The following is a 56,871-nucleotide window of genomic DNA, read 5'->3' as shown; positions in this document are numbered from 1 at the left end:
GACTGCCGTGCATTCAAATTTTGCCGCCGCCGCAGAGGAAGAGCAGCTGACCTGCGCCCCGGCAGGCACGCTGACCACCGCCGCCGGCCGCATCAACACTGCCGTCAGCAGCTTTGCCGCCCTGCGCCTGCTGGCCGGATTCCTGCGCGCCGACCGCGGACCGTTCATTGCCGATGCGGTCTGCGACTATCTCGGCCTGGCCTTTGGCCCGGCATCGGAGCAATCCAGAATATCGCTGCAACTGCGCCAGACCGCCGGCGGCGACGCGCTGATCGTCAAAATCCTCGACCTGATGCAGCAGAACCTCGAAGAGCCGCTTTTGATCCGCGACATTGCCCAGCAGGCCGGCGTTTCTCCGCGCAAGCTGGAACGCCGTTTTCAGCAAAAAACCAGAACCAGCCCGCTGGCCGCCTATCGCAAGCTGCGGATTGAGAAGGCCCGCCAGCTGTTGCTGCACACCACCCTGCCGCTGGCCGAGATCGTCGCCGCCACCGGATTTGGCTCGCGCAGCAACCTCACCGAATGGTTCAAGCGCGAATACAAGACCAGTCCGCTGGCTTTCCGCAAAGAATACTACGCGGACAGCCACCCGGCAGGATCCGCCGCCTGAAAACAAGCTGGAACATTTATGAAAAAAGGCGGCCCTAAGGCCGCCTTTTGTCTGTTTGGGACCCGGTTCAGTTCCCTGATCCGCTGTCCTCGCCATCGTTGGAGAGGGCGCCGGGATCAAAGACATTGCCGAATCCGGAGCCGTTGCCCTGCGGTTCCTGCTCTGCCTCCTCGCCTTCCTCTTCGTCGCCCGACAGGGTGCCTGGGGCAAAGACGCCGCCGAAGCCGGAGTTGTTGCCGGTGCCGGTGGAGGGCGCGGATTGGGCCGGGGCAGCCTCGCCCTGCTGTTCCAGCTGCTGCTGGCGACGCAGCTCGCGCTGGCGGCGCAGCTCCTGGATGCGCTCTTCGGTCTCCAGGCGCTTTTGCTCCTGAACGTCGGCAATGCATTGCTGCGGGCTGTAGACCGTGGCAGTGCCGACCACCGCGACCGTGGCACAGGCCACAACCACCAGCGCCACCGCCGCAACATTGGAGCTGAGGAAACCGGGCAGCCGCAGCTTGCCGCTTTCCAGCTCCTCCACTGTCGCCTTCTTGCGGGCGGCGGCGACCAGTTCGCGGCGGCGCAAGCCGGCCTCATTGGCCAGCGCCGCAAACACCGTCAGCACCACGATGATGAAGGCCAGCGCCGAGATCGCGGGCGTGATGCCGTAGCGCACCTTCTGCGCCAGTTCGATGGTCAGCGTCGGGTATTCTCCGAAGGTGAAGGTGGTGGTGTTGTAGTTCTCGAACGATGCCAGGAATGCCAGCACCGCCGCCGAAGCGATGGCCGGCCGCATGAACGGCAGCAGCACCTTGCGGAAAGCCTGGGCATGGGTGGCCCCCAGATCCAGTGCCGCCTCGGTCAGCGCAATGTCATAACGCTGCAGGCGGGCCACCAGCACCAGCATGCAGTAGCTGGCAATAAAGGTGGACTGGCCGATGATGGTCAGGAACAGACCGTTCGACAGCCAGCTGTCCGCACCCAGCCCCAGCATCCGGTTGATCCGGTCCCAGAACACCAGGGTCGAGATACCAATGACCACGCCGGGGATCAGGATCGGCGCGATGATGATGGTGTAATAGGTCGCGCGCAGCTTGGGCCAGATCTGGGTGAGCATCAGCGCCCCCGCCAGCCCCATCGCCACCGACAAGACAACCGTGCCTGCCCCCACCAGGATCGAGTTCCAGATCCCGTTCAGGATCCGCTCGTCCTGGAACAAGGCCGAGAACCATTCAAACGTCAGGCATTCCCAGGGAGTCATCCGCGGGAAGGACGGTGAGTTGAAGGCAGTCGCCGACATGATCACCAGCGGTCCCAGAAGATAGGCAAAGAAGATCGCCAGATAGACCCAAAGGCTTATGCGCATAAAGGAGAAGGTCTTCATTTGCCGATATCCCCCATGTTCACCTTGAACAGGCGCATGATGGCCAGAACAAGCAGGATACAGGTGACCAGCAGAACCACTGCATACGCCGCGCCCTGCGGCCAGTCGGAGTTGTCATTGAACTGCTGATAGATCAGCTGCGTGAACCACAGGGACGATGGACCGCCCAGGATCTGCGGCGCCGCCAGCGCTCCGGCGGACAGCATGAACACCATGGTGCAGCCCGAGGAAATGCCCGGCTTGGCATAAGGGATCACAACCCGCTGGTGGATCTTTGTCCAGCTTGCCCCCATGTCCCGCGCTGCCTCGATCTGGTTGCGGTCGAGGCTTTCGATCACGTTGTAGATCGGGAAGATCATCAGGAGGATATAGGCGTACCCAAGACCCGCATACAGCGCGATGTCATTGCGGATAAAGTCAAACGGGGTGTCGAAAATCCCCAGCCCCACCAGCATGTTATTAAAAACGCCTGTTTCGCCGAAGATGATGCGCAGCGCAAAGGCCCGCAGAATTTCGTTGATCCAGTAGGGGATAATCAGCATCAGCGCAAAGATGCGGATGTGATTGCCCTTGGTCTGGGCTAGGTAATAGGCGATCGGGTAGCACAGGATCAGGTTGAAGATGGTGACGCAGACCGCCGCCACCAGGGTGCGGAAGAACACATTGAGGTCGACGGCGTTGTAGCTCTGGCTGCCGCCTTCCGGTCCGAACACCAGGTATTTGTAGTTCTCGACCGTATAGACGTCCTTGGGGCCGCCGATCTCTGGTGGCGGAAGGTTGGGACGGAAGGAAAAGTCGAGCATCGACAGCTGCGGCAGGATGATAAGGCCGATGGTCCAGAACAAGACCAGGCCCAGCATCAGACTGCCCATGCCGAAACCGTTGCGTTTGAAGAACTCCCTCAGGAAGCTTGGCATGACATGGGCCTCCTCATTCCGCGGCCAGCTCACCGGCAGGAACACAGACGGCGTTTTTCGTCTCGTATTCCAGGGTGATATTCTGGCCGGTGTGGTCATCAAAGGACTGGCCCAGGTTGGGGATCGAAACCTTCAGCTCCTTACCGCCGTCGCCTTCCATAAAGATGTTGAAGGCATTGCCCTCGAACTCCTCGTGGTTGACTTTTGCAGTCACGAAATGGTCGCCTGCGGCGCCCTGCGGCGCCAGTGCAAAGGCCTCGGGGCGGATGAACATCATCGCCTCGTCGCCTTCTTTCATACGGCCCTGGTTGGCAGTGGAAATCCGCGCCACCAGATCGCCTGACCGGTTGGTGGCGATCAGGGCCTCGTCGCCCATCACCCGCTTCACCTTGCCGCGAAAGACATTGTTTTCGCCCACAAAAGACGCCGCAAAGGCAGTAGCCGGGTCGTTGTAGATGGTCTTTCCATCACCGATCTGGTCGATCACCCCGGCCTTCATCACCGCGATGTTGTCGGACATGGTCAGCGCCTCGCCCTGATCGTGGGTGATGTAGATAAAAGTGATGCCGACCCGCTGCTGAATCTCGCGCAGCTCGGTGCGCATGTGCTGGCGCAGCTTGAGATCGAGCGCCGACAGCGGTTCATCAAGCAGCAGCACATCCGGTTCGGCACACAAGGCGCGCGCGATCGCCACCCGCTGACGCTGGCCGCCAGACAATTCGGAGGGCAGCTTGTCGCCCTGCCCCGGCAGCGCGATCATGTCCAACAGCTCATCCGCGCGCTTGCGCCGCTCCCTGGCCGAGGCGCCCTTGATCTCCATTGAGAAAGTGATGTTTTCCCAGACTTTCATCAGCGGAAACAGCGCCAGGTTCTGGAAGATCAGCGCGGTCGGGCGCTTGTTCGGCCCGATCCCCTTCATGTTGTTGCCGCCAATCAGCACCCGGCCGTCGCTTGGCTCAAGAAAGCCTGAGACCGCCCGCAGGATGGTGGTTTTACCGCAGCCCGAGGGCCCCAGGAAGGAGAAGAAATCCCCTCCATTGATGTTCACATTGGCATCGCGCACGGCAACAAAGTCACCGAAGCGGATCCAAAGATTTTCGAGATCAACGCCGACCCCAGCACTCATTTGGCTTCTCCCCAGGGTGCAGATCCCCATTCCGGTGGCGCTCCACCGGCCCCGCAAGACCTGCTTCCCTTGTATTGTTGTTGAAGGCGCCGCTCCGGCTGGCTGCCAGCGGCACGAAACCGGCCCCCGGGATAGATCTCCCGGAGGCCAGCATGATCAGGCGGTTCGCTTAGGCGCTCTTGAACTTGTTGACGAACTCGGTCCGCACGTCCGCATACCACGGCGCCTCGGCCGGCCACGGGTTCAGATTGGCCAGCGAGTTGCCCGGATAGGCTTCGGCAAAGTTCTTCTTGTAGACATCGCCCGAGAAGCCATCAGCGCCCAGAACCGGCGAGTTATAGCCATGGCTGTCGATTGCCTTGCCTGCCGGCTCCTGCTCATAGGCATAGGAGATGAAGGCATAAACCTCCTCTTCGTTCTTGGCGCCAACCGGCATCGAGATGCCGTCGACCCAAGCCATCGAGCCTTCGACCGGTGCCTGATAGTGCACAGGTTCGCCAGCAGACTTAAGCGCCAGCGGCGGACCGTCCCAAGTCTGGCCGACCACAACACCCTCGTTCAACAGGCCGTTTTTCTGGGTGTCCGCATCGTTCCAGATCAGCTTGATCCGGCTCTTGCGCGCCACGCACCAGTCTGTGACCTGGCCCCAGACCTTGCGCATGGTTTCCTCGTCGTCGTAAGCCGCCCAGATCGAGCCCGGCTCCATCTCGCCCGAGGCTTCCATGTAAAGGCCTGCACCCAGCATCATTGAATGCGCCCGGCCCATGGTTTTGCCGGCGTTTTCCTCGGACCAGACATCGCCATAAGACGGAGCGTCGCCCGCAGGCAGCCACTTGTCGGTGCGGTAGGCAATGCCTTCGGTGCCCCAGATATGCGGCAGCCAATGCACGCCCGAACCGCCAAAGTTCCAGGCGTCGGTGCCAATCTTGGCCATCGCCGGGTTCACCGCGTCGATGTTGACTTTGTTCATGTCGAACGGCTTCAACAGCTCCAGCGGCCCCCACTGCAGCGAGCGGTTGTTGGTCGGCGAAACGATGTCAAAGCCTTGGCCTTTGGTGGCCTTCATCTTGTTGATGATTTCTTCGTTGGAACCGATACCGGTGTAGTTCACCTTGATCCCGGTCTTGGCTTCAAACCCGGAAATGAATTCGGGCGGCAGATAGTCCGACCACATCAGGATGTTCACTTCGCCCGAAGACGCCAGTGCGCTTTTTGAGTAAAGCGGCGCCGCCAGTGCCGCAGCACCTGCGCTTTTCAGCACCGTACGGCGGCTGATTGAAGTCTTTGCTGTCATATCCAGTTATCTCCCTTTGGACTGTTGTTTGTTGTTCTTATTGTTTCAACCGTGAAACCTTGCGGAGTCAGACGCCCCGCCTACAGTGACAGTTTCCAAAACTGATAAGGCCAGAGCTTTCGCAATCCGGTTTTGCATAACGCCAGTTTCGGTGCAGTTAAATATCCTCCACGACAATGCATCGGCTAAAAAACCATCGCTGTGGCTGCAGTGTGCGCCCGTCGGCGCGAGGCGTCAATGTTCATAAACCCTTTACAAGGCAGCGGCATTTGCCGCGCGGGCGCACACAGCAGCTGCGCAGAGAGCAGATTGCATGTGCAGCAGCCCAAGCGCAATCGGCCAGGCCTTGGTCTTCAGCATTTTGCCACCAATTGGGGGAAATCTAATAAACGCCTCATGACGCAGCCGCAGATTTGTGGGAGAGGTATCCGATGCCTAGCCACTCCGCCCGCAAAGATCTGAGCCTGAAAGGGCTTGAACTGTTTCAGATCACTGCCCGCAAAGGGTCTTTGCAGGACGTGTCCGACGAGACCGGCCTGTCGGTCAGCACCATCTCGCACCATCTGCGCAATCTCGAGGATCATTTGGGGGTGGAGCTGTTCAACCACAGCCGCCGCCCCATGGTTCTGACACCCAAAGGCCAGGTTTTCCTGCGCAGCATCGGCGATGCGCTGCACACGATCCGCAAGGCCAAGGCCGAGGCTTCGGCCGGGAACATTTCCGAGGCCAGCTATCTTCGGCTTGGCACGATCGAGGATTTTGACAGCGACATCATCCCTGAACTGGCCGTTTTCCTGTCCGCCAGCATGCCGCGCTGCGATTTCATGTATCAGATCGATTCCAGCCATGCGGTACTGGCCATGCTGCGCGACCGGCAGCTGGACCTGGGCATCACCACCACCCCGTCAGAGCGTTTGCGCGATCTGCAGGACAGGCCGTTGCTGCGCGATCCCTTTGTTGCGGTGCTGCCCAAATCAGACGAACCCATGCTGCAGGAGGTTATCGAAGGCCGCAGCACGCTGCCCTTCCTGCGCTTTGCCAGCAACCAGATCATTTCCCGCCAGATCGAAACCCAGTTGCGGCGGATGGGGCTGTCGCTGCCGCACCGGTTCGAATGCGCCAGCAATCAAACACTGATGGCCATGGTCGCAGCGGGTGCGGGCTGGACGATCACCACGCCGCTGCTGTTTTCCCGCGCCAAACTGTTCCAGCCCAAGCTGAAAATGGTCGCCTTTCCGGGCAAAAGCTTCTCGCGCACCCTGGCCATCGTTTCGACGCCGGATTGTTCGCGCTCGATCCTTGATCTGGTCGACAGCCGGATGCGCACACTGATTGCTGATCACGCGATAAAACCGTTCCAGCAAAGCGCGCCCTGGCTTGCGAATAGCTTCACCCTGATCTCTTGACCGCCCGGCCTCTCAATAGATCTTGAAGCGCGCCCGGATATCCCGGTCCTGCTCTGCCGTAAGATACGCGGGCTGATGGGTCCGCAGGATTTCCTGTGCCCGCACCCGCGCCTGTGCCCAGGCGTCCAGTCCGCCCTTTTCTGCCCAGGTGCGCGGCTCGTCCCGGTCCGCTATAGCCGGGTAGAAGTAGTCCCGCTCCATCGCCGCGAGCGTATGCTGGCCGCCCAGAAAATGCCCCTCGCCCAGCACCGCCGCGCAGATCGCCTCGAACCCGAGGTTTTCCTCGCTCACTTCAATCCCGCGCAAGGCGCGGTAGGTGTGGGAATGCATCTCGTCATCCAGCACGAACCCTTCAAAACTCACACCCAAAAGGGACGCCGTCATGCCCGAGCTTTCATAGATCAGATTGCCCCCCGCCAGCGCTGCCGCCAGCGACGTCAGTCCTTTTTCAGCCCCGTATTGCGCGTCAATCGCCTTGGCGTCGGTCATTGAGCATGCCACCCCTGAGGGCAGCCCCAACCAGTTCGACAGCTGCGCCGAGGCTGCATTCAGAACCGCCGTCTCGCCGCTGCCGCCGGAAAACGCCCCGGTGCGCAAATCAATTACCAAGGGCCAGTTGGAGAACACCATCGGGAAACCCGGCTGGATCGCGTGCACCATCACCAGGCTGGCCAGGGTCTCGGCCAGTGATTGCGCGAGAAATCCCGCCAATGTGGCGGGCGCCGTTGCCCCCGCCTGGGCCGCAGTTATGCAGGACATTGGAATGTTGTGCCTGATGCATTCATAGACAACGTCCACTGCATCCTCACCATAACGCATTGGAGAGATGACCGGGCTGATATGCGCCTTGACGAAGGGGCGTTTGGAGAACTCCCCCGGACCGCCTGCAGCGATATCCAGCATCTCCACAATCGGTGCCACATGCTCTGCCAGCGTAAACGACGTCGCCACTGGTTTGGTGGTGTTCTTCAGCAGCGCATAGACCGTGTTCACGTCCAGATCGTAGTTGTCCGGCACATCTGTCGCCACGCAGCAGCGGGTGAACCAGCTGACATTGGCCAGAGTGTCCTGCAGCCGGGTAAAGTCATGCAGGTCAGTCAGCGTCGAAGGCCGGTACACCCCGCTTTCCATATCCAGCGTCTGCACAGCCGCGCCGCCGGTGCCGAAATGCACCGCATTGCCGCCCACCGTGATTGAGCGGCTGTCATCGCGTCCGTGCAGAACAAACGTCTTGGCAGCCTGGTCAATCGCCTGTTCCACCAGTTGCGGCGGAAACACTACCCGCCCGGCACCGTTGTCCTGCGCCCCTGCCGCCAGCAGATCGGCGTGCAGCTGGGGCGGAACTTCCCCCATGCCAAGCTTGGCCAGCAATTCCAGTGATGTGGAGTAAACCCGCTCCAGTTCCTCAGGGGTCAGCGGCTTATAGTCTCCGCCGATCTGGCCCGGCGGACAGGGATCCACGGCAGGCTTTGCCGCCCTCTGCGCCAAACGCTCCCGGCGCCCGCCCCGTTTGGCTCGCTGCTCTGCCATTATTGTGACCTCCTGAGGTAAATCTTGCCCCAATGTTCCCGCCGCAGCCGCCGGCTGGCAATCACAGGAGCAGAACTACCAGCTTATTCAACAAAGTTTTCGAATTTTTGATAATTACACTCCCCTGTATTGCAGCCTGCGCTGACCGGGCGCTTAGTCATGCAAAATCCATCGGGAGGTCCCTTTCATGAAATCGCGCACCAAGGTTGTGGTGATCGGAGGCGGCATCGCCGGCTGCTCCACCCTCTACCACCTCACTCAGGAAGGCTGGAGCGACGTCGTTCTTGTCGAACGCAACGAACTGACCAGCGGCACCACCTGGCATTCAGCGGCGCAGGTCACGAATTTCGGCATGAACCAGACCATGGTCGGCCTCAAGACCCACTCGATCAACTTGTACAAGGAACTGGCTGAAGACCCGGATTACCCGATCAACTACCACCACGGCGACGGCGGTATCCGCCTGGCCAATACCGAAGCACAAATGCAGGGCTACCGCCACTTTACCTCCATGGCGCGCGGCATGGAGGTGGAGTTCGAAGTGATCGACGCCGAGGAATGCGCCCGTCGCCACCCGCTGATCTCCACCGATAACCTGATCGGCGGCTTGTGGGATCCGCTGGACGGCGACATAGACCCGGCCCAGCTGTGCCAGGCGCTGGCGCGGCGTGCCCGCAAGGCCGGTGCCGAGGTCTACCGCAACACGCCGGTGACCGCCTTGACACAGCATAAGGACGACACCTGGACCGTGCATACCGAACACGGCGACATAGACTGCGATATCGTGGTGAACGCCTGCGGCTACCGGGTGAACGAGGTTGGCGCCATGATGGGTGTGCACCACCCCGTCGCCTCGATGGAGCACCAGTATTTCCTGACCGAAGAGATCCCCGCGATCAAAGACGCGGGACACCGGATGCCGCTGTTGCGGTGCCCGATCAGCGACTATTACTGCCGCCAGGAAAAGAACGGGCTGCTGGTGGGCTTCTACGAACAAGACTGCAAAACCTGGGGCATGGACGGGATCGACCCGAATTTCGTGAACGCCCTGTGCCCCGATGATCTGGACCGGGTAACAGATGTTCTGGAGGGCGCCTTTGCCCGGATGCCAACGCTGATGGACACCGGCATTCACACAGTGGTCAACGGTCCGATCACCTATACCATCGACGGGGCACCCTTGGTCGGCCCGATCCCAGGCAAGCGCAACGCGTTCTGCATTATCGGCCTGCGGGCGGGCCTGGGCGAAGGCGGCGGCCACGGCTGGCTATTGGCGCAGCAGATCGTGCATGGCGAGGCGCAGTACGACACCTGGTGCCTTGATCCGCGCCGTTTCACCGGCCACACCAATGTCGAGCTGACCGCGCTGAAGGCGATCGAGGACTATCAGAACGAATTCCGCTTCCACTTCCCGCATGAGCACCGCCCGGCGGGCCGCCCGGCCAAGACCACGCCGCTGACGCCGGTGCTGGCCGCCGAAGGCGCCGAGTTCACGGTGGTGAACGGTTGGGAGCGGGTCGACTACATCAAGCCCGCACCGGACTTCCATCCCTCGCTGTCCTTCAACTTTGACGAGGCCTTCGGCGTCATCGCGGCCGAGGTGAAGAATGTGCAGGAGAATGCCGGCCTGGCCGAGGTCAATGGCTTCAACCGGTTCGAGATCACTGGCGCGGACCGGCACAGCTTTCTCGACCGGATGTTCTGCGGCACCGTCACCAAACGCGCGGGCCGGGTCGGTCTCGGCTACCTGTTGAACCATCACGGCATGGTCAAAGGCGAGGCCACAGTGGCCAATCTCCCCGCCTCGGACCGCGGGCCGGAGCGGGTCTGGTACGGCTCCGCCGCCGCCAGCGAATTCCACGACATGGACTGGCTGCAAAGCCACATCCAAAAAGACGAGGACGTGCATGTCCGCTCTCTCGCTAACGACCAGACCATCCTGGTCCTGGCCGGTCCCCGGGCAAGGGACGTGCTCTCAGCCTGCGCCCGGGGCGACTGGTCAGCCGCGGCCTTCCCGTGGCTGTCGGTGCGTGAATGTTTCGTCGGTTTTGCGCCCGCCACAGTGATGGGCGTCAGCTTCTCCGGCGAACTAGCCTATGAAATCCACGTCCCCAACGCTGCGCTTTACGCAGCCTACCTGGCCCTGCGCAAGGCGGGCGAGGCACACGGCCTCAAACTCTTTGGCGCGCGGGCGGTGGAGTCTATGCGGATGGAAAAAGGTTTCCTGCATTGGAAGGCAGACCTGATCACCGAATTCGACCCGTTTGAGACCGGGCTGGACCGGTTCGTGAAGCTGGAAAAGAGTGATTTCATCGGCAAGGAGGCCCTGCAGAAACGCCAAACCGAAGGCGCACGCAAGAAGCTGGTCACGCTACAGATCGGCACCACCCACGCCCCGGCCCATGGCGGCGCCTCGCTGATGCAAGACGGCAAGGTCGTGGGCACCGTGACGTCCGGCGATTGGGGTCACCGGGTAAGTATGAACCTGGCCTATGCTTTTGTGGAACCGGCACTGGCAACCGAAGGCAGCACTATGCAGCTCGACCTCTGCGGCGATCTGGTGGCGGCCACGGTTATTGCCCCCTCCCCCTATGATCCGGGCTTCGACCGTATCCGGGGCTAGGCCTCTCTTCAAACAGCAAAACGCCCGGAGAATTCTCCGGGCGTTTTCCATTGCGATGCAGATACTTGCGTCAGCTGCGACCCTTCCATGGCACCAGCCAATTCTCCGCCTGACGCATCAGTATGTCGATGCCGTAACCGATGATGCCAATCAGCACGATCCCCATAATCACGATATCCGTCAGCTGAAATTTCGAGGCCGCAATGATCATCATGCCTGCCCCCTTTTGTGCCGCAACCAGTTCCGCGGCCACAACGGTGCCCCAGCAAACGCCCATTGCAACCCGCGCACCGGTAAAGATCTCCGGCAGCGAATTCGGCACGATCACGTGGCGCATGATCTGCCACTTGGAGGCCCCCAGCGAATAGGCCGCGTGGATTTTCGAGATGTTCACCCCGGAAACCCCGGCCCGCGCCGCAATCGTCATGATCCAGAGGGCTGCCAGGAACAGCAGCACGATCTTGCCGGTTTCCCAGATGCCGAACCAAATGATCACCAGCGGGATCAGCGCCAAGGGCGGCACCGGGCGCATGAACTCGACAATCGGGTCGAACCAGCCGCGGAACCAGCCCGACAGACCCATGGCATAACCCAGCGGAATGCCGACAATCGCCCCGGTCACAAAACCCACGATCACCCGTGTCAGCGACCAGCCCAAATGCTGCCACAACGAAAAGTTCTGATAACCTTCCGAGGCAATCTCAAAGAACCGCGCCACCACCGTTTCCGGTGCCGGCAGCCAGATCGGGTTCATCTGCAACCCGCCGTGCGGGGCAAAACTGATCGCCCCCTTCCCGGTCAGCGTCACCGTGCCGTCGCCGGCGTCCACTTGCGTACCGGGACCGATGGGTTCGCCGTTGATGGCGACGATCTTTGCGCCTTCCTTGCGCTTGACCTCGTCATTGCGGTCAAAAATCAGAGTGGTGGAGCGCCCGGCCTGTGCCGCCAGGGCATCGTTCTTGGCAAAGCCGTCGCCCGGCTCCACCTCAAACTTTGGGCTTTCCTCACCAAACCCGGCCACCCTGACTGTGATGTCTGCGTCATCGGTGGCCCCGTCGGCATTCTCCAAAGTATAGGTGAATGTGGTTTCGCCGGTGAAGGGTCCTGGCACGTGAATGGGAAGCAGCTTGGAGCCGGTAAAGGCCGCCCAGATCACAAAGATCACAAGGACTGAGATGATCGAGGCCGCCCGGTCCGGCGTCACGGCGCTTTCATCGCCAAACGTTACGGTTTTCAAGCTGGTAAAATCCTGCTGCGACTGCATCCCCTTGCGGATCAGCTGAACCAGAAAGAAAGCACCGGCAAACAGCGCGATATAGAACAGAAGAACCGTCATGCAACTTGCTCCGTCCGGCCCATGATCTCCTCTTCCATTTCCCAGATCATCGAGAGGATCTCATCGCGGGTCTCGGCAAATCCTTCGGATTTCTTCACATCCCGCAGATCTGCATTCACCCCGCGTTCCGCAAAGGGCAAGTTGTATTCGCGGTGAATGCGGCCGGGACGCGGCGCCATCACGATCAGCCGCTCGCCCAGCAGCAGTGCCTCCTCCACCGAGTGGGTGATCAGGATAATAGTCTTGCCGGTCTCTTTCCACAGCTTCAGCACCAGGCCTTGCATCTTCTCCCGCGTCAGCGCGTCCAGCGCCCCCAGCGGTTCGTCCATCAGGATCACATCAGGTTCATTCGCCAGGCAGCGGGCCAAGGCAACACGCTGCTGCATCCCGCCCGACAACTCATACACCGCCTTTTCCTTGAAATCCTGCAAGCCGACGATATCCAGCAGCCGGTCAGAGATCTTCTCTCGTTCCGCCCGCGCCATGCCTTTCATGCGCGGCCCGAATTCCACGTTGTCGCGCACGTTCATCCATTCAAACAGCGCGCCTTTCTGGAACACCATGCCGCGTTCGGCATCCGGCCCGGTGACAACATGGCCGTTCAATTCAATCGCCCCTTCCGTCGGGGCCAGAAACCCGGCCAGAATGTTCAAGAGCGTGGTCTTGCCGCAGCCCGAAGGCCCCAAAACCGACATCAACTCTCCCGCTTTTAAACTCAATGAGACGTCTTTCAGTGCCTGTACCGAACTGCCATTGGGCAAATCAAAACGCATAGAGACACCCTTGATGTCCAATCCTGACATCTCTCCCCCTTCCTGCTTCAGCCGCGGATGCAAACGGCCCGGTTACCGGGCCGTTCATCTCAGTTATTCAATAGCGGTTCAGTTCAGCGCGGCGTCCAGCGGTGCACTGTCAACAGCACCATCATAGGAGTCCAACGCCGCTTCGATGCTGCCCGCCTTCACAAACACATCCGCCACGCCCTTCATGAAGCCTTGAGCGCCGCCGCCCAGCCACTTCTCGGACAGCTGATCCTCGGCCGAGGGGAAGTTGAAGGTGGCTATTGTGGCCTCAGCATCGCCCAGGTCCATACCGGCATCCTTGGCAATCACCGGCAGCATCTCGTCCTTGTGATCGCCCGAGTTCCACATTGCGTTGGCATCTGCAGTCACTTTCAGGAATTTGCTCAGCAGCTCGCTATCCTCAGCGATAAACCCTGCCGGTGCGCTGGTTACATCGAACACCAGAATACCCAGTTCTTCCTTCTCGGCACCGGTCAGCAGCACGTTGCCATGCTCCAGCATCCGCCGCAGCGCGCCGCCCCAGCCGCAGACCATGTCCAGGTTGCCCTGTGCAAAAGCTGCCGCGCCGTCCGCGGGCGCCATATCCACGACCTCCATCGAACCGATATCAACACCGAAATGCGACATCTGCGACAGGAAGTTATAATGCGCAGCGGTGCCGATCGGCACACCCACTTTCTTGCCCGCCAGCTCGCCTGCGCTGGTTTTGTCAATCTCCAGCGCCTCGGCGACAACACAGTTGTCATTGTCGGAATAGCTGACAGCCACATCCACAATCTGGATGTCCTGTCCGGCGGACGTTGCCACCACAAACGGCGGCACGCCCTGGCTCACGGCAATCTGCACATCACCCGACGCCATCGCCGCCGACATTGCGGTGCCAGTGTCGAACGACACCCAGTTGATCTTGACGCCCAGTTCCTCCTCATAGGTGCCGTTGGCCTTGGCAAACTGGAACGGCATTGGCCATTCCAGGAAATAGGCCACAGTGATCTCATCCAAATGAGCGGCATTCACAGCAGAGATGGAAGCGGCGGCGGCGCAGATAGTTGAAAGCAGATACTTTTTGATCATATTGGAGGTCTCCCAGTTAATTCTCCGGGCCCGTTCGTTGCGAGCCTCATAGCTTTGATTTTTGCACGGCAAACCATATCCGGGAAGCCACTTCACTATAGCACAAAATTACTCTTGCGGCAAAAGTAAAACTTATATTTGATTTTTACGGATACATTGGCGCAAACCTGCGGATAGCATATGCAAAGCGCAAAGGAGGACTGCATATGCAAAAGACGCTGAGTCTGCGCTGGCTGGAAGTGTTCCAGCTGATCTCCAAGTCGGGATCGATACAGAAGGTCGCCGCAGAAACCGGCCTGTCGATCAGCACCGTGTCCAATCACCTGCGCAGCCTGGAAAGTGCGCTTGGTGTTGATCTGGTGGACCACACCCGGCGCCCGATGGGGCTGACACCGGCCGGCGTGGTCTATGCCCGCTATGTATTTGACGGGTTGATGACGCTTAAACGCGGCGAGGCCGAGATCCGTTCCGGCAGCTGGCAGCATGCCACCGATCTGCGGATGGCCTTGCTTGATGATTTCGACAACGAGGTCGGCCCGGAATTGTTTCAGTTCCTCTCTACCGCGCTGCCCCGCTGCAGCTTCCGCCACTACACCCGGCCCAGCCACGAGATCATTGAAAAGCTGCAGGAGCAGAAGCTGGACGCTGGCGTCGCCACCCGCCCGGCCGGGCTGCTGCCGGATCTGATCGAATACCCGCTGATGCGCGATCCCTTCATTCTGGTGGTGCCCACCGGGTATTCCGGCAGCGTCGAGGATCTGACTAAAGCTGATACGCCTCTGCCTCTCCTGCGCTATTCCCGCGACCACACCATCGGTAAGCAAATTGAGACCCAGCTGACCCGGCTCAAGATCTCTCTTCCCAACCGGTTTGAACTGGAATGCAACCAGTCGATCATCGGGCTGGTCTCCGAGGGCAGCGGCTGGACCGTCACGACCGCCGCCAGCTACCACCGCGCCCAGCGCTTTCACGACAAGGTCAAGGTTGTGCGCTTCCCCGGTAAGAGTTTTGCCAGAACGGTGTCGCTGTTCACCACCAGCGTCTATCCTGCGGCCACTTCGCAACTGATCCACCAGGCATTGCAGAAATCCCTGGGCCACCATTTCACTGATCCGATAAGCGCACGCTTTCCCTGGCTGGCCGAGGAGTTCCGCACCCTCCCCGCTAAGGGGAATTAGGCTCTCCGGCAATTCGAAACAAACATCCGTGTTTTTCGGAACCTGCAAGCCGCAGCTTGACCGTGCGGCCTGCAGGACGCTGTTTTAGGCGCAACCCGCGCCGTGCCCTTTCCCACGCACCCGGCGGCCCTCTAATGGAAATGAGCTGATCCCAATGGCAATCACCTACCTCAAACAGGCCCAGCCCCGCCCCGCTGCCGAAAACAGCGATATCCGCGATACAGTCGCCGTCATGCTCGCCAACATCGAACGTGATGGCGAAGACGCGGTGCGCCGCTACGCGGAAAAGCTGGACGGCTGGACAGGCCCCATTGTGGTAACCGACGCCCAGCGCCGCGCGGCCTGCAACCGGGTTTCGCAGCAAATGAAAGAGGACATCCAGTTCGCCCATGCCAACGTCCGCCGCTTTGCCGAGGCGCAGAAGGCTACAATGAGCGAATGCGAGGTAGAGGTAATCCCCGGTCTGATCGCAGGCCAGAAGCAAATCCCGGTTTCCAGTGCCGGCTGTTATGTGCCGGGCGGCCGCTACAGCCATATCGCCAGCGCGCTGATGACCATCACCACCGCCAAAGTGGCCGGCGTTCCCCACATCACCGCAGTCTCGCCAACCCGCCCCGGAACCGGCATTCCCGATGCGATCGTCTACGCCATGGACCTCTGCGGAGCGGACATTATCCTGAACCTGGGCGGGGTCCAGGGCATCGCCGCCATGGCCCAGGGCCTGTTCGGCGCCCAGCCTGCCGATATTCTGGTCGGCCCCGGCAATTCCTACGTGGCAGAGGCCAAGCGGATGCTGTTCGGCGAGGTCGGAATCGACATGTTTGCCGGCCCCACCGATTCATTGGTCATCGCCGATCACACCGCCGATGTTGAAACCGTTGCTTGGGATCTGGTCAGCCAGGCAGAACATGGCGCCGACAGCCCGGTCTGGCTGGTCACCACCGATGAGGCGCTGGCCAAGGGTGTCATGGCCCGCGCGCAGGCGCTGATCGGCAAACTGCCTGAACCCAATCTCTCTGCCGCCCACCGCGCCTGGCACGAACGCGCCGAAGTGGTTCTGTGCGGTAGCCGCGAGGAAGCCGCGCAGGTGGCCGACCGTTATGCGCCCGAGCACCTGCAGGTTCAGGCCGAGGATCTCGACTGGTGGCTTGACCGCCTCACGGCCTACGGCTCACTGTTTCTGGGTAAGGAAACCACGGTGTCCTTCGGCGACAAGACCTCCGGCCCCAACCATGTGCTGCCCACCAGCGGTGCTGCGCGCTATACCGGCGGGCTGTCTGTGCATAAGTTCACCAAGACCGTGACCTGGCAGCGCTGCAATTCCGCCGCCTCCCATGAGCTGGCCCAGCGCACCGCCCGCATCAGCCGGATGGAGGGTATGGAAGGCCACGCCATCGCTGCCGAGATGCGGCTGCAGCCGGAACCTGTTTAGGGCTATCCGGCGCTGCTGCGACACTACGCTCAGGATGGCGTTTCCAGTTGCTGGTCAAGATCGACCGGCCCCAGGACCGCGTCATCTGGGATATCTTCAAACCCCGACACTTCGCCGCCGTAACGGGCAGCAAAACGGGCGGCGTCCTCAGTCGAGGCAAAGGGCACAACTTCCGGCGCGCCCATGCCGCCTGCCACATTCGCCCCCACCACGAAATGCGTTCCCTTGGCATCAATCCAGTTGTTGGTGCCGGGATGCGCCCAGCTGGCGGCTGCGCCCATGTCGCTGACATAGATTGCGGTGATCTCCGCATCCCGCTCCGGGCTCTTCACATAGGCTGCCAGATCCCGCACCTGGGCAAAAAACAGCGGCACAGGGAAGCCCTCCAAATGGATCTGCCCCTTGGGTCCGCCGTGTTCGGACACATTCATCTGGCAGAAATAGCTCAGCGCCGCTTCCGTCAGTTCCACCGGCGCCGGCGGCGCTTTGGCCTCCTCCTCCAGACAAGCGGAAAGAAACAGAGCCGCGGCAAGGATCAGGCGCTTCATGGCTCCACCCTCCGGAACGCGGCACAGGCCAGCAGGAAGCCCAGCGCGGGCCACAACAGCAGCGACAGCGGTGCCGCCCAGCCGGGCAAGGCACTGGCCGCCCCCGCCATGCCGCTGGACAGGGCGACACTTTCCGAGGCCGCCACATTCCACAGCCGGAACGCATCCGCCGGGTTGGCGACCATCACCCAGGGGAAGACCTTCTGGGTGAACACCCCGCCGCTGTCCATCACTACGGCGCCCAGCAGTCCCAGGTCATAGAGCACCACAAACACCAGCCACACACCCGCCGACAGGCCGGCGGCAGCGGCGGCACCGCTGCTGAGCGCCGACAAGGCATAACCCAGCACCAGGAACACTGCGCCCAGCAGGATCGAGGTCGCCACCAGCCGCACCAGCGCAATCAGGCTCTCGGGGCCTGCACCGCCAAACCAGGCCGCAACCGCTCCGGCGGCACCAAAGCCGATGACCATCGCCACCGCCAGGGCCGCCAGCTGCGCCATCAGCTTGCCCAGCAGGATCTCAGCGCGTCCCGCGGGGTAGGCAAGCAGCAGCGCCAGGCTGCCGCGGTCACGGTCCCCAGCCACCGCATCAAACCCCATCATCAACGCCAAGAGCGGCGCAAGGTATACCGACAGAGTGGTCATAGAAGCGACCGAGACCGTCAGCATGTCCACCCCCAGCGTCCCCGTCGGGGCCGAGCCGGCAAAGGACAACGCCAGCGAGAACGAAAGCATGATCAGCGTTGCCATGAACAGCCAGAGGTTGCGGCGCAGGATCAGCATCTCGGCGCGGGCTATGGCAAAGGCACGTTTCATTTGCGGTCCTCCCCGGAGTAATGGCGATAAAGGTCTTCCAGCCGCGGCGGCACCATGTCGATATCAACCACTGCATCGCCCATGGCCGCAATCTTGCGCAGCTCGGCCATCTTGTCTTGCGGCCGGCAAAGAATCTCGACCGAGGCGCCATTGATCCGCCGCCCGCCGGTCTCCAGCGCGATCCGATCCGCCTCAGCACCCTGTGCCTGCACCCGCAGCTTGACCGGAAGCCCGGCCTGTGCCGACAGGCCCGCCAGCGTGTCGTCCGCCACCTTCACGCCTTTGCGCAGGATGGCGATACGGTCGGTGCGCGCCTCCACCTCGGTCAAGGCATGGCTGGCGATCAGCACCGCAGCGCCCTGCCCGGCCAACTCATTGATGATGGCATAAAGATCCTGGCGCGAGATCGGATCCAGACCGCTGGTGGGTTCGTCCAGCAGCGCCAGTTTGGGACGCCCCAGCAGCACCTGCGCCAAGCCCAGCCGCTGACGCATCCCCTTGGAATAAGCCCCGATACGGCGATGCATAGCCTCGCCCAGACCAACCCGTTCCAGCAATCTGATAATATCTGCGCGCTCCCCGGCAAGACGGGCAAACAGCCCCAGCTGCTCATGCCCGGTCAGCGCCGGGTGAAAACTGGCCGCCTCAGGCAAAAAAGCCGTCGCGGCGCGGGCGGCGCCCGTGCCCGGCTTAGCGCCGCAGATGCGGATGCTACCGCCCTCATGCCGGATCAGGCCCAGCACCGCCTTGATCAGCGTCGACTTGCCCGCACCGTTGTGGCCCAGCAGCGCCAGCCGCTCGCCCGGCGCGATATCCAGATCAATGCCATGCAGCACCTGTGTCCTTCCGCGGAACTTGTCCAGCGCGCGGATCTGCAGTGGGCTGTTTGCGTTATCCATCCTGTTCAACCTTTCTGGCGGCCGCCGGCCGCTCGGGCCGCATCAGCGGGTGGCTGTCGATCACCCCGCCCGGCAGCAGCGCCGGGAACGCCGATTGCGACCAACGCACCAGCTGTACCGCGGGTGAGCCCATCAGCAGCTTCGCCGCCGGCTGGGTCCACAACACATGGTCCATGCTGTCGTTGGGACGGTAGGGTGCATCGGCGATGCCATCTCCATCGACATCAAAACCCGCAAAATCGGACCAGTAGTTGCCGCGGCCTGCCTCAGACCATTCCACCCATTTGGTGGAGACAAATTTCACCTGATGCCGGTTGCCGACAAAGGCATTCCCAACCATCCGGTTGCCGGCACTGCCAGCGGTAAAGTGGATGCCGATGCCGCAGCCCTCAAACCAGTTGCCGGAGAAATCATTCTTGTGTGCGTTGTAGAGGAAGGTGCATTTGTCCCGTGCCCCCTTCACATAGTTGCCCCGTACCTCGCCCTGGTTGGCGTAGTTCAGCATCACCCCGTGGTCGCGGTCATTCAGCGAGACATTCCCGGTCACCTTGACCCGTTTGGAGAACATCACCGCATAGCCGAGGTGATTGCCGATCGAGACATTGCCCGAGACCTCGGAATTGTCGGCATACATGTAGTGCACGGCAAAGCGCAGGTCGCGGAAGGTATTGTTGGTAAACCTGTTCTTCTTGGAACTGTTCACAAAGATCCCGTCGCGGCCAAAGCGGATGTCGTTGCCGTCCACCACCGCACCTGGCGCGTTCCAGACATAGACCCCGTTGCCGCGGGCGTTCATGTGGCGGTCCAGGCGGCCTTCGATGCGGTTGCCCTGCACCAGGCTGTCCCTGGCGCCGTGAATGTCCACACCGTAGAGGTTGCCCAAGAGCACATTGTTCAGGATCCGCGGCGCATGGGCCGTCTTGGTCAGCTTGATGCCGCTGTCAATCTCCTGATGCGAGGAGCCGGAGCCAACCACCGTCAGCCCCTGCACGGTGACGCCTGGGCCATTGACGGTAATCACCGACCCCGCGCCCTGCCCATCGAGCGAGGCATGGCCCTGCCCGTCCAGGGTGACAGGCCGGTCCAGCACCAGCGTTTCGGCATATCTGCCCGGGGCGAGGCGGAGGGTGTCGCCATCCGCCGCCTGCGCCAGTGTCTTCGAAATGGCCCCTGCCTGGTTCGGCACATCCCAATCCGCCGCCCGGGCGGGCGCCAGGCAGGTCAGGGCCGCAACCAGCGATAGGGGCAGGAGCCATTTCATGTTTATGCGCTCCGTGGCTCAACCAGCATCCGGCCGCGCATCTCCATGTGCAGCGCGTGGCAGAACCACTGGCAATAGTACCAATGCACACCCGGGCGCTCGGCAATGAAGGTGACAGAAGCGGTGGCCATCGGCCCAACTTCCATCGCAAGGCCGAAGTTCGACAGGCAGAAGCCGTGGGTCAGATCGTCAATGTCATCCAGGTTGGTGACATAGACGGTGACTTCATCGCCCTGCTTGACGGTGAACTTCTCAAGGCTGAAGTTCGGCGCCTGGCTGGACATATAGACCCGCACCTTGTCGCCGTCGCGGATGATGGTGTCCTGATAGTCGTCCAGATCTACCCCGTCCGCTTCTGCCTGGGCGCGTGCCTCGGCCCACATCGGGTCGTTGCGGTCCCAGATGTTGGCCGGGTTCACCTTGGAGCGGTGCACGATGATCGAGTCATGCGGCTCGGCAAAGGTCGGGCCGTCGTGCACCACCTTCATCTTGTCGCCGGAGATGTCGATCAGCTGCTCGTTCTCGGGCTTCAGCGGGCCCACGTTCAGGAACCGGTCCTTGGAGAACTTGTTCATCGAGATCAGCCACTTGCCATCTGCATCGGCGGTCTCGCCCATCGAGGTGGAGTTGTGGCCCGGCTGGTACTGCACATCGACCTTGTCGAGGATCGGATCGACATCGGCGCCGGCATAGGCTTCGATCGCCTTGGCGATGTCCCATTTCACCACCTGGCTGTCCAGGAACAGGGTGGTGTAGGCATAGCCGCGGTTGTCGAAGGCGGTGTGGAGCGGGCCAAGACCCAGCTGCGGTTCCGCCACAATGGCCGAGCGCGGATCGGCATCGGCGTCGAACAGCGCGTCCAGTTTCTCGACGTCGATCACCGAAACGGTCGGCGACAGCTTGCCGTTGACGCAAACGTGCTTCTTGTCCGGCGCGGTGTTGATGCCGTGCGGCGAGTTCGGGATCGGGATATAGCGGGTCAGCTTGCCCGGTGCGCCCTTGCGCCCGTCAACCACCTTGGCGCCGTTCAGTTCCTGATAGTCGCCCGCTGCAATTGCCGCTTCAATCGCTGCGATATTGAAGACAACCACATGATCCAGCTCGTTCTCGGTCATCTCGGCCAGGGTCATGCCCATTTCCGAGTTGTAGGAGGTCGAATAGGCGTATTTGCCCTGATAGTCGCAGTCGGTGTTATCCAGGTTGCCCGAGACGATCACCTGCCAGGCGACTTCCATGGTATCGCCGTCAATGGCGGAGAAGATGTTCACATACTGCGACGGATCATCCAGGATCTGGCCGTCGTTGATCAGCGGCGCCTCGTGCTCGCCATTGGCAAAGACATAGCCGGTGCGCGGGAACTTCTGCGGGCGCAGGCCGTGGATGTCCTTGGCGTTGGGGATCTCGATGATCTTGTCGCATTTCATCACGTCGCAGCGCACCCGGGCAACGCGGGTGTTGGCCTTGTCGTTCATGAAGATGAAGCGGCCGTCATAGGTGCCGTCGGTAAACGACATATGCGGGTGGTGCAGGTCGCCGTTGTCATAGGTGACCTTGCCGTTGGCGGCCAGGAATTCCTTGGTTTCCGGCAGCAGGCCCTCGGTCAGGATCTTCAGCGACTCGTTGGTCTGGCCCCAGCCGGTGGCCGAGCAGCGGTTGAACACCGGGATCCGCATGAACTCGCGCATCGACGGCACGCCCAGGATGCGCAGCTCGCCGGTCTGGCCAGAGGACCAGAAGCCATAATATTCATCCAGCTCGCCCGGCGCCAGGTTGACACCCTCCGCCGCTTGCGCAGGTTTGGCGCCCAGCAGCGCGGAGCCGGCGCCAGTGGCCGCCAGCACGGCGCCAGAGGCTGTGGCCCCCAAGAGGCCGCGGCGGGTGACGGGCAGTGTGTTTTTCAGATCTTCAGACATGATGTCCTCCTTCAGGAAACTTTTGTCCTGTTCGCGTTGGGGTGATTGGCGGGCGGCCGGCCCAGAGTGACGTCTGGTGCCGGGCTGCCGGTCTTGGCCCGGCGTTTCAGCTGTTTGATCACAACCGGGCATTTGGTTTCGGATTGATACAGAACCTGGCAATGCAGGCAGTCGACGCATTCGTTCGGGTTGATCTCACCGGTCGGGTGGATCGCCTGAACGGGGCATTCATTGGCGCAGGTCTGGCAGGGGCTGCCGCATTCCTTGTAGCGGCGCAGCCAGTCGAACATCCGCACCCGTGCCGGGATCGCCAGTGCGGCCCCCAGCGGGCACAGGTAGCGGCAATAGAACCGCTCAACGAACAAACCCAGCCCCAGCAGCACCAGCGCAAAGACAACAAACGGCCAGTCGCGCACAAACTTCAGGATGATCGCGGTCTTGAACGGCTCCACTTCGGCATAGGTTTCCGCCAGCGGGATCGACACCATCGAAATGCCGAACAGTCCGAGGAAAATCATGTATTTCGCAGGCCACAACCGTTCATGCAGGCCCCACGGCAGTGTGATCTGCGGCACGCGGCACGAGCGGGCAATCTTGTTGGTCAGTTCCTGCAGCGCGCCGAACGGGCACAGCCAGCCGCAATAGGCGCCCCGCCCCCAGAACAGCAGCGCGGCGGCGACGGCAAACCACTGGATGAACACCAGCGGATCCAGCAGGAAGGCATCCCAGGAAAACCCGCCCCGCAAGCTGCCGGCAAGCGCCATCAGGTTCACCACGCTCAGCTGCGCGTTGGCGTACCAGCCCAGGAACACCAAGGTGACGGTCAGATACCCGATGCGGAACCAGTAGAAGACACGTGCATTCGCGGTTGCCTGGAACTGGAAGAAGAACACCCCCGTCAGCACCAGCAGCATCACGCCCAGAACGCTGATTTCCAGTGTGCGGTCCTTCCAGATCCGCTGCCACAGCGCCGCCTTGGCCGCGGCCTCGCCGGTATCATCATCCACCAGCTTGGGTGCAGGCGCGGCGGGCAGCAGATACTGCTCCGGCAGTTTGTAATCCAAATCAAAGGTCAGAAACGCCCGCTCCAGCGCGCCCACCGAGCGCTGCACCAAAAGCTGCAGGCGGAACGGCTCTGCCGGATCGAACTCCGCATCTGCCGGGATCCTGAACAGGTCCAGTTCACCAAAGCTGGGGCTGTCCGCCGTCGCCAGCTCCCCCAGCCGCTTGTGCTGCTTATCAAAGAACCGCACCGAGGCATCGCCCTGGATCAGCTGGATCCGGTCGAAGATGCCACCGCGCACATAGCCCGAACCCTTGAAGCTGTAGCTTCCGCGGCCCAGCACCAGAATGGCATGTTCGCCTTCCTTCAGCCAGGACCGCAGGTTCTGATACTCGGCCTCGCCCAGCAGCGATTTGCCGACCGACGGGACGGAGACCAGCGCCATCTGCATATCGATGAACGTATCGTCCGGAGCGCCGCGCTCACGCCGCCTGATTGCACGCTGGTCGCCCGTAGCCTCAAACGCCGCGTTTATCTGGCCCACATCCAGCGTCACCCGCCGCACCGAGCCGTCGCCTGCCAGCGTGGTCCAGTCCGCAACCGCCTCGCGGGCCATGTCGACCTCACGCTTCGGCCCGTCTGCCTGCACTGGCGACAGCCCGCCCAGCCCCAGCGCCCGCGCGACCTTGATGCCGGCCCGCACCAGACTGTCGTCGATCACCATGATGGTCACCGTCGCACCCGAGATAATGTCCAGATCATGGGCATCGCCGCCTGCCGCTGCCTCGGCCTTCAGGTCCAGCCCGGCATAGCTTTCGGTCAGCCTGACCATCTTGGCGTTCGGAATGCCGATCAGCACAATCGGTTCGGAATGCTTGACCAGCTTCACGCCGGTCAGCACTGCATCCGTATCAATCGCAGCCACCACATGGATCGGCTTGCCGCTATAGCCGGTGGTGCCGACAAAATCCGAGGTCAGAAAGGCATAGGCGATAACTTCGCCCGCTTTCAGCATCGGCGCCACCGGCACATCGCTGCGTACCGGACCGAACGCCTCGGCGCCGGGCACCAGGTCGGCAGGTGTCAGATCTGTCAGGAAAGAGTCGAGGCTGTCTGCCTCAGCACCCGCCGCGTTGAATACGGCGGCGAATGTTATCACAAGGGCTGTCATCCAGCCCCGAAAGGCGCGTGTCAGGACCATGGCGCCTCTCCTTTCATTAGAGTGGCTGCCACGGACGCGCGGGATGCGCGTTCGGATACTATCTTGGTTGTTAGCGGAGGCCCGCGGCCGTCGTGCCAGTATTGCGCCGGGTTCGGCTGCACGGCGGTTCCCGCAGGCAGCAGCACGGAGCAGTCTGCCGCCCGGCTGATATCAGAGCGAAAAGCACTAACCGGCCCGGCGCTGTTTTCAGCAGCGCACAGCGGACAGGTGCTGCATTTGGGGCAATCCTGCGCCTCGCCGCTGCCTTCCTCGGCGACTTGGATCTCCACCACGCCGAACTCACCGCAGATCTCGATCCATTCTCCGCCCGCCGCGGCCTGCGCCGCACCGGGGAAGGCAACCTGCACTACCAGCATGAAAATGGCGCACAGCCCCGCCAGCCGCCGGAACAACCCGGCGCGGCAAACGGAAGATATGAAAGAAGTGCGCGGCATCTGTTACAAGAATCTCTTGCTGCATTTGCCGCTGACACTAGAGGGAACTTCAGTGCCGTTATTTGATGTATGTCAGATAAATCAGAGATTCCGGACCGGTTGGCCACGGCCCGGAAGAGGGGCTAACCGCCCAGCAGATCAGCCATTCTCGAACCGCCGGAAAGCCAGGGTTATCACTCCCGCAATTGCCATATAGACCACCGCAAGCAGCAGCAGCGGCTCGTAAACGATAAAGGTATCAGACCGCACGCGCGAGGATACCGAGTAGATCTCCACCACCGTGATCGTCGCCACCAGTGGTGTCGCCTTCAGCTGCAGGATGGTTTCGCCGCCCAAGGTCGGCAGTACATTGCGGATCGCCTGCGGCAGCCAGATCCGGCGAAACATGGTGAAACGCGGCATGCCAAAGGATTTTGCGGCCTCCAGCTGCCCTTTGGCCACACCCGAGAATGCACCCCGCATCACTTCGCCCTCATAGCCTGCATAAGACAGCGACAGCGCAAGCACCGCATAGGGCCAGGCCTGACGCAGGTACGGCCACAGCTCGGACGAGCGGATCCAGGGAAACTGAGGGAACAGAGATCCCAACCCGTAATACAGCAACCATATCTGCAACAGCAAAGGTGTGCCGCGGATAATGGTGCAGAATGTGCGGGCCGGAATGGACAGATACCACGGCCCCACGGCCTGGGCTAACCCCAGCGGCACTGCCAGCAGGAACCCGATGACAAGGGATGCCGCCAGGATCCAGATCGTCGTCCACAGCCCTTCCAGCGCCAGCGGCGCGTACTTGGGCAGCCAGTCCCAGCGCAGCGAGACCGCGCACCAGATCACCAGCCCCGCAAAGATCAGCATCATGACAATACGGTGCGGCTGCATCAGCTCCTTGAGGCCGGTCATGACGTGCCCCCCTTCAGCGAAGGCTGGCCGCGCCGCGCCCATTTCTCAACCCGGGCGAAAACCGCGCCGGAGCACAGCGTCACCATCAGATAGAGGAACCCGGCGGCCAGGAAGAAGGTGAAATAGGCCCGCGTGCTGCTCGCCGCCTGGCGGGTCTCCAGCGTCAGCTCGTTAAAGCCGACAACCGCCAGCAGCGCCGTATCTTTGGTGGCAATCAGCCACAGGTTTGCCAGCCCCGGCACCGCAAAGCTCATCATTGCCGGGATCGTCACCCGGCGCATGATCATGAAGGCCGGCATGCCATAGGATTTCGCCGCCTCGATCTGCCCGACCGGCACCGCTTTGATCGCCCCGCGCAGCACTTCGGTGGCATAGGCGCCCTGCACCACCCCCAGCACCCAGATACCGGCTGCAACGCCGTTGATCTCAACCCGGCCGCCGCCCAAGCCTTCGGAGATTTTGTTGATGATATCGCTGCCCACGTAATAAAGGATCAGGATCAGCACCAGTTCCGGCACCGCCCGGATTACCGTGGTATAGATGGCGAGAAGATCGCGCGTGACCTTCCCGCCGTAGAGTTTGCCGTAGGCCCCGAACAGCCCGATCACCAGCCCCAGCCCATAAGCGCCAAAGGCGATCTGCAGGGAGTTGGCAAGCCCGCGCAGCAGGTTGCCCCCCCAGCCCGACAGCGACAGCAGCTCAGCGCTGGCGCCGAGGCCCAGTAGTTCAAACAGTCCGGTCATGGCAGCACCTTAGTAGATGCTGGTAGTGAAGTATTTGGCAGTGATCTTCTCATGGGTGCCGTCGGCCAGGACTGCGGCGATACCCTTGTTCAGTGCCTCACGCAGTGCATCGTCGCCCTTGCGCACGCCGGCACCGACACCGCGGCCCAGGATTGCGGGATCATCAGCAACCGCGCCTTTGATTTCGCAACAGCTGCCAGTATCGGAGCCCACAAAATCCGCCATTGCAATGCTGTCCGCCTGGGTCGCATCAATGCGGCCTGCAAACAGATCCTGGTTAGCCTCATCCTGGGTCTGATAAACCTTCAGCTCGGCATCCTTGAAGTATTCCTGCGCATAAGCCTGGTGGATGGTCGAGGCCTGAATGCCCACAATCTTGCCCGCCAGCGAGTCCGGCGTCGCCTCGATATCCATCGACTTGTCCGCCACGATCACCGCCGGGGTATTGTAATAGGGATCGCTGAAATCAATCGTCTTCAGCCGCTCCTCGGTGATCGACATCGAGGCCATGATGGCATCGACCTGCTGGCCGGTCAGCGACGGGATGATCCCATCCCAGGCCACAGGTGTAATCACGCAGTCCAGTTCTGCCGCCGCGCAAACCGCGCCGATCACCTCGACCTCCCAGCCGACCCAGTTGCCCGAGCTGTCGAGCGAGGCAAACGGCGGATAAGGCTCCGCGGCGATGCCGATCTTCACCTGTTCCGCAGCAGCGGCGCCAGCAGTCAGGGCGGCGGCTGCGGTGGCAGCGGCAAGCAATGCTTTCAGTTTCATAAGTCTCTCCCAGTTGATTATTATTGTGATGGTAGTGGATCAGGCGACCGAGCTCAGAAATTGCTTCAGCCGCTCTGATTGCGGATTGCCAAAGACCTCGGCAGGCGGTCCCTGCTCTTCGATGCGGCCCTGGTACAGATAGACGACATTGTTTGCGACTTCGCGCGCGAATTTCATTTCGTGGGTGACCAGCAGCATGGTGCGCCCCTCGGCAGCCAGATCGCGGATCACCGTCAGCACCTCCCCCACCAGTTCCGGATCCAGCGCCGACGTCGGCTCGTCAAACAGCATTGCAGACGGGTCCACAGCCAAGGCGCGTGCAATCGCCGCCCGCTGCTGCTGGCCGCCGGACAGATAGGCCGGAAAGGTGTCCTCCTTGCCGCCCAGCCCTACCCGCTCCAACAGTTCGCGGGCCCGTTCTATGGCTTCAGCCTTGGGCACCTTCAACACATGCACCGGCACCTCGATCACATTCTCTAGCAGCGTCCGGTGGGTCCACAGGTTGAACTGCTGGAACACCATCGCCAGCTTGGTGCGGATACGCTCGATCTGCTTTTGATTTGAAGGGCTGCCATCCTTGCGCATCGCAACATCTTCGCCACCGATCACAATCTTGCCCGAACTCGGTGTCTCCAGGAAATTGATGCAGCGCAACATGGTCGACTTGCCCGACCCGGAACCGCCGATAATCGCCACCACATCGCCCTGATGGGCGGTCAGGTTCACACCCTTCAGCACTTCCAGATTACCAAAGGACTTATGCAAATCCTCCACCCGGATCGCCTCGCGGTGCGTGGCGGGCTCCAATACTGATGCGGCCGCAGCGGCTGTGTCCATTTTTACATCACCCTGAATTTTCTGATTGCAGTAAGCCGCGATTCCAGTAATTATTCAAGTGTATAATTTCTCTGAATGGCAAAAAACAGGAGCTGAGGTGAGCGACGAGCGCCGTAAATTCAAACGCGAATCCGCCGAATCCCGGAAGGAAGCGCTGATTCTGGCCACGCTGGAGCTGGTGGCGGAAAACGGCGTACGCGGGGCTACTGTGCGGGGCATTGCCGAGCGCGCCGACGTCACTCAGGGGCTGATCCGGCATTACTTCAGCTCCAAGGAAGAGCTGATCACTGCCGCCTACGAACACCACATGACCTTCATGACCGACCAGACCTTTGCCCCGGCATCGGCTGTTCAGGGAACTGCACTGGAACGGCTCACTGCGTTTGTGACTGCCTCGCTGACCCCGCCGGTGGTGGATCCGCGCGCCATCGCGCTTTGGGCCAGTTTCCTGAACAAAGTGCAGCAGGACCCTCACATGAAGGCGACGCACGAACGCACATATGCCTATTTCCGCGACCAGCTGGAGGCGCTGATCACTGCCGCGCTGAACGAAGCGGGCCGCCCGGCCCCGCCTGCGCGGCTGCGCCAGCTGGCGATCGCCTGCAACGCGCTGATTGACGGGCTGTGGCTGGAAGGCGGCGCCCTGCCCGATGCCTTTGCACCGGGGGAGCTGGCAGAGATCGGGCGGCAATCGGTTGCCGCCATGACAGGACTGAACTTGAAACAAGGGGCTGAAACGTCATGAGGCTGACAGCAATCACCGAACGGCTGGCCGGTTTGGGCGGCGGCAAATGGGAAGTGCACCTGAAGGCACGGCAACTGGCCGAAGCCGGGGCTGATCTGGTTGAGATGACCATCGGCGAACCCGATGTGCCCACCCCCCCGGACCTGATCCAGACCGCCGCGCAGGCGATGCAGGCCGGCCGCACCGGCTATTCCGACGGCCGCGGCGAGGCGCGCCTGCGTGCCGCCCTGGCCGAGGCCTACAGTGCCAACCGCGGACGCGCGTTCGGGCTGGAGAACATCCTGTGTTTCCCCGGCACCCAGACTGCGCTGTATGCGGTGCTGCAGGGCGTCGCGGAACCGGGCTCCGAGGTGCTGGCAGGCGATCCGATGTATGCCACATACGAGGGCGTGATCCGCGCCTCCGGTGCCGATATGGTGCCGGTGCCGCTGCGGCCTGAGGCCGGGTTCAGGATGCAGGCCAGCGACATCGCGGCGCGCATCTCCCCGCGCAGCCGGGCCATCCTGCTCACCACCCCGCACAACCCGACCGGCGCCATCCTGACCGCCGATGGCCTGCGCGAAATCGGCGAGCTGGCGATCAAGCATGACCTCTGGATCATCTCTGACGAGGTCTACGAGCATCTGATTTTCGATGGTGCAGAATTCGTCTCCCCCCTCTCCGATCCTGCCCTGGCGGACCGGGTGATCGCGGTGTCTTCGATTTCCAAATCCCACGCCGCACCGGGCTTCCGCAGCGGCTGGTGTGCCGGACCTGCGGATTTCTGCACCGCGCTGCTGCCGGTGTCGGAAACCATGCTGTTTGGCAACCAGCCCTTCATCGCCGACATGACCGAAAAGGCCGTGCGCGATGGATCCCCCGTGGCGGCTGGCATGGCCGCCCGCTTTGCCGCCCGCGCGGACTTGCTGGTCCAGCGGCTGCACGGCGAGACTGAATTGCGCGTCCACCGCCCCGAAGCCGGCATGTTTGCCTTGATCGACGTCTCTGCCACCGGAATGGACGGCGATGCCTATGCCTGGGACCTATTGGAAAGCGGTGTCGCCGTGATGCCCGGCTCCGCCTTTGGCGACAGCCTCAAGACTTGGGTGCGCGTCGCTCTCACCATCGACGACACCAGTTTTGCCACCGCGCTGGACCGGATCACCGCTCATGCAAACCGTAAGGCAAGGAGCGTCGCATGACCGCAAAAACAGTTGGCGAGGCCCTGGTCTCGGGGCTGCAGAAACGCGGGGTTTCTTGCGTGTTCGGCATCCCCGGCGTCCATACGGTCGAGCTTTACCGCGGGCTGGCAGACTCAGGCATCCGCCATATCACTCCCCGCCACGAGCAAGGTGCAGGCTTCATGGCCGACGGTTATGCCCGCGTCTCCGGCCAACCGGGCGTGGCCTTTGTGATTACCGGCCCCGGCTTGACGAACACGCTGACACCGATGGCTCAGGCCCGTGCGGATTCGGTGCCGATGCTGGTGGTCTCGGGCGTCAACACCAGCGGCACGCTCGGCAAGGGCCACGGCCATCTCCACGAGCTGCCGGACCAGCACACGCTGGCCAAAACCGTGGCTCTGGTATCCGAACACGTGGCGCACCCTGCCGGATTGGAGGCAGCGTTGGATCACGCTTTTGCCCCCTTCTCCGCCAACCGCCCCGGCCCCACCCACATTCAGGTCCCGCTGGACATTGCAGGTGCAGCGTCAGTCGGCGGCACAACAGCTCCGCCTCCCGCGGCGCCTCCGCTTGACTTGACCCGGGTCACCGAAGCCGCAAACAGGCTTTTGGCAGCATCCAATGTGGTAATCCTGACCGGCGGCGGCGCAAAAACAGCGGGTGCAGACCTTCAGGCCCTGGCCGAACGCCTGGACGCCCCTGTCGTGCAAACCGTCAACGCCCGCGGCCTGATGCACGGCCACCCGCTGACTGTCCCCGCCAGTCCCAGCCTGCAAGCGGTCCGCGCTCTGATCGAACAGGCCGATTGCGTGCTGGCGCTGGGAACCGAATTGGGACCAACCGACTATGACATGTACGCCACCGGCAGCATGCCCCGGATGGCCGGGCTGATCCGGGTGGATATCTGCCTGGCCCAGCTTGCCCGGCACGAAACAGAGCTCGCCATCACCGGCCAGGCAGATCAGGCCGCTGCCGCGCTCTTGGCCGCCCTGCCCGGACCGGCGAAACAAAGCCAGGGCGCTGAACGTGCAGAGCACGCACGCGCTGCCGCATTTGAAGAAATCGGCCCGGGTTACCGCCGGCAGGTCGAGGTGCTGAACGCCATGCGTGCCGCAGTTCCAAGCGCCCTGATGATCGGCGATTCCACCCAGCCGATTTATGCCGGCAACCTCTACTACGACCACGACCGCCCCGGCGGCTGGTTCAACGCGGCCACCGGCTATGGCGCGCTTGGCTATGGCATTCCCGCTGCAATCGGCGCCGCCATCGCCGCGCCGGGCACACCTGTGATCTGCATCGCAGGCGACGGCGGCGCGCAATTCTCCCTGCCTGAGATCATGTCCGCGGTGGACGAAGACCTGCCCATTACTTTTGTCCTCTGGAACAACCGCGGCTATGGCGAAATCGCCGCCTCAATGGAGGCCGTGGACGTCCCCGTGGTGGGCTGCGACCCGACCCCGCCGGATTTTGAGGCCGCGGCCAAATCCTTTGGCATCCCCTTCACCCGCGTCCCGATGGAGCCGCAGACAATTGCCGCCGCACTCAGTGAGGCCAGCGGGCGCGGCACTCCCTCCATCCTCGAAATCAACATCACCGGATCCGGTCCGGGACAGGAGTAATCCCATGCGAAATCCGACTTTTGAGTTCACCCGCGCCATCACCCGCCGCCCTGCGGCCTCCATCGCAAACGGACTGCGCGCCGAGGACATCGGCAACCCGGACCTGGACAGCATGCTGGCTGCCCATGCCGCCTATGTCGCCGCCCTGCGCAGCACCGGCGCCGAGGTGATTGAGCTGGATCCGCTGGACGCCTACCCCGACGCGCAGTTTGTCGAGGACACTGCCCTGTGCCTGCCGCAGGGCGCCATCCTGATGCGCCCCGGAGCTCCATCCCGCTTGGGCGAAGTGGCTGAAATGGCCCCGGCCCTGCGCGGCTGCTACGACACCATCCGCGAAATCAAAGGCCCCGGCCATATTGAAGGCGGCGACATTCTGGTGACCGGCACCGAAATCCTGGTCGGCCGCTCCGACCGTACCGATGCCGCAGGTGTAGCCGAACTGGCTGAAATCACCGCCGATTGGGGCCACACACTGCGTGAGGTGTTCACTCCCGAGGGCGTCCTGCACTTCAAGACCGACTGCTCGCTGATGGATGCCGAGACCATCCTCTCCACCAAACGCCTGGATGCTTCAGGGTGTTTTGAAGGTTACCGAGTACTGCGTGTGGCTGAGGGCGAGGAAGCGGCGGCCAATGCCATCCGGTTCAACAATCTTGTGCTGATGGCAGCAGGTTTCCCGCGCACTGCAGATGTGCTCGACAAGGCAGGCTACCAGATCGTTGAAATCGACAACACCGACTGCGCCAAACTGGACGGCGGCATGTCTTGCCTGTCCCTGCGGTTCTGACCCCGGCAGCGAAAGCCCTGGAGCTATTCCGCGCAGCGGCGGCAACCAAAGCTGCGCGGAACTCCGGCGCGGATCGGTCCCCCCCAAAGCACTCGCCAGCCTCCATTGAGCGGCGATGCTCAATTGCCGTGACGGCGCTATGATGGATCCAACGAGGGCAATTTGATATAAAAATGCTCTTGGCTCATCACAACCACCGGAGAGTGGCAGATGAGAAATGAACTGAACGACTACCGGCTGGCGCCGGCAGGATCGGCGATATGGTTTTCCAGTTACTGAAGTACGATGTCTTCAGTGACCGCTCCGTTGGTGGTTGAAAAATACCCCCGCCCCCGGAACCGGCAGCCCCGGTTGCGTCTGCGGATCGCCGGAAATTCCCGCTGCGCCCGGTAAGACGAACGGCCCTTCATCTTGCGCACCAGATCCGAAATGGCGAGCTTGGGCGGCACGGAAACGAACATATGCGCGTGGTCGCTCGACAGCACCCCGCGCAAGAGGCCGGCACCGTTCTCAGTACAGACCTGGCGGCAAATGTCGCGCACCCGCAGGCGCAACGCCCCGCGCAGCACCTTATAGCGGTATTTGGTGGACCACACGATCTGATAGCGGTGGTAGAAAACGCAGTGTTTCCCGGTATCACATTGCATGGCCTTACCCTCGGAAAAATGAGCCTTCGACCCGGCTGCGGCTCATTTTTCCGAGGGTAAGGCCACAACCGGATTCTTTCACGCTAAAGCGGTTCCGGCTGGAAGCCGGAGGGTTTGCTCCAGAGAGTGGATACTCAAAAGTCATAGCGGGAAGATCGTCAAGGACATCAGGCAGGCGCCCGGCAAGCAGTATTCCTTTGATGAGAAGATCAGATCCGCCTTGAAGAGGGCAGTGTAACGGGGACAGAAATTCGCAACTGCGCCGCCGGGAGGGTATATCACAGGGTGATTACCGCAAATGGTCGAAGGAAGCTATCAAAGCCGGAAAGAAGCGGTTGGCCGGTGACGTCGGTACAGAGGCAATTTGCGACGCCCAGACCCGTCCGGCGATGCGGTATGCTGCGGTAGCGTCGGCAGAGCAGAAAGCCTTGTCGCCACTGCATCACACATGGAACTTCCTTGTCCGGCAGCAAAGGCAACGGATCAACGGGCTCCGTGGTATGACGGCGGAGTTGGCATCCACATCGCCCGGGGCCCGGCCCAGTTATCTGGTTTGCATAAGATGAATTAGTCTCGATGTTATCTGACACCGCCCCCTTCTCAGCACGTTGAACTGGGGGCAGCGCATCTCTTGAAGGAGATGATGGCTGGCCGTTTTTATGGTGGTGCAAACCCAACCGCAAAACGAGGCAACCACAATGCTGAACTCTACCGATAAGATCATCAAACACAAAACCGGTCTGCTGAACTTGGCCGAGGAACTGGGCAATGTCAGCAAAGCCTGCCAGGTGATGCGCTGCAGCCGTGACACGTTCTATCGCTATAAATCAACCGTCGAGGACGGGGGCGTCGAAGCCCTGTTTGAGCGCACCCGGCGCAAGCCCAACTTGGCCAATCGGGTTGACAAGGCGACCGAACAGGCGGTCATCAAATCCGCCACCTATTTCCCGGCCTATGGCCAAGCCCGCACCTCCAACGAGCTGCGCAAACTGGGCATCTTTGTCTCGCCATCCGGCCGAAAGTGCAATCTCGGGGTAACTTCCCAGCCCAAACTCCCGGCGCTTGTTGCCGACTGTGACACGTAGCACCCATGATTTTCCCGCATTTGGAGTGATTTGAAGCAACAATCCCGACACACCACCGACAGCAACAGTGTGATTTCGACCATGACCCGGATGCTTCAGGCGCTTTACTTCGAGCGCAGTCAGTTCTTTTGCTCGTCTAGGCATGCAACCTACCCAACATACTACCTGCCTAAAAAAACACTATTGTATCGGTTTGGAAAGGCTTCAACCGGACGACTGGAAATGCGTCACGTCGGCAAGAGCCTTGTTTTACTGGCACTTTTCGGTCGCCATCAGACTAAAAAGAAAGTGTGAATGGCGGAGACGAAGGGATTCGAACCCTCGAGACCCTTCCGGGCCTACTCCCTTAACTTTAAGGCTATCGAACGAAAAACGTGTGTGGTAACCGTGTGTGGTTTTCCTCAAGCTGAACTACAGATGCCAAGATTTATCCAGAAACGTAGACGCAAATGGTATGCGGTCCTTGAGGTGCCCAAAGACTTGCGGCCACGTCTAAAGAAAAGTCGTTTCGTTCAATCACTGAAGACTGAGAGCCAGTCAGAAGCTGAACGCCTCTGCTTACCGGTCATCCATGAGTGGAAAGAACTGATCGAGAGTGTCCGTAGCGGCCTTCCTCCAACTGATGCCATCCTAGCGATGCGACAACACAAGCTTCTGCTGAAACAGAAAGGCGTTCCAGAGCACGAAGTTGACTTGGTACATGCTGAGCTTGCGACCGAAACCGATGAACTCGCAGAGGCACATTTGGTCGTTTACGGAGATTGGCTAGTCCTATCTGAGCATATAAACGATTTTGCTGAACGTCTGTCAGATCAACCCAAGACGATTGACATGAAGCAGCGTGATCTTCTTCGGTTCTCAAAAATGTTTAAGTACGCCCACGATGCCACTACCACCAGTGTACAGGAGTGGGTTGAGAATGATCTGATCGGCAAGGATGGGCTGGCGCTCACTACTTGCAGGCGAGTAATTTCAAACTGCAGGGGCTACTGGAAATACCTTCAGCGACATCAAAAGCTTGAACTGGCACCGCCCTTCGATAACGTTGTGCCTCGCAAGAACAGCCGGGCAAACCGCTCTGCCAACTCCAAGCGCCAGCATTTCACCAAAGCAGATTTCCAGACCTTGATCCGAGCAGCAGACGATGACTCTCAGCTCAAAGACCTTATCTACCTTGGAGCCTACACCGGGGCCAGAATTGAGGAGTTATGCAGCCTCAAGCTCAGCAGTGTGGACAGCAATTCTTTCAGCATAGAAGACGCAAAAACGTCTGCTGGGATACGCACAGTGCCCATTCATTCCGTGATCAAGCCCCTAGTTGACCGACTGCGAGCAACAAGCGAGGATGGATTTTTGCTGTCCGGGCTGACCTTCAACAAGTACGGCGATCGTTCAAATGCGATAGGCAAGAAATTTGGTCGGCTAAAGGGTCGGTGCGGATACGGGCGTACGTTGGTCTTTCATTCTCTCAGGAAGGGGGTAGCTACACAGTTGGAAGAAGCTGGCATTCCAGAGAACATTTCCGCACGCCTAATTGGTCATGAACTGAAAACCATGACGTATGGTCTGTACTCTGGTGGCGTGACATTCGAAACGCTGCAAGAAGCCATCGAGAAGCTGGACTGGGGAGGCTGAAACCGCCACAGAAGAGCCACCACAGCCCACCACGTGCAAAAAGGCAGAAGAAGTAGCCCTTCAACCGTCCCGCACTTCAGGCGGGCTTCTGCAGCTCCCCCTGGCTGCTCCATCGCAAATGATGGTGGACTAAGTAGCTTTTCGGCGCCCAGCGCAAAAACGTGAAAAAAATGCGTGATCGCTCTCCACATCACCGCAAGGCAGGGTTACTTAAACAATGATCCCTCCCCCAGTATGTCCGAGATACGCTTTCCCTTGCTCGTCCCATCGATGTTGATCCTGTGATCCCAGGCCCTGGTTCCTGTCCCTTTGCCAATAAAAAAGGAAGAACAGGATTATTCCGGGGGTCCTTTAAAGCGTAGACATGGTATGATCCAGACAAATAATCCTCCACTTATTCAATAAATTCCACTACTTATCGGAATTGTCTACTATATGGGAACCGAAGGTTGCCACTTAAGATCAAGTCTTTGGCAACCTCCATATTTTTATAATTACTAAAGATAGTAACCTTTTATCCTAATCTTCCCACTAGGTTCTTCTAAAGAGCAAGCTACCATAACACTGATTTCTTCAGGTCTATCGTGGGTGCGACAGTGTTCCAGAATATAACTGTTCGCCACTTCCCGAAGGACATTAAGTCCAGCCACCTTATCTGACGATTTAACAATCAGACAGTCATGCATGGGGTATCCAGGAATGCCTCTATTGTGTAGCTGCTGGATAGTCCTCAGGACAATCTGACTCTCATGATATGTGATGAAACCAGCCCCATTGTAGTAATCCCGATCAAGATGCTTAAGAGCAGGCACCCACTCTAGGATCTTGTCTCGATAAATCTTGAACACTGATTCATCGACACCGTGCTTGAACTGCAATTCCTGTGAAGGCTTAGCCTTACATGGGTTTCCGCAACCGATGAGCTCAACTCCAACAGCCTTGATCACAGATCTTTCTTGAGCAGCCTGCTTGGTTCCTTCACCGTAGATTTCATCCGCCATGTGGCCGTAAAGGTCACTCCAGGCACCGTTTTCACGACCCGTATCCTTGATTTTGTAGCCCATCAACGAAGAGAACAACACAGCTTGAGCAGCATTCAGATCAATCTGAACAATGGGCTCTCCATCAATTTTACAGTGCAGCCTGTGGTCCCCCTCAAGGCCCGTATAAGCCCCGTAGAACCTTCCACCAGCATCCAACCTTTCACCATGAAAAACCCTTCCTACAGAGCCACAGAACGCCTGTGCGGAGCCCTGGTCTGGTAGCTGAAGCGGGTGCTTCTGGTAATACCTATTGAGCTCTTCCACCTCTTCATTCAGCAGATGGTAGGGTTTACAAAATTTCCTCTCCGCCTTTCGAACGCCTAACTTTGGCGAAGACTTCCCCCTTGCCTTTCGGCTTTCTCTCTGAGCTCGTGTTTCTTTCTCGCTGATCAGTAGCTGCGGCCTTCCAACATCAATGAATTGGGCACCATCGTATAGAGGCGAGTGCTGCAAAGACTGATCAACCTCATAAAGGGTAGTCACCTTGCTCGAGAAAGAATTTCCCTCATCGTCAATCCCATGGGACCATACTCCTGTCCCCTGAACGTAACGCAGGAACTTTCCCTGCAGTCTCGAGGCTAGCCTTTGGACAATCGCCCACCCCACCAAAGGAAATTTCGACCAAAAGTCTTTCACCTTTGGGCAGGCAAGAAGTCTGTTGGCCTGCAAGCACCAACGGCCAGTATAAAGGAATGATGCCATCGCATCCTGTTCCCTTTGTGACGGCGACACTACGCCTACCTGCGTCAGGGTGTCCGCCACCCATTCCTTTGCTTCACAATTGTAAGCCCTCCACACGGGCCGAAAAAAATTCACTGTTTCAAGTTCTGCAACCATATACTTTCCTTCTAATTTGGCAGCACAAACGCAAAAAAGACCCCAGAAGGGTCTAAGCCTGCTAAAAGGCAGGAAACGATGTGCTAGGTTTTGTGAAAATCCAGGGGCATTACTGCCACCTGACGTCAGAACGACAAAGGGCCAGCCTCATCGACTAGCCCAATCATTCTGTCCGGCCCTTATATCAATCTTTTGGCGTATTGCAAGGCAAAACTCCGCATCAGATTGTATGTCTGAAAATTTCAGGAGTACATCGGGTGGACCGCAGATCAAGCGAGCATGTCATTTTATACAATAAATTCAGTAACTTAATTCAATATCCACCTCTACCTAACATCACATCGGAGACATGAAGGACCTTAGACCAATTTCCGCTGTAGCTCACAGTTCGGACCCAGAAAGCTTGGCCACGTACACTCCCTTACGACAGGATTGTTTGCCCACCACAGCAGGCAAACGTATGAGTTCTCGAGTTGATCAACTGATCCGATAGTCAGAAGATCAGAGGATCGTTTTCTAGGAAGAAGCCCAGGTCTGTATCTTCGACAATGATTGTCGTGGAACCAAATTTCACCCGAACGTCATCCTCGAGCTGTTGTAGCTCCAAGTCTTCTATGCCAACTGAACCTTTCACCCAAATGGAATCTCTTTTCGAGTTAAACCCCCTCACTGTGTCATTCCCATGGCTGCCATTAAAAACGAATAAATCTCTACCGGCATTACCCAACAACAGGTCGTCGCCTGCACCACCAGTAATAGTATCTGCCCCCCCTCCGCCTCTAATCGTATCGGCTCCATTGCCTCCCTTCAGGTAATCGCTCTGCCTACCCCCGTTTATCCTATCATCCCCGGCCCCACCTAGAAGGCGATCATTTCCAGCGCCCCCAAAAAGGCTATCGTCACCGGAGTTTGCCACAATTTTGTCTGCCCCGCTGAATCCAATCAGCCTATCTGAGTAGTCAGTACCCAGAACTTTGTCATTACCGGACAAGATACTTTGAAAATCACCAAAGGCTAAATGATTGCCAAGCTGTTGGTCCACGATGCTTACATTGTAATTGAATACAATGCGGCCCTCCGACCGGACCGTAAAGCCTTCCAAATAATTACCAGATGAGGAGTCATCATAAACCAACTCTAGGGAGTCGACACAATCCGAATCCCAAACGATGAAACGTGCGACCACGTAAACATCTCCAAGAACCCTGGTGTGAACTAAAGTCCTTGTCACATCACTTCCAAACATCTCTCCTTCAAAGTTCATTTTGAATCCATTGCCTAATTCATTAAAAAACTTAATTTCGGACATTGATCTACCCTTGATTTTATTAAGTTATCTCTAGCTATACTTCCGAAGCGAAACAAGACCTCCGCATTTTTGGGCGGCAAGTCTACCAACTAGGTACAGCCTGATGTTGCTGGTCGCATGTTACTGCCAGATGGTAACATTAAGATTATTTTACTTCCATATGTGACTGGAATCACTTTAATCTAGAGTCATATGTTATCAAATGAGGTTACCATGGCGACGCTGGGCTACAGACGTGTGAGCACCATTGACCAGAATCTTGATCGGCAGGATCTAGGTCAGGTTGACAAGACTTTCGAAGAGAAACTGTCGGGCAAGTCAGCAGCAGGCCGCCCAGCGCTTCAGGAGATGATCAACTACGCCAGAGAGGGTGACTCTGTAGTTGTCCATTCTATCGACCGCCTAGCCCGTGACCTTAGAGACCTCCAATCCATAATCGAAACCCTGAACAACAAGGGGGTGGCTATCTCGTTCAAGTCGGAGGGGCTGACGTTCTCAGCAGACTCGGATGACGCCTTTGCCAAACTCCAGTTTCAGATGATGGGTGCGTTTGCAGAGTTTGAACGGAACATCATCCGTAAGAGACAGGCTGAAGGAATAGCTAAGGCCAAAGCCAAAGGCGTCTACAAGGGTGGCAAGAAACGGATAGATCGGCAGAAGGTGAAAGACCTGAAGCAGGAAGGCCTGTCCACTTACAAGATTGCAGATGCACTGGGTATAAGCCGCATGTCCGTACATCGGATTCTGAACGAAGAAGCCTGATAGTGCAGTCAACCGGAGGGCCTCTCACAGGCGTGGGACCCTCCAGAAAACTCAGGAACGAATTGGCCTAGCCTGTTTTCCGCCTCAGAAGCCAAGACAAGAAAAAAGTTAGGCAAAGCCAGCCCAACTCCTGTGGTCTAGCAAAGCAGCGGAATCAGGTTGATCACCCGTTGACCTTGGCAAGTTGATCCTGCGCCCCTTGAGCTCAGCGTATTGATGGGACGCCAGCAGCTCCGGGGACAAGAGCGCACAGTAATTCTCATCAAAGGAGAGAAGGCCAAGATCGAAGAGGGTATGCAGATCAGACCGTAGTAGGAGACCGTTAGAAAGCTTGTTTGAATGATCCCCCATGTAGGGTGCAATATGAGCTGCCTCCAGCGCTGCCGGCACATCACAACCTGACAAGCAGCACTTTGAGTCGTAGGTAGTCAGAAGGCCATTTCGGAAACCTGCTTGGCCCCTACGTGTTGCAACGGACCTAAACTGAAATTCTCTTCGGTCTTCGGTGGCATCTATGATCTCTTCAAGATCAGGGTCGCTAAGGAGGCTAGATCTGCACTTGGCCGCATCTTTTTCAGGTCTGTCGGCCTTATATTCTCCGTTTTTGGAGAGGCCCTCGATAGTAAAGTACCCTTCATCCCAAGATGTGACGAACCCAAGACCCAACACATCATATTCCACACCAGGCTTGCTTTTCCTTTTTATCAGAAACCCAACCGGAACTTCGTGCTCCATGCAAAGCATCAACCCCTTGTTGGTGTAGTAATTGTCCCTAAGAGACGGATCTGGGTTTTCTTGAAAGTACTGGCAAACCCAACTCCCATCAGGTCGATACTGCACTTCTCTGTCGGGATATGGACCGTCCTGAACCGTTCTTACGCTTAGGGCATAATCTGAATACGAAGGTTTATAGATACCCTTTGCCGCTGTGCTTAGTCGCATATCCTTCTCGTCAGCGAGCTCCTTCATCTCCGCCCAAGATACTCTCTCACCCCGCCTTTCTTCAAACCACCGCAAAGCCGCAACGTGAACGTTAGAAAGGCCTTCGATGGTGTCCAAGATCTCTGGCATGTACAATCCTTAATAGAAAAATTACCAAACCGCTCTCTCCTGCAACTATGCGTACATGGAAGGCAGAAGCAAGAAAACAGGAGGGTCATGGAGCCAGTAAATGGGGCTACCACTCAAGAGGAGGCTCTGGCTATATACAAAGCTTCCAGTGGCCTGCCGATCAACCATGTCTACCAAAAGCCTGAAAGCATGTGTTGCCCTACAGCCGTCATCATGGATGTACCGTGGGAAGAGCCATTCACCGTCAGTGAGCTTTTAGGAATCAGCACCGTTACTCTGCCCCTGCAACAGTGGGGCACCGGTTCATCGGGCCAGAAGTAAGTCTATTTGGCATCACTAAAGCACGTGTGGGTAACGTGTGTGGTAAGCGTGTGTGGTATGACTGAGTTAAGTCATTGAATTCAAACGATAAGCCGGTAATGGCGGAGACGAAGGGATTCGAACCCTCGAGACCCTTCCGGGCCTACTCCCTTAGCAGGGGAGCGCCTTCGACCACTCGGCCACGTCTCCGCTGACCCGTATATGTTCCGCAACCCAGAGAAACAAGGCGTTTTTTCAGTTTTCTTCCAGCCCCTACAAAATATGGATTTTCGGCCTGTTTCCCGGAACTTTTGCAGAACTGCACGTGATTCGCGTGCAAAATCCGTGCAACCAAGTTCCGCATTTGTTCACCGCCCTTCCCTCGAACATAACCTTCGCCCCCGTCGCGAAGTAATCCAAAATCAAAGTTGATTGAACTGATGCGGTGGATGCCCCCACTCAGCGGCGTCTCTTATGCCATGATGGTTCCATCGGAACCGAACGGAGGGCACATCGATGACGACAATGATCAGTATGCTGGCGATCGACTTGGCGAAGGGCAGTTTCCAAGTCTGCGCAATCGGACTGGATGGGGCCGTTCTATTCAATCGTGTGCTATCGAGGACCCGCTTTGCAGCGCTACTCGCCGAACAGCCGCCCTGCTTGGTGGCGATGGAGGCCTGCGCCACATCGCACCACTGGGGCCGGGTCGCGCAGTCGCACGGTCACGAGGTGCGTCTGGTGCCGGCGGCGTATGTGAAACCGTTCGTGAAGCGCCAAAAAAACGATAAGGCAGATGCTGAAGCCATCGCTGAGGCCGCCTCGCGCCCGACCATGCGGTTCGTAGCGGTGAAGAGTGCCGAGACGCAGGGCCGCGCAGTAGCCTTTCGGACACATCAACGCCTGGTCCGGCAGCGCACGCAACTCATCAACGCGCTACGGGGCATCTTGCCGAATTCGGACTGGTAGCGCCGAAGGGCCCGGCGAGCCTGAAGGTCTTGGAGAACGCGCTGGAAGATCAGACCAGTGACCTGCCCACTCCGGTTGGGGAGATGGGCACAATTTACATCGAGCAGATCGCGCGACTGACAGAGGCGATCGAACGGCCGGCAGACCAACTCGAGGCGGCATCGAAGACAGATGCGCAGCTGCGTCGGCTCTGCACCATTCCCGGGATCAGCCCTGTTTCCGCCGGTGTCGTTGCGGCGTTCGCACCTGATCTCGATACATTCGATAGCAGGCGCAACTTTGCCGCCTGGATTGGCTTGGTCCCCCGGCAGAGGTCCATTGGCGGCAAGATCAGGTTGGGCTCAGTCAGCAAGATGGGGCAAACAGACATCCGCAGACTGCTTGTTGTGGGTGCAATGAGCGTGATCCGCTGGGTTGTTCGTAAGGGTGGCAGCGCGAACCGCTGGCTGGCCGCTCTCGTGTTGCGAAAGCCGAAGATGGCCACGGCCGTTGCACTTGCGAACAAGATGGCCCGGATGATCTGGGTAATGACGACGAAACAAGAGAACTACAGGATGGCGTGATCTGAGCCTGGAAGGGCGAAGGCACGGCATGGCCGCAAGGCCGGGGTAAGCGATCGACGAGGAGTAGGCGACACGGACTTCGAAGTTCAATGCAGGAAGATTCAGACCCGGCGCTCGAGCGCTTACAGCTCTCTGAACCGATGTGAACCCAGCCTTCCGAACAGCATACCGGCCCGTGGCGTCATCAAAGGCCACGCTCAGAGGCCTGACACACGTCCGGTCGAAGACCCTGCCGACAAACTGAAGGCTACGCTTGCCAAACAGGGGGCATCCACACACGCGGTATGCAGTGCTATTTCAGTGTGGGCTTGCGCTACGGCGACCCAGAACCGGCCAGCCCAGTGGTCGGCGAAGCCGCCGCGGCCTCGGTGTCTCGAAACTAGCGGTCACCTCGGTCATTGAGGTGACTTGGTTAGGCCGCGGTGAAAGAATACAATGGCTTACAGGTGAAAACGGTTGGATATCAGGCCCATCCCCTCCGCCACCTACCAATTTCATTGATATGCAAGGGGCGGCGACTTACACTGTAAGTCGGTGAACAAGCGCAGTGATTTGCGTTCGTTGCCTTTATTCGTTTTTCTTCGATTTGATCGATTTCTGTTCATTTCGTGGTATGGAATGTGTACTTTTGATCGCGTATATCTCTGGAAAGCTCTCCAAGAACTTAGTCCGAACACTTGGCCTTGGGCGTCACGGTGATGGTAACGGGCTATATCTGGTTGTTGACCCATCAAGCGCGCGACGCTGGATTGTTCGTGTCACCGTCAAAGGGCACCGGTACAGCAATGGCGGCCCGGTGCGCACCGACTTCGGCCTCGGTGGCGTCGACGTGATTACGTTGAATGTAGCTCGCGAACGGGCTTTGGAATACCGGCGCCTTGCAAAGCACGGACTCAATCCCAGGTTTGGGCATAGGCTCCGCAGCACGTTCCGAGATTGGATACCGGAGGAACAACGGGAAAGCCCTGAAAGACGCCATTCTTGGCGGGCTAGGCATCGGGCGGCAGCCATCGTTTCTGGCAGGTCACGAAATCGCATCCGGAAAACTGGTTCGCCTGCGGCATACCAGCCCAGGCGCTGCTCGCAATCTATTTAGACAGGCGCCACCTGCCGACCAAGGTGCGCGCCCTCATCGGCTTTATTGCAGAGCACATGGGCGACAGCCTGCCGCCTTGGGACAAAGACGCGGGGTTGCCCTGATCCTGCCCGTCAAAGCTGCAGCGGCGGCTTGCATATGGAGTCAATGCCCGCCCCGCAGACCGCGGAGCAGCGCATCCTGTTGTCCGGTTGCCCGTGATCAAACCATCAAGCTGATATCGACAGTTTTCGCAAAGGGAAACGCCCCCTGGGGCAAGGACCGCAATGCCGCGCCTGGCGTTAAGGCAACAGCGCCAAGCGCCGCAAAAACAGCGATTTCACCGCGTCCGCCTCTACCGTCATGCAGACCTTGATCGGCGCCCGTGCGCTGTCCGGTGCAGCCAGGGTCGCTCCGGAGGTTTCGCCCCCGCAGGACACCTCAAGCGGCACGCCGCGCATTCCGAACAGGCCCGGATGGGTACAGGCAATCACCGCCGCCGGGTCGTGCAGCGAGCAACCGTTGAGGCCGGCAACCTCTCTGTAGAACTTGATATAGAAATGCGACATTTCCTGCAGCATGCCGCCCAGGTCCGGCGACTGTGCAGCGATGGCAGCAAAATCCTCCGGTCGGCACAGGATCCGGTGAGTGACATCCAGCCCGACAAACACCACCTTGCTGCCACTCTTGCAGACCACATCCGCGGCGTGCGGGTCGTGGTAGATATTGGCCTCGGCGTGCGGCGTGATATTGCCGCCCTCCTCCAGCGAGCCGCCCATCACCACGATGGATTTCACATTGCGGATGAACTCCGGATCACGCTGCATCGCCAGCGCAATGTTGGTCAGCGGCCCGATCGGGCAGACCACCAGCTCGCCCTTGTGCTCCCGTGCCATGCGGCACAGGAAATCTGCGGCCTCCTCGTTCAGCGGTTTGCCCTTGGGCTCAGCGGCGGGGATATCGCCAAACCCCTCCTCGCCATGCACATAAGCCGAAGGTTTGAACGGCGGCAGCACCAGCGGCGCGGTGGCGCCCGCCGCCACGGGCAGATCCAGCCCGGCAGCCTCCAGCAGCCGCAGCGCATTGCGGGTGGCGGTGGCGGTGGTCACATTGCCGAAAATCGTTGTCAGACCCAGCAGATCAATATCCGGCGCCGCCGCGGCATAGAAAATCGCCATGGCATCATCAATGCCCGGATCGGTGTCGATAATCAGTTTCACCATCTGCCTGTCTCCCGGCCTATTTGAATTTGTCCATCAGTTTTTCCATCGCTGAGCGGGTGTCGGGCGCCGGCTCTTCCTGGGCGGGCTTATTCGCGTCCGCCTTGGGCTTGGTGCCGGAACTGCGCGGCGGCGCCACCCGCAGGGCCACCGCATTCATGAACTTGCCGCCATCGCCGCGCGCCAGCTCCGCCGCGCCGTCGGAAATGCCGCGCATCAGATCGTCCAGCCAGTCTTCATCCGCTTTGGGGAAGTCACGCAGCACGTACCCCGCAACCGCATCCTTGTGACCCGGATGGCCGATCCCCAGCCGCACCCGGGCATAATCAGCGCCGATATGCGAATGGATAGAGCGCAAGCCATTGTGGCCGGCATGGCCGCCGCCTTGCTTGATGCGCGCCTTGCCCGGTGCCAGGTCCAGCTCATCATGCAGCACCACCACATCGTCCGGCGTCAGCTTGTAAAACCGCATCGCCTCGCCCACCGATTGGCCGGAGAGATTCATGAAGGTCTGCGGCTTCAGCAGCAGCACCTTTTCACCGCCCAGATTGCCCTCGCAGATCATCGCCTGGAACTTGGCCTTCCAGGGGCTGAATCCGTGATCGCGGGCAATGCGGTCCAGCGCCATAAAGCCGATGTTGTGGCGGTTGCGCTCGTATTTCGGGCCGGGATTGCCAAGGCCGACAAAGAGTTTCATGGGTTCTGCCCGATCTGCGTTTCAGTAGACCCGAGTGATGCCCTATCTGGCGCCCGGAATCCAGTGGCCTCCCGCGTCAGGCAAAGCGCCGGCCCGCAGCATATGGCGCCAGATCAATATTGGGCTGACGGCCTTCCGCCAGATCCGCGATCAGCCGCCCGGTGATGCCGCCCAGGGTCAGCCCGATGTGCTGGTGGCCAAAAGCGTAAAGCACCCGCTCCGACTGCGGGCCGCGCCCGATGACCGGCAGCGAGTCGGGCATCGTGGGGCGGTAGCCCAACCATTCGCTGCTGGGCGCGGGCAGCTCCCCCAGCATCTCTGTCCCCTTGCGGGCGATGTAGTCCAGCCTGCGCGTGTTCATAGGCGCAGCCAGCGCGGCGATCTCCACCGTGCCGGTCAGCCGCAGCCCCTGTGCATGCGGCACCGCATAAAACCCGGCCTCACCCCAGCCGACGGGTCGGGTCACCCGGTGCGCCTCACTTTGATACATCACATGATAGCCGCGCTCGGTGCCCAGCGGCAGCTTGTCCGCCCCTGCCCCCTTGATCCGTTTCGAGAATGCGCCGCTGGCAATCACCGCATGGCCCGCAGTGACTCTCTGGCCCTCCGCCTGTAATTCCACGCCCGAGCCTGAAGCCTTCACCGCTTCAACCGCCGAAGTCAGTGTTGTCCCGCCCAGCCTGGAAAAAGCCCGGTGCATCCGGGTGATCAGTTCCAGAGGGTCGCGCAGGCTGCGCGCCGCATGAAAATGCACAGCGCGTTTGACCGGCAACTGCAGGCCCGGCTCCATCTCCTGCGCCTCATCCGGGCCGACCTCGCGCCAGGGCACGCCCAGCACCCGTCGGCGCTCAAGCCCTGCCGTCGCCGCCTCGGCCGCCTTCACAGTTGACCAGACCGAAAGCTGGCCGCGCTCGACCACCAGATCCTGGGCGCCCGCGGCCTCGATCAGCGGGTTGATCCCCGCATCGGCATGGGACAGCAGATTCGCCAGATGGCCCGCAATCCGGCGTGAGGGCGCGGCGCGGCAATTTGCCAGAAAGGACAGCATCCAGCGCGGATTGCGCAGGGCATGGGCATAAGAAAGCGACAACGGGCTGTCCTTGGAGAACATCAGGCTGGGCAAAGAGGTCAGCACCGACGGATCATTCACCGGCAGGCAGGCATAGGTCGCCAGGGTGCAGGCATTTCCGTAACTGGTGCCGGATCCCGGCGGTTCCGGGTCCAACAGCAGCACCTTATGCCCGCGCATCTGCGCCCACAGCGCGCAGCTCATCCCCACCGCGCCAGCGCCCGCAACGGCAATGTCAAAATCCGCCATACCCGTCTCTCCCCTGTCCTCGGTCGGAAAAGGGGCAGCGGTGCAGGGAAAAGTCAATCACTTGCTGCCAAGCGCACCGTACAAAAGAAAACGGGCCCCCGATGGGAGCCCGCCAGCCGTTCCGCTTGGGAACAGATCTTATTCTTCTGCAGCTTCCAGCGCTTCGCCTTCTTCGCCTTCGCCGTCTTCGTCATCCGACGCGGTCAGGCCGCCCGGGGATGCGATGTTGGCGATCACAAAGTCGCGGTCGATGGTCGGCTTGGCGCCGGCCGGCAGGTCGATCGACGAGATGGTGACAACGTCGCCGATGTTCAGGCCTGCCAGATCGACAACCAGCTTCTCGGGGATATCACCGGCGGTCACAACCAGCTCAACCTCGGGGCGGGTCACGTTCAGCATACCGCCTTTTTTGACGCCGGGTGCTTCGTCCTCGTTGATGAACTCAACCGGGATGTACAGGTTGACTTTCGAGGTGCGGCGCAGACGCATCAGGTCGAGATGGGTCGGCAGGTCCTTCACCACATCACGCTGAACGTCGCGGCAGATCACGCGCACGTCGTCCTGGCCTTCAACCTTCAGGTTCCACAGAGTGGACTTGAACTGGCCGGCTTTCAGCTTTTTCAGCAGAACGTTGAACGGGATCTGGATCGCAACGGGATCCACATCACCACCGTAAACAACGCCCGGTACCATGCCTGCGCGGCGCGCAGCGCGAGCGGCGCCCTTGCCCGTCCCCGCACGTACTTCGGCGACGAGATCAGGAATCTCTTTTGCCATGTCTATTCTCCAATGTATCTAGGGCGGAGTGCCTCCAAGGCTGTCACCCCGCGTGAAGCCGTGCCTATAGACCGCTTGCGGCAATTTGGGAAGAGGCAAAGCCCCCTGCCCGGTTCCGGGGCCGCGTTATTCCTGCCAGCGCCCGCCAAAATCCTGCGGCACCAGCAGATTATGACGCCCCAAGCCCTCGACCGAACGTTCGCCGCACAACGCCATGGTGGTGTCCAGCTCCTTGCGAATCACCTCCAGCGCCTCGGTGACGCCCTTTTGGCCCCTTGCGCCCAGCCCATAGACAAAGGCACGGCCGATCATGGTGCCCTTGGCCCCCAGCGCCAGTGCCTTCAGCACGTCCTGGCCGGAGCGGATGCCGCTGTCCAGATGCACCTCGACGTCATTGCCTACGGCATCCATGATCTGCGGCAGCATCCGGATCGAACTCAGCGCACCGTCCAGCTGCCGCCCGCCGTGGTTCGACACCACAATGGCATCGGCGCCCAGCTTGGCGGCCATCTTCGCATCTTCAGCGTCCAGAACCCCTTTCAGGATCACCTTGCCGCCCCACAGTTCCATCAGCTTTTCGATCTTGCCCCAATCGAGCGACGGGTCGAACTGCTCCGCCGTCCAGGCACCCAGCTGCGAGGTATCGGAAACCCCCTGCACATGGCCGACGATATTGCCAAAGTTGCGCCGCTTGGCGCCCAGCATCTGCAGGCCCCAGGTCCATTTTGTCATCAGGTTGGCGATGGTGGCCGGGGTAAGCTTCGGTGGCGCGGACAGCCCGTTCTTGAGGTCCTTGTGGCGCTGTCCCAGGATCTGAAGGTCCAGCGTGATCACCAGGGCTGAGCATTTCGCATCTTTGGCCCGCTGTATCAAACGGCGGATATAGTCCTCGTCTTTCATGGTATAAAGCTGGAACCAGAACGGTTTGCTGGTCGCCTCGGCCACTTCCTCGATCGAGTTGATCGACATGGTCGACAGGGTGAAGGGCACGCCGAACTCTTCGGCTGCCCGTGCCGCCTTTATCTCGCCGTCCGCGTGCTGCATCCCCGTCAGCCCGACCGGCGCCAACGCCACCGGCATCACCACGTTCTGCCCGATCATCTGGCTCGCGGTGGTGCGCCTGGTCATGTCCACCGCCACCCGCTGGCGCAGGCGTATCTGCTCAAAATCCGAAGTGTTCTCGCGGAAGGTCTGCTCAGTCCAGCTGCCGCTTTCGGCATAGTCAAAGAACATCCGCGGCACACGGCGTTCGTAGATGCGCTTCAGGTCGTTGATATTGGTAATCACCGGCACCGGCCTCTCCCTCGCTTTCATTTGGTAAAATTTATTTACCAATTCATTCCAGCGAAGGCAACGCTCCGATTGCCGCACCCCGAAAACGCAAAAAGCCGCCCCCGAAGGCGCGGCTTTTCAGATCAGGCTATGTCAGAGCATCAGCCCTTGTGCGCGCCGTCTGCCAGGGACTTTACAAATGCCAGCACCTCGACCGGGGACTTGCCCGCGCCGATCTGGCTGACAATGGCACTGCCCACCACGGCACCGTCCGAAATCGAGGCGATGTTCTGCGCCTTCTCGGGCGTGTTGATGCCAAAGCCCACGATGATGGGCAAATCTGTGGCCGCCTTGATGCGGGCCACCTCGGGTCCAACGTCGGTGGCCTCGGCCTCAGCGGCGCCGGTGATGCCAGTGATAGACACGTAGTAGACAAAGCCGGAGGTGTTCTGCAGCACCTTGGGCAGGCGCGCATCGTCGGTGGTGGGGGTCGCCAGGCGGACGAAGTTCAGCCCCGCCTTCTGCGCCGGAATGCACAGCTCGTCATCTTCCTCCGGCGGCAGGTCCACCACGATCAGCCCGTCGATGCCGGCCGCCTTGGCGTCCGCCAGGAAGGTGCCCACGCCGCGGTTGTAGATCGGGTTGTAATAGCCCATCAGCACGATCGGTGTGGTGTCGTCGCCCTTGCGGAAATCGGCGGCCAGCTGCAGCGTCCGTTCCAGCGTCATGCCGCCGTCCAGCGCCCGCTGCCCGGCCAGCTGAATAGTCGGGCCGTCCGCCATCGGATCGGTGAAGGGCAGGCCCAGCTCGATGATGTCCACGCCGGCGCCAGGCAGTCCCTTCACTACTTCCAGAGAAGTCTCATAGTCGGGGTCGCCCGCCATCACATAGGTGACAAAGGCTTTCTTGCCGGCGGCGTTCAGTTCGGCGAATTTGGCGTCAATGCGGGTCATGGGCGGGCCTTTTGAAATCTGTCCGCCCCGGTTTGCCGAATGTTGCGCGGGAAATCAATCCCGGGCCGCGCCGCAGCCCGGTGAATGCGTCCCTCAGCGGCTCAGCGGAATATGCCAGCGCAGCGTCAGTGAGTTCACGCCCGGGTTCTCGTCCGCGGTGGAAGCGTTGGATTTGTGGCTGAACGCCAGCGACACCGCCTTGCCGTTCTGGAACCGCTTACCCACCGCCAGCAGGCTGCGGATCTCGAATGCAGACCCCAGATCATTGCCCGGCTCGCTGTCGTGGTAGGCACCGGGCATCACGCTGGTCTCAATGAACCAGTTGTTGTTCAGGTCGATCGTTCCGCTGATGCCGACACCGGCAAAGATATCACCGGTCTCCTGCACTTCCAGCCCGGCGCCGAACCGGGCCGACAGGCGCCCGCGCTCGTGAAACGGCGTGTGCAGGTAATCCAGCGCAAACACAGCGCCGTCTTCGGCGGTTTCCCGGTGGTAGTCGGAGTATCCCAGACCTAGCGTCACTTCCTGCGCCGCAGCAGGCATGGTCATAGCCGCACTAAGTGCCGCCGCCAGCAAAGCTGTCTTCTTCATTTCAAGCCCCTCACGGTATTAATTGTTTGGCACTAAGATATTTATCTGCCCTGCTTTTCCAAGCCGCATCACGAAAAAGCAATATGAGGGCTTACTGTGCGGCCCCGCACAGAGAGCGATTGTGGCACATATGCCAGCCATCCTTGCCTTGCGTGCAGGCCCAATGCTGCCTAGAAGCAGCTCCCAAGTGGTATCAGGAGGCCGGCATGGGCTTTAAAATGGGAATCGTCGGCCTGCCCAACGTGGGTAAATCGACGCTGTTCAACGCGCTGACCAAAACCGCCTCGGCGCAGGCGGCCAATTTTCCGTTCTGCACCATCGAACCCAATGTGGGGGAAGTGGGCGTACCGGACGCGCGGCTGGACAAACTGGCGGCGATTGCCGGCTCCAAGCAGATCATCCCGACCCGGATGACATTTGTCGACATCGCGGGCCTGGTCAAAGGCGCGTCGCAGGGCGAGGGCCTGGGCAACCAGTTCCTGGCCAACATCCGCGAAACCGACGCCATCGCCCACGTGCTGCGCTGCTTTGAAGATGGCGACGTGACCCATGTGGATGGCCGCGTTGATCCGGTGGCCGATGCCGAGGTGATCGAGACCGAGCTGATGCTGTCAGACCTTGAAAGCATCGAAAAGCGCCGCGCCAACCTGGTGCGCAAGCTGAAGGGCAACGACAAAGAAGCCCAGCAGCAGGACCGCCTGCTGGCAGCTGCCCAGGCGATGCTGGAAGACGGCAAGCCTGCCCGCCTGGTCGAGGTGGACGCCGAAGATGCCAAGGCCTGGAAGGTGCTGCAGCTTCTGACCACAAAGCCGGTGCTGTACGTCTGCAACGTCGGCGAATCGGAATCGGTTGAAGGCAATGCGCATTCCGCCAAGGTTGCGGAAATGGCCGCGGCCCAGGGCAATTCCCATGTGATCATCTCGGCCCAAATCGAGGAAGAGATCAGCCAGCTGGAAGCGGACGAAGCCCAGATGTTCCTCGAGGAAATGGGGCTGGAGGAAGCCGGTTTGGACCGGCTGATCCGTGCCGGCTATGAACTGCTGCACCTGGAGACATATTTCACCGTCGGCCCGAAAGAAGCCCGCGCCTGGACCATCCGCACCGGCACCGCAGCGCCGCAGGCGGCCGGCGTGATCCACGGTGACTTTGAGAAGGGTTTCATCCGCGCCGAGACCATCGCCTATGATGAATTCATCGCCTGCAATGGCGAGCAAGGCGCCAAAGAAGCCGGCAAGATGCGCGCCGAAGGCAAAAGCTATGTCGTGAAAGACGGCGACGTGCTGCACTTCCTGTTCAACACCTAAGCCGGGTTTTCAGTCTGATATTAACCGCCCGCCAGCCTGTCTGGCGGGCGGTTTGCCTTTTCTGGACTGCTGGGGCAACACAGTGCAGTAAGAGACACTTCACCCCCGAAAGTCCGGGACCGGCGGCGCAACCGTGCTACCATTGAACCAGAAGGCATTCAGGACAATCCCTCATGGAAAAAGACGACAGTATCAATGTACTGGGCGGCCCGCTTGCTCCCTGCTCCAACGCGCCGGTCACCGGCTTTTTCCGCGATGGGCATTGCAACACCTGTGCTGACGATCACGGCAGCCACACCGTCTGCGTGATAACCACAGCCGAGTTTCTGGCGTTCAGCAAATATGTCGGCAACGATCTGTCCACCCCGCGGCCCGAGTTCGGCTTCACCGGCCTGCAGCCCGGCGACCGCTGGTGCCTGTGTGCTGCCCGTTTTCTGCAGGCCGCAGACGAAGGCTGCGCCCCCAAGGTGCATCTGGAGGCCACGCATCAGCGTGCGCTGGAGATCGTGCCATTGAGTGTCCTGCAGAGCTATGCCGCCGACCCGGCCTGATCTGCCGCATTGACCTGCTGCGGGATGTATCGTTATTGCATCGTCAAGCCAGCCTGCCGGACCCTCGCCTGCGCCAGCCTCCCTGCATTTCACCACGCCGACAAGGAGGCTCCTGCATGAGCTATATCGCCATGAACCGCTTCAAGATCCGTCCGGGCCGCGAAGCCGATTTTGAGACCATCTGGAAACAGCGGGAAAGCCGCCTGAAAGAGCTAAAGGGGTTTCGTGAATTCCGCCTGCTGAAAGGCCCGGAGGGTGAAGATCACCGCCTCTATTCCAGCCACGTGATCTGGGACAGCCGCGCGGATTTCGAAGCCTGGACCAAATCCGAACAGTTCCGCGCTGCGCACCGCGATGCGGGCAAACGCGAAGGCGAAAGCCCGATCCTGGGGCATCCGCAGTTCGAAGGGTTCGAGACCATCCTGCTCGAGGCCTGAGCCAAAATGAAAAAGGCGCCCCGCGGGGCGCCTTTTGCGTTTCCGGGATGTGCCCGTTACTCCTCGAAGCTGCGGCCTTCTTCGGTGTCGGACATATCGAACCCCAGATGCTTGGCAACGGTGAACACGTCCTTGTCGCCGCGGCCGCACATGTTCATCACGATGATGTGGTCCGATGGCAGCTTGGGCGCGATCTTCATCACATGGGCCAGCGCGTGGCTGGGCTCCAGCGCCGGAATGATGCCTTCGGTGCGGCAGCTGACCTGGAAGGCTTCCAGCGCCTCCTTGTCGGTGATCGAGACATATTCGGCGCGCCCGGTTTCATGCAGCCAGGAATGTTCAGGGCCGATGCCCGGGTAATCGAGGCCCGCGGAAATCGAATAGCCTTCCTGAATCTGGCCGTCCTCATTCTGCAGCAGATAGGTGCGGTTGCCGTGCAGCACGCCCGGGCGGCCGCCGGTCAGTGACGCGCAGTGCTGGATCCGGTCGTCCACCCCCTTGCCGCCGGCCTCGACCCCGATGATTTTCACCGTGGGGTCATCCAGGAACGGGTGGAACAGACCGATGGCGTTGGAGCCGCCGCCGATCGCGGCAATCACCGTGTCCGGCAGGCGGCCTTCGCCTTCCTGCTCCGCCAGCTGCCAGCGGACTTCCTTGCCGATGATCGACTGGAAGTCGCGCACCATCGCCGGGTATGGATGCGGGCCGGCCGCGGTGCCGATGCAATAGAAGGTGTCGCGCACATTGGTCACCCAATCGCGCAGGGCGTCGTTCATCGCATCCTTGAGGGTGCCGCGGCCCGAGGTGACCGGGATGACTTCAGCACCCAACAGGCGCATGCGGAACACGTTCGGGGCCTGGCGCTTCACATCATGGGCGCCCATGTAGACGATGCATTTTAGGCCGAACTTGGCGCAGACGGTGGCGGTAGCCACGCCGTGCTGGCCCGCGCCGGTTTCAGCGATGATGCGGGTCTTGCCCATACGGCGTGCCAGCAGGATCTGGCCCAGCACATTGTTCACTTTATGCGCGCCGGTGTGGTTCAGCTCGTCGCGCTTCATATAGATCTTGGCGCCGCCCAGTTCGGTGCTGAGCCGCTCGGCGTGATAGAGCGGACTGGGGCGGCCCACGTAATGCGCCCACAGATCCTTCATCTCCGCCCAGAAAGCAGGATCATCCTTGGCCCGGTTGTATTCTTCCTCAAGGCTCAGGATCAGCGGCATCAGGGTTTCCGAGACAAACCGCCCGCCAAAGATGCCGAAACGCCCCTGTTCATCCGGACCGTTCATGAAGCTGTTGAATAGATCGTCGGCCATGGCTATTCCCTCTCTCGCAGCGCCCGCAATGACTATAGCGCGCAGCAGGCCGGGTAAAGAGGACTTCGTGCAAGCAGGTTCATCCGGCGCAGGCCGCTGCCTTGCCGGAATATCTTGTGTGGATGGTTCCTGCAAAGCAAGTCCTTGCTGAGGCGGCCTGTGCCTTGGTCTGAAGCAGCTGTGTGTCCGGCCTCACATGATGATGTCTCCGTCAATGGTATAATTTCTTCATCGGCGCTCGAAGTGAGCTCTGTTTCGGCGGCCCCCTGTCTGCAAACCCCGCATCCGGCGGGACCAGCCTCCCAACCACTGTCCCGTATTCGGGACCGGAGAACCCTAAAAGAACGGCACCACTCTGCGAAAACGGCATCTATTGTGCCACGCCGGACAACGGCGGCGTTCCCTCGGCCACCAAGCCGCCATGCCGTTGCAATGCAGCCTGATCTCATTAACTGTCAGCCGGCGGGTTCCATGGCCGCTCCCTGCGGGACCACTCCAACAGTGGCAAACCGCCAAAGGGCAATCAGCAGCTTTCGGGCAAGCGCAACGATCATCACCTTACGCACGCGCCGGCCGGTCTGGCCTGTTCGCTCCCGGAACCGGGTAACCTGCGCGGCGCCGGGCTGGCAGCGCAGGCAGAGCCACGCCAGTTCGGCCATCGCCGTTCTAAGCCGCCTGTTTCCGGCTTTCCCGATCCCTTGCTCACGTTCCACTCCGCCGCTGTTGCAGGGCGTCGCCGTAAGGCCTGCATACGATCCCAACGCCTTGCCATTGGCAAAGCGGCGCACGAAAGCTTCGCGCACCAGCACGGTGGCACTCTGCACCCCCATACCGCGCAACCGGCAAAGCTGCTGGATCATTTTTCCGGCCTCATCCGCAGCGGGTTCCTTAACCACGGCATCACGCTCCCGTTCCAGTTGAGCGACCTGGCTGAGTACGAGCTCGAGCCCGCTCAATAGCCGGTCAATCTTTGCAAATGCGTTCGGCGGCAGCGGCTCACCGAGCCCGGTGCGCGAATCCACCAATCGATGCCGGCGGCTCTGGAGGAGCGGATTGCAACCCTCGACGCCTAATGCCGCCAGACGGCGCCGATCCGGCTGGTCAGGCCGATCCGCTCGGAGATCAACTCCGTTCGCTCGCGGACGCATCGCGCCAGCCAGAATCCGCACCATCCAGCTTCATAAATCGCGATCACACGATCGACTCGAGAGCCAGCGGCGGCGGCACGGGTCCGATACCCATCGATTGCCGTTTCAAGGGCCGGCTTGTCAGGTGCGATCATATTTCTGGTCTTAGATTGCGGCAGACCAGGCACTTGTGCCGCCAGGACCCAAAACTTGCTGCTCAACTCGATCGCAAGGACAAGCCTGCGGTCGTATTGAACAGATTTCGGCGTATTGAGTGAGTACGACATGACCAGTTCTCCTATCATTGGCATGGCGCAGCCTACTCCGCTCTGCGCCCCTAGGGTCAGGATGCATTGATTTCCGATTTGCCGTGTGATTCAGAGCTCGAAAACGAGCGGTGTGCATGTCTGATCTTTTCTGGCTGGGCGACGCGCAGATGGCGCGTCTTGAACCCTTCTTTCCCAGGTCCCACGGCAAGCCTCGCGTTGATGACCGGCGCGTTTTGAGCGGGAGTGAGGAGGATCAGAAAACGATCCAGTGAATCATTTTCCCGACGAACCTTCATCAACCGCAATGGATTGCGCTGGCGGGACGCTCCTGCTGAATACGGTCAGCCCGGTGAACGCTTTACAGCCGGTGGAAGCGCTGGAGCGAGAAAGGCATCTTCGCTCGAATGACGGACGGGCCGGCCTCCGGTCACAGGGAAGAGAAGACTGTGATGATCCCCTCTCATCGAAACTGCGTTTCGACTGCCGGGCAGTGGACGCAACTTATCTGAAAGCCCATCGGACAGCGACCGGTACGGGCGTGAAAAAGGGGGGCGTGGACGCCTGATCCCTTGCCCGGCAGGGCATTGCGCAGCAATGTCCCGAGAGGGGCCGGACCAAAGGCGGCATGAACACGAAGCTGCATGCCATCTGCGACCGCCAGGGCCGGCCGCTCAGCCTGTTTATCACCGCCGGGCCCCTTCTCGGCGATGCAAACATCGCCTGTCAGGCGGCGGGTCAGCGACGACATCGGCCGCGGGCGCTGCTAAGCAGCTTGCCAAAAGCCGGTTGGCTGCTTGGGGACCGCGGCTATGACGCCGGCGGGTTCAGAGAAGCGTTAAAAGACAAAGGAGCGCGGCTGTATCCCCGGTCGAAAGCAGCGCAAGAAGCCTGTGAAATACGGCAAACGCCGCTACAAGCGGCGCAACCGTATCGAGATCATGTCCGGCAGGCTCAAGGACTGCAGGCGCGCCGCAACACGCTGCGACAGGTGCCCCGAGGTATTCCTGTCAGCAATCGCCCGCGCGGCGTTAGTCATTTACTGGTTATGAATCCTGCCCCTAATCATGGGATCTGTTTGCGCGGTATTCGGCCGCTGGCCCTGATGGGTTCCGCAAACCAGGTCCCATTCGGCTTAGCGGGCAAGGACGCCCGAGACATTCGGCGAGGTGTCCTGATTGTTGCGGCTGACCGTTGCACCATCATCTCGCAGGTCTTGCTAACTCGTGTTTCTCAATTGGGTTCAGACAGCCCTTGGCGAATAAGGCTCTTTCCTTGTCAGAACAGCCCGGACGTGAACCGCCCCGGGTTTGCCGGAGGCTGATTTCAGTTAGTTGCGCGGCAATGTCCTCAGTTTCCAGGGCGGCGTAGAAATCGGCCTCTGCTTC

General features: G+C 60.2%; 46 protein-coding genes, 1 tRNA gene and 6 pseudogenes (2 of these 53 cut by a window edge). 18 read left to right on the top strand and 35 right to left on the bottom strand.

The features are described 5' to 3' along the window. Positions 1-610 carry the 3' portion of a helix-turn-helix domain-containing protein gene (locus tag AQUI_RS0112670; RefSeq protein WP_027257842.1) on the top strand. 395 nt of this gene lie to the left of the window's left edge, so only the last 610 of its 1,005 coding nucleotides appear in the window; its start codon lies off the left edge, out of view; it ends in the stop codon at positions 608-610. A 67-nt stretch (positions 611-677) separates the two neighbouring features. On the opposite strand, the gene AQUI_RS0112665 is transcribed toward AQUI_RS0112670, so the two are convergent. From AQUI_RS0112665 to AQUI_RS0112650, 4 genes are all read right to left on the bottom strand, one after another. After that, on the bottom strand, positions 678-1,973 hold the full coding sequence (locus tag AQUI_RS0112665) for an ABC transporter permease (protein WP_027257841.1): 1,296 nt from the start codon (positions 1,971-1,973) through the stop codon (positions 678-680). After that, entirely contained in the window at positions 1,970-2,890 is a 921-nt protein-coding gene (locus tag AQUI_RS0112660) for an ABC transporter permease (protein ID WP_027257840.1), read from the bottom strand. The genes AQUI_RS0112665 and AQUI_RS0112660 overlap by 4 nt, the downstream gene beginning before the upstream one ends. A 13-nt stretch (positions 2,891-2,903) precedes the next feature. Next, positions 2,904-4,016: an ABC transporter ATP-binding protein gene (locus tag AQUI_RS0112655; RefSeq protein WP_027257839.1), complete on the bottom strand. Its 1,113-nt coding sequence runs from the start codon at positions 4,014-4,016 to the stop codon at positions 2,904-2,906. A gap of 169 nt (positions 4,017-4,185) precedes the next feature. Beyond that, entirely contained in the window at positions 4,186-5,310 is a 1,125-nt protein-coding gene (locus tag AQUI_RS0112650) for an extracellular solute-binding protein (protein ID WP_027257838.1), read from the bottom strand. Between the two features lie 431 nt (positions 5,311-5,741). On the opposite strand from AQUI_RS0112650, the gene AQUI_RS0112640 reads away from it, so the two are divergent. Next, positions 5,742-6,716, top strand: a complete 975-nt coding sequence (locus AQUI_RS0112640; RefSeq protein WP_027257837.1) for a LysR family transcriptional regulator — start codon at positions 5,742-5,744, stop codon at positions 6,714-6,716. A 12-nt stretch (positions 6,717-6,728) separates the two neighbouring features. Here the strand turns inward: AQUI_RS0112640 and AQUI_RS0112635 are convergent, their stop codons facing one another. Next, positions 6,729-8,246 (bottom strand): trimethylamine methyltransferase family protein, encoded by a 1,518-nt coding sequence (locus AQUI_RS0112635; protein ID WP_027257836.1) that lies wholly within the window; start codon positions 8,244-8,246, stop codon positions 6,729-6,731. 187 nt (positions 8,247-8,433) lie between these two features. Here AQUI_RS0112635 and AQUI_RS0112630 point away from each other — a divergent pair, with 187 nt between their 5' ends. Further along, positions 8,434-10,869: a GcvT family protein gene (locus AQUI_RS0112630; protein WP_027257835.1), complete on the top strand. Its 2,436-nt coding sequence runs from the start codon at positions 8,434-8,436 to the stop codon at positions 10,867-10,869. A 70-nt stretch (positions 10,870-10,939) separates the two neighbouring features. On the opposite strand, the gene AQUI_RS0112625 is transcribed toward AQUI_RS0112630, so the two are convergent. The 3 genes from AQUI_RS0112625 to AQUI_RS0112615 form a co-directional block, all read right to left on the bottom strand. Beyond that, complete coding sequence (locus tag AQUI_RS0112625) at positions 10,940-12,205, bottom strand: ABC transporter permease (RefSeq protein ID WP_027257834.1); 1,266 nt, start codon at positions 12,203-12,205, stop codon at positions 10,940-10,942. After that, entirely contained in the window at positions 12,202-13,008 is an 807-nt protein-coding gene (locus AQUI_RS0112620) for a taurine ABC transporter ATP-binding protein (RefSeq protein WP_027257833.1), read from the bottom strand. Before AQUI_RS0112620 ends, AQUI_RS0112625 begins: the two co-directional genes overlap by 4 nt. Positions 13,009-13,086: 78 nt before the next feature. Continuing rightward, positions 13,087-14,082 carry a taurine ABC transporter substrate-binding protein gene (locus AQUI_RS0112615; protein WP_027257832.1) on the bottom strand — a complete coding sequence of 332 codons (996 nt, stop codon included), beginning with the start codon at positions 14,080-14,082 and terminating at the stop codon, positions 13,087-13,089. Between the two features lie 206 nt (positions 14,083-14,288). Here AQUI_RS0112615 and AQUI_RS0112610 point away from each other — a divergent pair, with 206 nt between their 5' ends. Together AQUI_RS0112610 and hisD are read left to right on the top strand one after the other, a co-directional pair. Continuing rightward, the gene (locus AQUI_RS0112610) at positions 14,289-15,260 is read left to right on the top strand and encodes a LysR family transcriptional regulator (protein ID WP_027257831.1); all 972 of its coding nucleotides are present in this window, start codon (positions 14,289-14,291) and stop codon (positions 15,258-15,260) included. Positions 15,261-15,414: 154 nt separating this feature from the next. After that, positions 15,415-16,692 carry a histidinol dehydrogenase gene (hisD, locus tag AQUI_RS0112605; RefSeq protein ID WP_027257830.1) on the top strand — a complete coding sequence of 426 codons (1,278 nt, stop codon included), beginning with the start codon at positions 15,415-15,417 and terminating at the stop codon, positions 16,690-16,692. 29 nt (positions 16,693-16,721) lie between these two features. On the opposite strand, the gene AQUI_RS0112600 is transcribed toward hisD, so the two are convergent. From AQUI_RS0112600 to AQUI_RS0112550, 11 genes are all read right to left on the bottom strand, one after another. Continuing rightward, entirely contained in the window at positions 16,722-17,240 is a 519-nt protein-coding gene (locus AQUI_RS0112600; protein ID WP_027257829.1) for a nitrous oxide reductase accessory protein NosL, read from the bottom strand. Then, entirely contained in the window at positions 17,237-18,058 is an 822-nt protein-coding gene (locus AQUI_RS0112595) for an ABC transporter permease (protein WP_027257828.1), read from the bottom strand. The genes AQUI_RS0112600 and AQUI_RS0112595 overlap by 4 nt, the downstream gene beginning before the upstream one ends. Beyond that, positions 18,055-18,957 carry an ABC transporter ATP-binding protein gene (locus AQUI_RS0112590; protein ID WP_027257827.1) on the bottom strand — a complete coding sequence of 301 codons (903 nt, stop codon included), beginning with the start codon at positions 18,955-18,957 and terminating at the stop codon, positions 18,055-18,057. Before AQUI_RS0112590 ends, AQUI_RS0112595 begins: the two co-directional genes overlap by 4 nt. After that, on the bottom strand, positions 18,950-20,218 hold the full coding sequence (locus AQUI_RS0112585; RefSeq protein WP_027257826.1) for a nitrous oxide reductase family maturation protein NosD: 1,269 nt from the start codon (positions 20,216-20,218) through the stop codon (positions 18,950-18,952). The genes AQUI_RS0112590 and AQUI_RS0112585 overlap by 8 nt, the downstream gene beginning before the upstream one ends. Positions 20,219-20,220: 2 nt before the next feature. Then, positions 20,221-22,131 (bottom strand): TAT-dependent nitrous-oxide reductase, encoded by a 1,911-nt coding sequence (gene nosZ, locus AQUI_RS0112580; protein WP_027257825.1) that lies wholly within the window; start codon positions 22,129-22,131, stop codon positions 20,221-20,223. An 11-nt stretch (positions 22,132-22,142) separates the two neighbouring features. Then, the gene (locus tag AQUI_RS0112575) at positions 22,143-24,335 is read right to left on the bottom strand and encodes a NosR/NirI family protein (protein WP_027257824.1); all 2,193 of its coding nucleotides are present in this window, start codon (positions 24,333-24,335) and stop codon (positions 22,143-22,145) included. Next, on the bottom strand, positions 24,326-24,790 hold the full coding sequence (locus tag AQUI_RS0112570; RefSeq protein WP_027257823.1) for a hypothetical protein: 465 nt from the start codon (positions 24,788-24,790) through the stop codon (positions 24,326-24,328). The genes AQUI_RS0112575 and AQUI_RS0112570 overlap by 10 nt, the downstream gene beginning before the upstream one ends. A 138-nt stretch (positions 24,791-24,928) precedes the next feature. Continuing rightward, entirely contained in the window at positions 24,929-25,690 is a 762-nt protein-coding gene (locus tag AQUI_RS0112565) for an ABC transporter permease (protein WP_027257822.1), read from the bottom strand. Further along, positions 25,687-26,433, bottom strand: coding sequence for an ABC transporter permease (locus AQUI_RS0112560; protein ID WP_027257821.1), 747 nt, complete (start codon positions 26,431-26,433; stop codon positions 25,687-25,689). Before AQUI_RS0112560 ends, AQUI_RS0112565 begins: the two co-directional genes overlap by 4 nt. A gap of 9 nt (positions 26,434-26,442) precedes the next feature. Beyond that, entirely contained in the window at positions 26,443-27,207 is a 765-nt protein-coding gene (locus tag AQUI_RS0112555) for a transporter substrate-binding domain-containing protein (protein WP_027257820.1), read from the bottom strand. Positions 27,208-27,246: 39 nt separating this feature from the next. Continuing rightward, positions 27,247-28,044 (bottom strand): ABC transporter ATP-binding protein, encoded by a 798-nt coding sequence (locus tag AQUI_RS0112550; protein ID WP_027257819.1) that lies wholly within the window; start codon positions 28,042-28,044, stop codon positions 27,247-27,249. A 97-nt stretch (positions 28,045-28,141) separates the two neighbouring features. Here AQUI_RS0112550 and AQUI_RS0112545 point away from each other — a divergent pair, with 97 nt between their 5' ends. The 4 genes from AQUI_RS0112545 to AQUI_RS0112530 are packed head-to-tail and all read left to right on the top strand — an operon-like array spanning position 28,142 to position 32,358. After that, positions 28,142-28,789, top strand: a complete 648-nt coding sequence (locus AQUI_RS0112545) for a TetR/AcrR family transcriptional regulator (protein ID WP_027257818.1) — start codon at positions 28,142-28,144, stop codon at positions 28,787-28,789. Beyond that, a complete protein-coding gene (locus tag AQUI_RS0112540; RefSeq protein ID WP_027257817.1) occupies positions 28,786-29,970 on the top strand; it encodes a pyridoxal phosphate-dependent aminotransferase in 1,185 nt (394 codons plus the stop codon). The genes AQUI_RS0112545 and AQUI_RS0112540 overlap by 4 nt, the downstream gene beginning before the upstream one ends. Continuing rightward, positions 29,967-31,571, top strand: a complete 1,605-nt coding sequence (locus AQUI_RS0112535; protein WP_027257816.1) for a 5-guanidino-2-oxopentanoate decarboxylase — start codon at positions 29,967-29,969, stop codon at positions 31,569-31,571. The genes AQUI_RS0112540 and AQUI_RS0112535 overlap by 4 nt, the downstream gene beginning before the upstream one ends. 4 nt (positions 31,572-31,575) lie before the next feature. Then, positions 31,576-32,358, top strand: a complete 783-nt coding sequence (locus AQUI_RS0112530) for an arginine deiminase family protein (RefSeq protein WP_027257815.1) — start codon at positions 31,576-31,578, stop codon at positions 32,356-32,358. 272 nt (positions 32,359-32,630) lie between these two features. On the opposite strand, the gene tnpA is transcribed toward AQUI_RS0112530, so the two are convergent. Beyond that, positions 32,631-33,005, bottom strand: a complete 375-nt coding sequence (gene tnpA / locus AQUI_RS0112525; protein ID WP_027257814.1) for an IS200/IS605 family transposase — start codon at positions 33,003-33,005, stop codon at positions 32,631-32,633. A gap of 698 nt (positions 33,006-33,703) precedes the next feature. Between tnpA and AQUI_RS27840 the strand changes: the two are divergent. Beyond that, a pseudogene (locus AQUI_RS27840) lies at positions 33,704-34,021 on the top strand (helix-turn-helix domain-containing protein); the annotation flags it as partial. Positions 34,022-34,078: 57 nt separating this feature from the next. On the opposite strand, the pseudogene AQUI_RS32355 reads toward AQUI_RS27840, so the two are convergent. Further along, positions 34,079-34,234 (bottom strand): annotated as a pseudogene (locus AQUI_RS32355) (integrase); the annotation flags it as partial. Between the two features lie 150 nt (positions 34,235-34,384). Here AQUI_RS32355 and AQUI_RS29285 point away from each other — a divergent pair. Next, on the top strand, positions 34,385-35,725 hold the full coding sequence (locus AQUI_RS29285) for a tyrosine-type recombinase/integrase (RefSeq protein ID WP_027257813.1): 1,341 nt from the start codon (positions 34,385-34,387) through the stop codon (positions 35,723-35,725). Between the two features lie 497 nt (positions 35,726-36,222). On the opposite strand, the gene AQUI_RS0112510 is transcribed toward AQUI_RS29285, so the two are convergent. Both AQUI_RS0112510 and AQUI_RS29280 read right to left on the bottom strand, forming a co-directional pair. Continuing rightward, entirely contained in the window at positions 36,223-37,605 is a 1,383-nt protein-coding gene (locus AQUI_RS0112510; RefSeq protein WP_027257812.1) for a hypothetical protein, read from the bottom strand. A gap of 493 nt (positions 37,606-38,098) precedes the next feature. Then, positions 38,099-38,914: a calcium-binding protein gene (locus AQUI_RS29280; protein WP_051371888.1), complete on the bottom strand. Its 816-nt coding sequence runs from the start codon at positions 38,912-38,914 to the stop codon at positions 38,099-38,101. A 213-nt stretch (positions 38,915-39,127) separates the two neighbouring features. Between AQUI_RS29280 and AQUI_RS0112500 the strand changes: the two genes are divergently transcribed. Continuing rightward, positions 39,128-39,676 carry a recombinase family protein gene (locus AQUI_RS0112500; protein WP_027257811.1) on the top strand — a complete coding sequence of 183 codons (549 nt, stop codon included), beginning with the start codon at positions 39,128-39,130 and terminating at the stop codon, positions 39,674-39,676. A gap of 108 nt (positions 39,677-39,784) precedes the next feature. Here the strand turns inward: AQUI_RS0112500 and AQUI_RS0112495 are convergent, their stop codons facing one another. Beyond that, positions 39,785-40,747, bottom strand: coding sequence for an HNH endonuclease (locus AQUI_RS0112495; RefSeq protein WP_027257810.1), 963 nt, complete (start codon positions 40,745-40,747; stop codon positions 39,785-39,787). Between the two features lie 420 nt (positions 40,748-41,167). Continuing rightward, positions 41,168-41,257 (bottom strand) — tRNA-Ser (locus AQUI_RS0112485). 306 nt (positions 41,258-41,563) lie between these two features. On the opposite strand from AQUI_RS0112485, the pseudogene AQUI_RS27825 reads away from it, so the two are divergent. Together AQUI_RS27825 and AQUI_RS31940 are read left to right on the top strand one after the other, a co-directional pair. Then, positions 41,564-42,579, top strand: a pseudogene (locus tag AQUI_RS27825) (IS110 family RNA-guided transposase). Between the two features lie 613 nt (positions 42,580-43,192). Continuing rightward, positions 43,193-43,675, top strand: coding sequence for an Arm DNA-binding domain-containing protein (locus tag AQUI_RS31940; RefSeq protein ID WP_084294536.1), 483 nt, complete (start codon positions 43,193-43,195; stop codon positions 43,673-43,675). Positions 43,676-43,956: 281 nt separating this feature from the next. Here the strand turns inward: AQUI_RS31940 and AQUI_RS0112470 are convergent, their stop codons facing one another. The 7 genes from AQUI_RS0112470 to AQUI_RS0112440 form a co-directional block, all read right to left on the bottom strand. Continuing rightward, complete coding sequence (locus tag AQUI_RS0112470; RefSeq protein WP_027257807.1) at positions 43,957-44,877, bottom strand: nucleoside hydrolase; 921 nt, start codon at positions 44,875-44,877, stop codon at positions 43,957-43,959. A gap of 16 nt (positions 44,878-44,893) precedes the next feature. After that, positions 44,894-45,571 carry an aminoacyl-tRNA hydrolase gene (pth, locus tag AQUI_RS0112465; RefSeq protein ID WP_027257806.1) on the bottom strand — a complete coding sequence of 226 codons (678 nt, stop codon included), beginning with the start codon at positions 45,569-45,571 and terminating at the stop codon, positions 44,894-44,896. Positions 45,572-45,647: 76 nt separating this feature from the next. Beyond that, complete coding sequence (locus AQUI_RS0112460; protein ID WP_027257805.1) at positions 45,648-46,889, bottom strand: NAD(P)/FAD-dependent oxidoreductase; 1,242 nt, start codon at positions 46,887-46,889, stop codon at positions 45,648-45,650. A gap of 138 nt (positions 46,890-47,027) precedes the next feature. Beyond that, positions 47,028-47,666 carry a 50S ribosomal protein L25/general stress protein Ctc gene (locus tag AQUI_RS0112455; protein ID WP_027257804.1) on the bottom strand — a complete coding sequence of 213 codons (639 nt, stop codon included), beginning with the start codon at positions 47,664-47,666 and terminating at the stop codon, positions 47,028-47,030. Between the two features lie 126 nt (positions 47,667-47,792). Then, a complete protein-coding gene (locus AQUI_RS0112450) occupies positions 47,793-48,959 on the bottom strand; it encodes an alpha-hydroxy acid oxidase (protein WP_027257803.1) in 1,167 nt (388 codons plus the stop codon). A 140-nt stretch (positions 48,960-49,099) separates the two neighbouring features. Beyond that, a complete protein-coding gene (gene trpA, locus AQUI_RS0112445; RefSeq protein ID WP_027257802.1) occupies positions 49,100-49,891 on the bottom strand; it encodes a tryptophan synthase subunit alpha in 792 nt (263 codons plus the stop codon). Positions 49,892-49,984: 93 nt separating this feature from the next. Beyond that, the gene (locus tag AQUI_RS0112440; protein WP_027257801.1) at positions 49,985-50,482 is read right to left on the bottom strand and encodes an acyloxyacyl hydrolase; all 498 of its coding nucleotides are present in this window, start codon (positions 50,480-50,482) and stop codon (positions 49,985-49,987) included. A gap of 206 nt (positions 50,483-50,688) precedes the next feature. Here AQUI_RS0112440 and ychF point away from each other — a divergent pair, with 206 nt between their 5' ends. The 3 genes from ychF (at position 50,689) to hmuQ (ending at position 52,774) form a co-directional block, all read left to right on the top strand. After that, positions 50,689-51,786 (top strand): redox-regulated ATPase YchF, encoded by a 1,098-nt coding sequence (gene ychF / locus AQUI_RS0112435; protein ID WP_027257800.1) that lies wholly within the window; start codon positions 50,689-50,691, stop codon positions 51,784-51,786. Between the two features lie 173 nt (positions 51,787-51,959). Then, the gene (locus AQUI_RS0112430) at positions 51,960-52,337 is read left to right on the top strand and encodes a DUF2237 family protein (protein WP_027257799.1); all 378 of its coding nucleotides are present in this window, start codon (positions 51,960-51,962) and stop codon (positions 52,335-52,337) included. A gap of 116 nt (positions 52,338-52,453) precedes the next feature. Continuing rightward, a complete protein-coding gene (gene hmuQ / locus AQUI_RS0112425) occupies positions 52,454-52,774 on the top strand; it encodes a heme-degrading protein HmuQ (protein WP_027257798.1) in 321 nt (106 codons plus the stop codon). A gap of 56 nt (positions 52,775-52,830) precedes the next feature. Here the strand turns inward: hmuQ and trpB are convergent, their stop codons facing one another. Together trpB and AQUI_RS29950 are read right to left on the bottom strand one after the other, a co-directional pair. After that, positions 52,831-54,090 carry a tryptophan synthase subunit beta gene (trpB, locus tag AQUI_RS0112420; RefSeq protein WP_027257797.1) on the bottom strand — a complete coding sequence of 420 codons (1,260 nt, stop codon included), beginning with the start codon at positions 54,088-54,090 and terminating at the stop codon, positions 52,831-52,833. Positions 54,091-54,545: 455 nt separating this feature from the next. Further along, positions 54,546-55,504, bottom strand: a pseudogene (locus AQUI_RS29950) (transposase). 116 nt (positions 55,505-55,620) lie between these two features. On the opposite strand from AQUI_RS29950, the pseudogene AQUI_RS29945 reads away from it, so the two are divergent. Further along, positions 55,621-56,535: pseudogene (locus tag AQUI_RS29945) on the top strand (IS5 family transposase). Between the two features lie 285 nt (positions 56,536-56,820). Here AQUI_RS29945 and AQUI_RS32465 read toward each other — a convergent pair. Then, positions 56,821-56,871 (bottom strand): annotated as a pseudogene (locus AQUI_RS32465) (transposase) (its annotated part continues 1,212 nt past the right edge of the window); the annotation flags it as partial.

Source organism: Leisingera aquimarina DSM 24565 (genome assembly GCF_000473165.1).
In the GTDB taxonomy this organism is placed as follows: domain Bacteria; phylum Pseudomonadota; class Alphaproteobacteria; order Rhodobacterales; family Rhodobacteraceae; genus Leisingera; species Leisingera aquimarina.
The sequence above is the reverse complement of the archived record's forward strand: the minus strand, read 5'-3'. Positions and strand labels throughout refer to the sequence as shown.

What these genes read in the sequence shown, in the direction of transcription:
- AQUI_RS0112455 (WP_027257804.1), bottom strand. Translation starts at nt 47,666, where the DNA reads ATGGCAAAAGAGATTCCTGATCTCGTCGCCGAAGTACGTGCGGGGACG.
- AQUI_RS0112630 (WP_027257835.1), top strand. Translation starts at nt 8,434, where the DNA reads ATGAAATCGCGCACCAAGGTTGTGGTGATCGGAGGCGGCATCGCCGGC.
- AQUI_RS0112500 (WP_027257811.1), top strand. Translation starts at nt 39,128, where the DNA reads ATGGCGACGCTGGGCTACAGACGTGTGAGCACCATTGACCAGAATCTT.
- AQUI_RS0112535 (WP_027257816.1), top strand. Translation starts at nt 29,967, where the DNA reads ATGACCGCAAAAACAGTTGGCGAGGCCCTGGTCTCGGGGCTGCAGAAA.
- hmuQ (WP_027257798.1), top strand. Translation starts at nt 52,454, where the DNA reads ATGAGCTATATCGCCATGAACCGCTTCAAGATCCGTCCGGGCCGCGAA.
- AQUI_RS0112585 (WP_027257826.1), bottom strand. Translation starts at nt 20,218, where the DNA reads ATGAAATGGCTCCTGCCCCTATCGCTGGTTGCGGCCCTGACCTGCCTG.
- AQUI_RS0112570 (WP_027257823.1), bottom strand. Translation starts at nt 24,790, where the DNA reads ATGCCGCGCACTTCTTTCATATCTTCCGTTTGCCGCGCCGGGTTGTTC.
- nosZ (WP_027257825.1), bottom strand. Translation starts at nt 22,131, where the DNA reads ATGTCTGAAGATCTGAAAAACACACTGCCCGTCACCCGCCGCGGCCTC.
- AQUI_RS0112430 (WP_027257799.1), top strand. Translation starts at nt 51,960, where the DNA reads ATGGAAAAAGACGACAGTATCAATGTACTGGGCGGCCCGCTTGCTCCC.
- AQUI_RS0112660 (WP_027257840.1), bottom strand. Translation starts at nt 2,890, where the DNA reads ATGCCAAGCTTCCTGAGGGAGTTCTTCAAACGCAACGGTTTCGGCATG.
- AQUI_RS0112590 (WP_027257827.1), bottom strand. Translation starts at nt 18,957, where the DNA reads ATGGATAACGCAAACAGCCCACTGCAGATCCGCGCGCTGGACAAGTTC.
- AQUI_RS0112560 (WP_027257821.1), bottom strand. Translation starts at nt 26,433, where the DNA reads ATGACCGGACTGTTTGAACTACTGGGCCTCGGCGCCAGCGCTGAGCTG.
- AQUI_RS0112625 (WP_027257834.1), bottom strand. Translation starts at nt 12,205, where the DNA reads ATGACGGTTCTTCTGTTCTATATCGCGCTGTTTGCCGGTGCTTTCTTT.
- AQUI_RS0112655 (WP_027257839.1), bottom strand. Translation starts at nt 4,016, where the DNA reads ATGAGTGCTGGGGTCGGCGTTGATCTCGAAAATCTTTGGATCCGCTTC.
- pth (WP_027257806.1), bottom strand. Translation starts at nt 45,571, where the DNA reads ATGAAACTCTTTGTCGGCCTTGGCAATCCCGGCCCGAAATACGAGCGC.
- AQUI_RS29280 (WP_051371888.1), bottom strand. Translation starts at nt 38,914, where the DNA reads ATGTCCGAAATTAAGTTTTTTAATGAATTAGGCAATGGATTCAAAATG.
- AQUI_RS0112620 (WP_027257833.1), bottom strand. Translation starts at nt 13,008, where the DNA reads ATGTCAGGATTGGACATCAAGGGTGTCTCTATGCGTTTTGATTTGCCC.
- tnpA (WP_027257814.1), bottom strand. Translation starts at nt 33,005, where the DNA reads ATGCAATGTGATACCGGGAAACACTGCGTTTTCTACCACCGCTATCAG.
- AQUI_RS0112650 (WP_027257838.1), bottom strand. Translation starts at nt 5,310, where the DNA reads ATGACAGCAAAGACTTCAATCAGCCGCCGTACGGTGCTGAAAAGCGCA.
- AQUI_RS29285 (WP_027257813.1), top strand. Translation starts at nt 34,385, where the DNA reads ATGGCGGAGACGAAGGGATTCGAACCCTCGAGACCCTTCCGGGCCTAC.
- AQUI_RS0112640 (WP_027257837.1), top strand. Translation starts at nt 5,742, where the DNA reads ATGCCTAGCCACTCCGCCCGCAAAGATCTGAGCCTGAAAGGGCTTGAA.
- AQUI_RS0112530 (WP_027257815.1), top strand. Translation starts at nt 31,576, where the DNA reads ATGCGAAATCCGACTTTTGAGTTCACCCGCGCCATCACCCGCCGCCCT.
- AQUI_RS0112665 (WP_027257841.1), bottom strand. Translation starts at nt 1,973, where the DNA reads ATGAAGACCTTCTCCTTTATGCGCATAAGCCTTTGGGTCTATCTGGCG.
- AQUI_RS0112550 (WP_027257819.1), bottom strand. Translation starts at nt 28,044, where the DNA reads ATGGACACAGCCGCTGCGGCCGCATCAGTATTGGAGCCCGCCACGCAC.
- AQUI_RS0112495 (WP_027257810.1), bottom strand. Translation starts at nt 40,747, where the DNA reads ATGCCAGAGATCTTGGACACCATCGAAGGCCTTTCTAACGTTCACGTT.
- AQUI_RS0112575 (WP_027257824.1), bottom strand. Translation starts at nt 24,335, where the DNA reads ATGGTCCTGACACGCGCCTTTCGGGGCTGGATGACAGCCCTTGTGATA.
- AQUI_RS0112565 (WP_027257822.1), bottom strand. Translation starts at nt 25,690, where the DNA reads ATGACCGGCCTCAAGGAGCTGATGCAGCCGCACCGTATTGTCATGATG.
- hisD (WP_027257830.1), top strand. Translation starts at nt 15,415, where the DNA reads ATGGCAATCACCTACCTCAAACAGGCCCAGCCCCGCCCCGCTGCCGAA.
- AQUI_RS0112510 (WP_027257812.1), bottom strand. Translation starts at nt 37,605, where the DNA reads ATGGTTGCAGAACTTGAAACAGTGAATTTTTTTCGGCCCGTGTGGAGG.
- AQUI_RS0112460 (WP_027257805.1), bottom strand. Translation starts at nt 46,889, where the DNA reads ATGGCGGATTTTGACATTGCCGTTGCGGGCGCTGGCGCGGTGGGGATG.
- AQUI_RS0112470 (WP_027257807.1), bottom strand. Translation starts at nt 44,877, where the DNA reads ATGGTGAAACTGATTATCGACACCGATCCGGGCATTGATGATGCCATG.
- trpB (WP_027257797.1), bottom strand. Translation starts at nt 54,090, where the DNA reads ATGGCCGACGATCTATTCAACAGCTTCATGAACGGTCCGGATGAACAG.
- trpA (WP_027257802.1), bottom strand. Translation starts at nt 49,891, where the DNA reads ATGACCCGCATTGACGCCAAATTCGCCGAACTGAACGCCGCCGGCAAG.
- AQUI_RS31940 (WP_084294536.1), top strand. Translation starts at nt 43,193, where the DNA reads ATGGAATGTGTACTTTTGATCGCGTATATCTCTGGAAAGCTCTCCAAG.
- AQUI_RS0112635 (WP_027257836.1), bottom strand. Translation starts at nt 8,246, where the DNA reads ATGGCAGAGCAGCGAGCCAAACGGGGCGGGCGCCGGGAGCGTTTGGCG.
- AQUI_RS0112610 (WP_027257831.1), top strand. Translation starts at nt 14,289, where the DNA reads ATGCAAAAGACGCTGAGTCTGCGCTGGCTGGAAGTGTTCCAGCTGATC.
- ychF (WP_027257800.1), top strand. Translation starts at nt 50,689, where the DNA reads ATGGGCTTTAAAATGGGAATCGTCGGCCTGCCCAACGTGGGTAAATCG.
- AQUI_RS0112615 (WP_027257832.1), bottom strand. Translation starts at nt 14,082, where the DNA reads ATGATCAAAAAGTATCTGCTTTCAACTATCTGCGCCGCCGCCGCTTCC.
- AQUI_RS0112540 (WP_027257817.1), top strand. Translation starts at nt 28,786, where the DNA reads ATGAGGCTGACAGCAATCACCGAACGGCTGGCCGGTTTGGGCGGCGGC.
- AQUI_RS0112595 (WP_027257828.1), bottom strand. Translation starts at nt 18,058, where the DNA reads ATGAAACGTGCCTTTGCCATAGCCCGCGCCGAGATGCTGATCCTGCGC.
- AQUI_RS0112440 (WP_027257801.1), bottom strand. Translation starts at nt 50,482, where the DNA reads ATGAAGAAGACAGCTTTGCTGGCGGCGGCACTTAGTGCGGCTATGACC.
- AQUI_RS0112555 (WP_027257820.1), bottom strand. Translation starts at nt 27,207, where the DNA reads ATGAAACTGAAAGCATTGCTTGCCGCTGCCACCGCAGCCGCCGCCCTG.
- AQUI_RS0112600 (WP_027257829.1), bottom strand. Translation starts at nt 17,240, where the DNA reads ATGAAGCGCCTGATCCTTGCCGCGGCTCTGTTTCTTTCCGCTTGTCTG.